Origin of the sequence: Sphingomonas sp. Leaf4 (assembly GCF_920939515.1) — a bacterium.
GTDB lineage: Bacteria > Pseudomonadota > Alphaproteobacteria > Sphingomonadales > Sphingomonadaceae > Sphingomonas.
In genome coordinates this window covers 57,672-114,502 of record NZ_CAKLBB010000010.1, presented here as the reverse complement: position 1 = coordinate 114,502, position 56,831 = coordinate 57,672, and the positions used below count along the sequence as shown (strand labels likewise).

Annotated in this window: 54 protein-coding genes and 3 pseudogenes (2 of these 57 cut by a window edge); 36 read left to right on the top strand and 21 right to left on the bottom strand. The window is 63.7% G+C overall.

The genetic code is table 11. From position 1 onward, the window contains the following. Positions 1-555: the 3' portion of a lytic transglycosylase domain-containing protein gene (locus tag LRA89_RS15845; protein WP_230771735.1), read on the top strand. Its footprint begins 282 nt before the window's first position; 555 of the gene's 837 nt are visible here — the last part of the coding sequence; its start codon lies off the left edge, out of view; its stop codon occupies positions 553-555. Between the two features lie 193 nt (positions 556-748). Here the strand turns inward: LRA89_RS15845 and LRA89_RS15840 are convergent, their stop codons facing one another. The 3 genes from LRA89_RS15840 to LRA89_RS15830 all read right to left on the bottom strand — a co-directional run bounded on the left by LRA89_RS15840 (position 749) and on the right by LRA89_RS15830 (position 3,633). Continuing rightward, the gene (locus LRA89_RS15840) at positions 749-1,528 is read right to left on the bottom strand and encodes a helix-turn-helix domain-containing protein (protein WP_230771733.1); all 780 of its coding nucleotides are present in this window, start codon (positions 1,526-1,528) and stop codon (positions 749-751) included. Positions 1,529-1,939: 411 nt separating this feature from the next. After that, the gene (locus LRA89_RS15835; RefSeq protein ID WP_230771731.1) at positions 1,940-2,797 is read right to left on the bottom strand and encodes a replication initiator protein A; all 858 of its coding nucleotides are present in this window, start codon (positions 2,795-2,797) and stop codon (positions 1,940-1,942) included. A gap of 281 nt (positions 2,798-3,078) precedes the next feature. Further along, positions 3,079-3,633 (bottom strand): hypothetical protein, encoded by a 555-nt coding sequence (locus LRA89_RS15830; protein WP_230771729.1) that lies wholly within the window; start codon positions 3,631-3,633, stop codon positions 3,079-3,081. A gap of 444 nt (positions 3,634-4,077) precedes the next feature. Here LRA89_RS15830 and LRA89_RS15825 point away from each other — a divergent pair, with 444 nt between their 5' ends. The 23 genes and pseudogenes from LRA89_RS15825 to LRA89_RS15715 all read left to right on the top strand — a co-directional run bounded on the left by LRA89_RS15825 (position 4,078) and on the right by LRA89_RS15715 (position 25,048). After that, a complete protein-coding gene (locus LRA89_RS15825) occupies positions 4,078-4,398 on the top strand; it encodes a TrbC/VirB2 family protein (RefSeq protein WP_230771727.1) in 321 nt (106 codons plus the stop codon). 128 nt (positions 4,399-4,526) lie between these two features. Further along, complete coding sequence (locus LRA89_RS15820; protein ID WP_230771725.1) at positions 4,527-4,847, top strand: TrbC/VirB2 family protein; 321 nt, start codon at positions 4,527-4,529, stop codon at positions 4,845-4,847. A gap of 64 nt (positions 4,848-4,911) precedes the next feature. Continuing rightward, positions 4,912-5,196, top strand: coding sequence for a type IV conjugative transfer system protein TraL (gene traL, locus LRA89_RS15815; RefSeq protein ID WP_230771723.1), 285 nt, complete (start codon positions 4,912-4,914; stop codon positions 5,194-5,196). Position 5,197: 1 nt separating this feature from the next. Further along, entirely contained in the window at positions 5,198-5,767 is a 570-nt protein-coding gene (locus LRA89_RS15810; protein ID WP_230771721.1) for a type IV conjugative transfer system protein TraE, read from the top strand. Next, complete coding sequence (locus tag LRA89_RS15805; protein ID WP_230771719.1) at positions 5,764-6,579, top strand: type-F conjugative transfer system secretin TraK; 816 nt, start codon at positions 5,764-5,766, stop codon at positions 6,577-6,579. Before LRA89_RS15810 ends, LRA89_RS15805 begins: the two co-directional genes overlap by 4 nt. A gap of 2 nt (positions 6,580-6,581) precedes the next feature. Then, the gene (locus tag LRA89_RS15800; RefSeq protein ID WP_230771717.1) at positions 6,582-7,904 is read left to right on the top strand and encodes a TraB/VirB10 family protein; all 1,323 of its coding nucleotides are present in this window, start codon (positions 6,582-6,584) and stop codon (positions 7,902-7,904) included. Beyond that, positions 7,891-8,742, top strand: a complete 852-nt coding sequence (locus LRA89_RS15795; RefSeq protein WP_230771715.1) for a DsbC family protein — start codon at positions 7,891-7,893, stop codon at positions 8,740-8,742. The genes LRA89_RS15800 and LRA89_RS15795 overlap by 14 nt, the downstream gene beginning before the upstream one ends. Further along, positions 8,742-9,659 (top strand): TraV family lipoprotein, encoded by a 918-nt coding sequence (locus tag LRA89_RS15790; RefSeq protein ID WP_443024993.1) that lies wholly within the window; start codon positions 8,742-8,744, stop codon positions 9,657-9,659. The genes LRA89_RS15795 and LRA89_RS15790 overlap by 1 nt, the downstream gene beginning before the upstream one ends. A 2-nt stretch (positions 9,660-9,661) precedes the next feature. Further along, positions 9,662-12,238, top strand: a complete 2,577-nt coding sequence (gene traC / locus LRA89_RS15785; protein WP_443024992.1) for a type IV secretion system protein TraC — start codon at positions 9,662-9,664, stop codon at positions 12,236-12,238. Between the two features lie 5 nt (positions 12,239-12,243). After that, positions 12,244-12,582, top strand: coding sequence for a hypothetical protein (locus LRA89_RS15780; RefSeq protein ID WP_230771709.1), 339 nt, complete (start codon positions 12,244-12,246; stop codon positions 12,580-12,582). Further along, positions 12,575-13,240 carry a TrbI F-type domain-containing protein gene (locus LRA89_RS15775; protein ID WP_230771707.1) on the top strand — a complete coding sequence of 222 codons (666 nt, stop codon included), beginning with the start codon at positions 12,575-12,577 and terminating at the stop codon, positions 13,238-13,240. The genes LRA89_RS15780 and LRA89_RS15775 overlap by 8 nt, the downstream gene beginning before the upstream one ends. After that, positions 13,224-13,757 (top strand): S26 family signal peptidase, encoded by a 534-nt coding sequence (locus tag LRA89_RS15770; protein ID WP_230771705.1) that lies wholly within the window; start codon positions 13,224-13,226, stop codon positions 13,755-13,757. Before LRA89_RS15775 ends, LRA89_RS15770 begins: the two co-directional genes overlap by 17 nt. Continuing rightward, positions 13,754-14,392, top strand: a complete 639-nt coding sequence (traW, locus tag LRA89_RS15765) for a type-F conjugative transfer system protein TraW (RefSeq protein ID WP_443024990.1) — start codon at positions 13,754-13,756, stop codon at positions 14,390-14,392. The genes LRA89_RS15770 and traW overlap by 4 nt, the downstream gene beginning before the upstream one ends. Then, on the top strand, positions 14,392-14,670 hold the full coding sequence (locus tag LRA89_RS15760) for a hypothetical protein (protein WP_230771702.1): 279 nt from the start codon (positions 14,392-14,394) through the stop codon (positions 14,668-14,670). The genes traW and LRA89_RS15760 overlap by 1 nt, the downstream gene beginning before the upstream one ends. Before the next feature lie 53 nt (positions 14,671-14,723). Next, positions 14,724-15,713, top strand: a complete 990-nt coding sequence (traU, locus tag LRA89_RS15755) for a conjugal transfer pilus assembly protein TraU (protein WP_230771818.1) — start codon at positions 14,724-14,726, stop codon at positions 15,711-15,713. Positions 15,714-15,723: 10 nt separating this feature from the next. Next, positions 15,724-16,470: a type-F conjugative transfer system pilin assembly protein TrbC gene (gene trbC, locus LRA89_RS15750; protein WP_230771700.1), complete on the top strand. Its 747-nt coding sequence runs from the start codon at positions 15,724-15,726 to the stop codon at positions 16,468-16,470. Further along, a complete protein-coding gene (locus LRA89_RS15745) occupies positions 16,467-18,236 on the top strand; it encodes a conjugal transfer protein TraN (protein WP_230771698.1) in 1,770 nt (589 codons plus the stop codon). Before trbC ends, LRA89_RS15745 begins: the two co-directional genes overlap by 4 nt. Before the next feature lie 40 nt (positions 18,237-18,276). Next, a complete protein-coding gene (locus LRA89_RS15740) occupies positions 18,277-18,699 on the top strand; it encodes a hypothetical protein (protein WP_230771696.1) in 423 nt (140 codons plus the stop codon). Beyond that, positions 18,692-19,564, top strand: coding sequence for a conjugal transfer protein TraF (locus tag LRA89_RS15735; protein ID WP_230771694.1), 873 nt, complete (start codon positions 18,692-18,694; stop codon positions 19,562-19,564). Before LRA89_RS15740 ends, LRA89_RS15735 begins: the two co-directional genes overlap by 8 nt. 107 nt (positions 19,565-19,671) lie before the next feature. After that, positions 19,672-20,007, top strand: a pseudogene (traF, locus tag LRA89_RS15730) (conjugal transfer protein TraF); the annotation flags it as partial. After that, positions 20,004-21,503: a conjugal transfer protein TraH gene (locus LRA89_RS15725; protein ID WP_443024988.1), complete on the top strand. Its 1,500-nt coding sequence runs from the start codon at positions 20,004-20,006 to the stop codon at positions 21,501-21,503. The pseudogene traF and the gene LRA89_RS15725, both read left to right, overlap by 4 nt. Positions 21,504-21,513: 10 nt before the next feature. Then, positions 21,514-24,315, top strand: coding sequence for a conjugal transfer protein TraG N-terminal domain-containing protein (locus LRA89_RS15720; protein WP_230771692.1), 2,802 nt, complete (start codon positions 21,514-21,516; stop codon positions 24,313-24,315). A gap of 391 nt (positions 24,316-24,706) precedes the next feature. Then, positions 24,707-25,048 (top strand): hypothetical protein, encoded by a 342-nt coding sequence (locus tag LRA89_RS15715; RefSeq protein ID WP_230771690.1) that lies wholly within the window; start codon positions 24,707-24,709, stop codon positions 25,046-25,048. 288 nt (positions 25,049-25,336) lie between these two features. On the opposite strand, the gene LRA89_RS15710 is transcribed toward LRA89_RS15715, so the two are convergent. Both LRA89_RS15710 and LRA89_RS20640 read right to left on the bottom strand, forming a co-directional pair. Then, positions 25,337-26,508 (bottom strand): IS3 family transposase gene (locus LRA89_RS15710; protein ID WP_230771688.1). Its coding sequence is split into 2 segments (ribosomal slippage): positions 25,337-26,253 and positions 26,253-26,508, totalling 1,173 coding nucleotides; the frame shifts between segments, so codons are not numbered across the junction. 587 nt (positions 26,509-27,095) lie between these two features. Next, positions 27,096-28,286 carry an RHS repeat-associated core domain-containing protein gene (locus tag LRA89_RS20640; RefSeq protein WP_443024991.1) on the bottom strand — a complete coding sequence of 397 codons (1,191 nt, stop codon included), beginning with the start codon at positions 28,284-28,286 and terminating at the stop codon, positions 27,096-27,098. 2,056 nt (positions 28,287-30,342) lie between these two features. Between LRA89_RS20640 and LRA89_RS15700 the strand changes: the two are divergent. After that, positions 30,343-30,750, top strand: a pseudogene (locus tag LRA89_RS15700) (transposase); the annotation flags it as partial. 133 nt (positions 30,751-30,883) lie between these two features. On the opposite strand, the gene LRA89_RS15695 reads toward LRA89_RS15700, so the two are convergent. The 6 genes from LRA89_RS15695 to LRA89_RS15670 form a co-directional block, all read right to left on the bottom strand. Further along, positions 30,884-31,171, bottom strand: coding sequence for a hypothetical protein (locus tag LRA89_RS15695; protein ID WP_230771686.1), 288 nt, complete (start codon positions 31,169-31,171; stop codon positions 30,884-30,886). Positions 31,172-31,174: 3 nt separating this feature from the next. Beyond that, entirely contained in the window at positions 31,175-34,438 is a 3,264-nt protein-coding gene (locus LRA89_RS15690) for an error-prone DNA polymerase (protein ID WP_230771683.1), read from the bottom strand. Continuing rightward, a complete protein-coding gene (locus tag LRA89_RS15685) occupies positions 34,435-36,030 on the bottom strand; it encodes a Y-family DNA polymerase (protein WP_268934933.1) in 1,596 nt (531 codons plus the stop codon). The genes LRA89_RS15690 and LRA89_RS15685 overlap by 4 nt, the downstream gene beginning before the upstream one ends. 100 nt (positions 36,031-36,130) lie before the next feature. Continuing rightward, a complete protein-coding gene (locus tag LRA89_RS15680; RefSeq protein ID WP_230771681.1) occupies positions 36,131-36,892 on the bottom strand; it encodes an ImuA family protein in 762 nt (253 codons plus the stop codon). 93 nt (positions 36,893-36,985) lie between these two features. Then, a complete protein-coding gene (locus LRA89_RS15675; RefSeq protein ID WP_230771679.1) occupies positions 36,986-37,741 on the bottom strand; it encodes a GGDEF domain-containing protein in 756 nt (251 codons plus the stop codon). Between the two features lie 277 nt (positions 37,742-38,018). Continuing rightward, positions 38,019-38,195, bottom strand: coding sequence for a hypothetical protein (locus LRA89_RS15670; RefSeq protein ID WP_230771677.1), 177 nt, complete (start codon positions 38,193-38,195; stop codon positions 38,019-38,021). A gap of 39 nt (positions 38,196-38,234) precedes the next feature. Here LRA89_RS15670 and LRA89_RS15665 point away from each other — a divergent pair, with 39 nt between their 5' ends. The 3 genes from LRA89_RS15665 (at position 38,235) to LRA89_RS15655 (ending at position 41,251) form a co-directional block, all read left to right on the top strand. Then, positions 38,235-38,504, top strand: coding sequence for an HU family DNA-binding protein (locus LRA89_RS15665; RefSeq protein WP_230771674.1), 270 nt, complete (start codon positions 38,235-38,237; stop codon positions 38,502-38,504). Positions 38,505-38,548: 44 nt separating this feature from the next. Continuing rightward, on the top strand, positions 38,549-39,178 hold the full coding sequence (locus LRA89_RS15660) for an SOS response-associated peptidase (RefSeq protein WP_268934932.1): 630 nt from the start codon (positions 38,549-38,551) through the stop codon (positions 39,176-39,178). Positions 39,179-39,664: 486 nt separating this feature from the next. Beyond that, the gene (locus LRA89_RS15655) at positions 39,665-41,251 is read left to right on the top strand and encodes an alpha-L-fucosidase (protein ID WP_230771669.1); all 1,587 of its coding nucleotides are present in this window, start codon (positions 39,665-39,667) and stop codon (positions 41,249-41,251) included. Positions 41,252-41,518: 267 nt separating this feature from the next. Here LRA89_RS15655 and LRA89_RS15650 read toward each other — a convergent pair whose 3' ends face one another. After that, positions 41,519-42,502 carry a GlxA family transcriptional regulator gene (locus LRA89_RS15650; protein WP_230771667.1) on the bottom strand — a complete coding sequence of 328 codons (984 nt, stop codon included), beginning with the start codon at positions 42,500-42,502 and terminating at the stop codon, positions 41,519-41,521. Positions 42,503-42,653: 151 nt separating this feature from the next. Between LRA89_RS15650 and LRA89_RS15645 the strand changes: the two genes are divergently transcribed. The 5 genes from LRA89_RS15645 to LRA89_RS15625 all read left to right on the top strand — a co-directional run bounded on the left by LRA89_RS15645 (position 42,654) and on the right by LRA89_RS15625 (position 45,556). Further along, entirely contained in the window at positions 42,654-43,373 is a 720-nt protein-coding gene (locus tag LRA89_RS15645; protein WP_230771665.1) for a DJ-1/PfpI family protein, read from the top strand. A 68-nt stretch (positions 43,374-43,441) separates the two neighbouring features. Beyond that, positions 43,442-43,777: an STN domain-containing protein gene (locus LRA89_RS15640; RefSeq protein WP_230771663.1), complete on the top strand. Its 336-nt coding sequence runs from the start codon at positions 43,442-43,444 to the stop codon at positions 43,775-43,777. Further along, positions 43,774-44,367 carry a cytochrome b gene (locus LRA89_RS15635; protein WP_230771661.1) on the top strand — a complete coding sequence of 198 codons (594 nt, stop codon included), beginning with the start codon at positions 43,774-43,776 and terminating at the stop codon, positions 44,365-44,367. The genes LRA89_RS15640 and LRA89_RS15635 overlap by 4 nt, the downstream gene beginning before the upstream one ends. Positions 44,368-44,438: 71 nt before the next feature. After that, positions 44,439-45,296: an NmrA family NAD(P)-binding protein gene (locus LRA89_RS15630; RefSeq protein WP_230771659.1), complete on the top strand. Its 858-nt coding sequence runs from the start codon at positions 44,439-44,441 to the stop codon at positions 45,294-45,296. A gap of 56 nt (positions 45,297-45,352) precedes the next feature. Continuing rightward, entirely contained in the window at positions 45,353-45,556 is a 204-nt protein-coding gene (locus tag LRA89_RS15625) for a hypothetical protein (protein WP_230771657.1), read from the top strand. A gap of 48 nt (positions 45,557-45,604) precedes the next feature. Here the strand turns inward: LRA89_RS15625 and LRA89_RS15620 are convergent, their stop codons facing one another. Next, entirely contained in the window at positions 45,605-46,153 is a 549-nt protein-coding gene (locus tag LRA89_RS15620) for a cysteine hydrolase family protein (protein ID WP_230771655.1), read from the bottom strand. 93 nt (positions 46,154-46,246) lie between these two features. Between LRA89_RS15620 and LRA89_RS15615 the strand changes: the two genes are divergently transcribed. Continuing rightward, entirely contained in the window at positions 46,247-47,197 is a 951-nt protein-coding gene (locus LRA89_RS15615; RefSeq protein WP_230771653.1) for a GlxA family transcriptional regulator, read from the top strand. Here the strand turns inward: LRA89_RS15615 and LRA89_RS15610 are convergent, their stop codons facing one another. The 6 genes and pseudogenes from LRA89_RS15610 to LRA89_RS15585 all read right to left on the bottom strand — a co-directional run bounded on the left by LRA89_RS15610 (position 47,198) and on the right by LRA89_RS15585 (position 51,809). Continuing rightward, positions 47,198-48,337 (bottom strand): DJ-1/PfpI family protein, encoded by a 1,140-nt coding sequence (locus LRA89_RS15610; RefSeq protein ID WP_230771651.1) that lies wholly within the window; start codon positions 48,335-48,337, stop codon positions 47,198-47,200. 161 nt (positions 48,338-48,498) lie between these two features. After that, complete coding sequence (locus tag LRA89_RS15605) at positions 48,499-48,615, bottom strand: DUF2474 family protein (RefSeq protein WP_230771649.1); 117 nt, start codon at positions 48,613-48,615, stop codon at positions 48,499-48,501. Further along, entirely contained in the window at positions 48,615-49,628 is a 1,014-nt protein-coding gene (gene cydB / locus LRA89_RS15600; RefSeq protein ID WP_230771647.1) for a cytochrome d ubiquinol oxidase subunit II, read from the bottom strand. Before cydB ends, LRA89_RS15605 begins: the two co-directional genes overlap by 1 nt. After that, a pseudogene (locus LRA89_RS15595) lies at positions 49,625-51,033 on the bottom strand (cytochrome ubiquinol oxidase subunit I). The gene cydB and the pseudogene LRA89_RS15595 overlap by 4 nt, the downstream one beginning before the upstream one ends. Positions 51,034-51,103: 70 nt before the next feature. Then, positions 51,104-51,241, bottom strand: coding sequence for a hypothetical protein (locus LRA89_RS15590; RefSeq protein ID WP_230771645.1), 138 nt, complete (start codon positions 51,239-51,241; stop codon positions 51,104-51,106). A gap of 193 nt (positions 51,242-51,434) precedes the next feature. Then, complete coding sequence (locus tag LRA89_RS15585; protein WP_230771643.1) at positions 51,435-51,809, bottom strand: DUF2946 family protein; 375 nt, start codon at positions 51,807-51,809, stop codon at positions 51,435-51,437. Between the two features lie 331 nt (positions 51,810-52,140). On the opposite strand from LRA89_RS15585, the gene LRA89_RS15580 reads away from it, so the two are divergent. Together LRA89_RS15580 and LRA89_RS15575 are read left to right on the top strand one after the other, a co-directional pair. Continuing rightward, on the top strand, positions 52,141-54,348 hold the full coding sequence (locus LRA89_RS15580) for a TonB-dependent receptor domain-containing protein (protein ID WP_230771641.1): 2,208 nt from the start codon (positions 52,141-52,143) through the stop codon (positions 54,346-54,348). Between the two features lie 124 nt (positions 54,349-54,472). Next, positions 54,473-54,808: an STN domain-containing protein gene (locus LRA89_RS15575; RefSeq protein WP_230771639.1), complete on the top strand. Its 336-nt coding sequence runs from the start codon at positions 54,473-54,475 to the stop codon at positions 54,806-54,808. Positions 54,809-54,895: 87 nt separating this feature from the next. On the opposite strand, the gene LRA89_RS15570 is transcribed toward LRA89_RS15575, so the two are convergent. Continuing rightward, a complete protein-coding gene (locus tag LRA89_RS15570) occupies positions 54,896-56,005 on the bottom strand; it encodes a PepSY-associated TM helix domain-containing protein (RefSeq protein ID WP_230771637.1) in 1,110 nt (369 codons plus the stop codon). Continuing rightward, positions 56,005-56,831 carry the final stretch of a TonB-dependent receptor gene (locus LRA89_RS15565; protein ID WP_230771810.1) on the bottom strand. The gene runs 1,183 nt beyond the window's last position, so the window shows 827 of its 2,010 coding nt (coding positions 1,184-2,010); the start codon falls outside the window, past its right edge — the gene reads right to left on this strand; the stop codon is at positions 56,005-56,007. Before LRA89_RS15565 ends, LRA89_RS15570 begins: the two co-directional genes overlap by 1 nt.

The following is a 56,831-nucleotide window of genomic DNA, read 5'->3' as shown; positions in this document are numbered from 1 at the left end:
ATGCGGGGGGGCATTGTAGCCCCCCCGCCAGCGTTTACTCCGGGTTGCACGCCCATGGCATGGCGCCCGAGCGGCTTTCTCGATCGCGCTACGGGGGGGCGGCGTGCCGCCTATTACGGCATGATGAGTGCGATCGCGTGCGAGCATGGAATCCCGGTCGGACTGTTCGACGCGATGATCCTGCGGGAAAGCGGCTACAATTCGCTCGCGGTGTCACCAAAAAACGCCTTTGGCCTCGCCCAGTTGATGCCTGCGACCGCGCAGGGCCTTGGGGTCGATCGCTATGATCCGAGCCAGAACCTTCGCGGCGGTGCCCGATATCTGCGTCAGCAGCTCGATCGTTTCGGCCAATTCCACTTGGCGTTGGCGGCATATAACGCGGGTCCCGGCCGGGTTCGCGGTAAAACGGTGCCGGCGATTCCTGAGACACGCGCCTATGTCTCGAACATCTTGACCAACTGGACGCGGATAAGCGGGGCATCGCAGTCGCAGACTGCAAGCACCACGCTCCCCATACCGATATCGAGAACGGCTGCGAGCGTCCTGACCTTCTGAACAGCCATATCATCCTACCCGACGTTTCACCCGAGATGAGCAACGTGATGCGCACAGCCGGAACCACTTGCTCCCGCCGGGGAGCATTCGCATCGGCGTAGCCGCTGCGTTCCACTGAACGTTTTGCGGTGGTGGCCGTTGGTTACACGTGCCGTTTGCCATGTTTCGTGCTGGTGAATGGCGCGTTGGCCGACTAGGCCAACACTTTTTCAGAATTATTATATGAATCCGTTAGCGGTTCAGGATCAGTTTGAGCCTCACGCTCTTTACGGTCGACGGCAGCCCCTAGCTTGGCGAGTATCTTACCCAGTTGGCCACCGATGGTGACTTCCGCCAGCTCGCGGCAGGACAGCGAGGCGCGCATTCCCGCTAGCTCGACAGCGTGATCGGCGTGGCGCTGGGCTTCGTCTGCGGGAAGCGGCGCCGGGCGCATCCAGCGCGGAAGATAGGACAGGACGCTGGAAGGTAGCAGCGGACGATACGCATTCGACGTCTGCTCGTACCGTGGCCCTGGTCCCTTTGCTTCGACCCGGATGAAACGACGCTGCCGGACAAGGAAGCCGATGGCTTCGAGGATCGCTATCGCTCTGCCGATCGTAGCTCGGCCGAGCCCCGTTGCTGACGCCAGATAATCGTAGCTTGGATACACCTTCCCCCGGTTGAGGCGGCTCAGCGTCAGTATCTCCTCATACACCCGTACGGCACCTGACGTCAGGCGCGTGATGAGGCGCTCCGCCGCGCTCAACGATTTCGCACCCATTCGTTCGTCCCGGCGCAAGCGCCGGGCCGCATCGAGTGTCCGGCGCGCGACGTGCAACAGTCGGTCCGTCTCGCCCTTTGCCGGTACGGCGAAGAACGTTTCCTCGAACGTTCCGGCTTCGATGCTGTCGCGCAGCACCGGCTCGCCGGTCGGGTGCCGCGCACCCGACCTCGCCGGCGCGCGACGCAGCGCCATCCCGGCGATCGCGGCCATTGCCGCGTCCCCTATAGATACACCCATTCACCTTCCTCCATACGGAGGCCGGGACCAGGCAAAAAGATTGCGTGGCGCGAAACGCGCATCCTTGAACCGCAGTTCGTTCCAGCCTATAAGGAGGACACCTACTCAGTGGTGCCGGATCGATGTTTGGCGACATCGCTCCTTCTAGCCTTTGGGACGCCCGGCCTTCGTGCCGGGCTTTCCTTTATGTGGTCACAGCCGAATCCTTGATAATGCGTTCGCCCAACCGATCGGGCGGCATCACCGTGCCTCAATTCACGAATGCCCGAAACGCTATTGTTTCGTGCTATCGCCGACACCAGCCAACAAAGATTCGTGCTATCGGCGACACCCATTCGATTCTTTCGTGTTATCGCCGACAGCTGCTACGTACCATAAATGCACTCAGATAGATGGTTGGGAAGCAATAGAAACCTGTCGTTCAGGTACGATTCTAACAAGCTCTAGTGCCACCTTCCCATTCGGTGATTCAGACGGATCAATAGAGAATCGATACCCAGGAATTGAATTCCGTCTTGCGGCATCCTTTACTTGCTGTTTAAAATGCCGAGCAGAACTTTGATATCCAGTTTGTAACTTGAGATCGCCTATAGTTATACAAAATTCTGTCTCAGAACAGCAAGCTCTAGCAACTTCGTAAAGTCTCCGTTCAACAGGACTTAGTTGAAAATACGTTGGCGCATATTGCAAAACCTGACGATCGCGTAAAATTGCTCGGAACAGCCAATCGCAAAGACGTACCTTAACTGATTTTAGACGCTTATCTCCGGATGCACTTTTGCTATACTGTAGTTTTGCGGATTCTAACCAAGAGAAAAAACCAGTTTCACCTTCTCCACCAGTTTCAATATCGGTCTTTATCTGCGTACCTTGAAGTCTTTCAAGCGCTTCAAAAAGTCTATTATATGATCTAGCAGAACCACTAACCCCAGTAACCCTAAATAAATCGTGCGCAGTAAAATGAAATTCTTGGGTTACAACTTCATTGTTATCTAGTTTGGTTGCCATTATACTTGCGATGTATAATAATACTTCTTTGTCATAAATGTTGGCTATGCCTTTTGGCCCCGGGCCTACTTCAATAGAGACCATATCGGTTTCATACTTCAGCGGCGTCATCCAAGCTTGTTTGGTAAGCGCAAAGAACGGATAAGCCATGAGGGACCGTTCACCACGGACGCTACCGCGCAAGGGGCTATCAAGAGCAAATAGATCGCCTTGGATAACAGTGACATCGCTCATATTCTGTAACCCGTCTTAGCTACACGCTACCACACGCCAAAAGGCATATTTAGCCTTGTGAAACCTATTCCTACGCGCCGACCTTTGATCCGGGTAGAGGTGTCATCGATAACACGAATCGAACTCCGGATCTGTGGAATGGCCACAGGCTACTCGGTGTCGCCGATAACACGAATCGTTGATGTCGCTGGCTAAGCGCCTGCTGGTGTCGCCGATAACACGAAACTAGCCGCCGGTGGAGGTTGGCCATCCCACCCCCCCCCGCCTTTGGACGCCGATGCCTACGGCGCACAAGCATATGACGAGTAAATCCTAGCACGTGTGCCGCCTTGTTCCATGTCCGCGTACAGGGCTTCCTGACGTTCAAAAAATCGACGCATTTCGTGACCCACCAGCTTCGCAAGCCGCTTCCGCATAGCTTCAGCGTGAACAGTTTTGCAGGCACCAAGCACGATCCCGTCGATCGATCGGATCTCGCAAGCAATTTCTGATACTAATCCATTCAGAATATTCGATAGGAATGGAAGTAGTTCTATAATATCTGCTTCGTCTCGGATCATTTCACCGATTTCTTCGGAAACAAGAGCATCATAGCTACTCATACCAATAGCCTTTACAATGCGGCCTAATTCCGATGTTCGAGCCTCATATCGTGCGCTCTGGTCATCAGACAGGATCCGTTGGATACGTGCCTTATTGATACCAGTTAGGCTCGCAATTTGACGCTTGCTGATACGATTTTTTCTAGCATGCAATATTATTGTATCGACTATGCCGGGAATATAATTCGCATCAGTAGCTTCCTTTAAAGCGAAGCTGGCTACCGACGAATTCATTATCTATCTCCAAGGGGGAACCGCCAGATAGATTCTGCATTAAGACATTGGCAACCTTTTATAAAAAAATCTTTCCGTAATCCTTCGCTTTTAATTTCGTTTTATCAATACAGGTATGTTTTGAACCTGCTTATGAAGCAGAGCACTGTTCCTAGCTCTACTAATTACTTTAATTTTGAACCAATCCACCTTAGATTGAACATCGTCTGATTTGTTGTGGTTCAGATATGAACCATTATGGCTCATATCTGAACCGCCCAGTCCATATATGATCCATTATTTAATGCTGCTGGCCAAAAATATTGCTCAAACCACAAAATATTAGCGAGACAGATGTTTTTTATACTGGTTTGAGGAACATCCGTAGACGGCAAGTTTCGGTCAATCGCACTCTTCGAAGGGCGCAGAAATTCCGCGTCCTATTCCATCGAAGGGAACCTCCGAATGAAAACGAAGATGCTCGCGGGCAACCGCAGCGAAACCGCCGCACTGGCCGCCGTCAGCGTGCTCGCGGCTGCCGCACTGTGCGCCGGTCCGGCGTTTGCCGGCACCGACACGACGTTCAACACCGCGCTGACGCAGTTCACCAACTTCCTGTCGGGCTCGGGCGGCAAGGTCATCACCGTGCTGTCGCTGGCCGGCGGTATCGTCGGTCTCGCATCGGGCCGCTTCTCGATCGGCCAGGTCGCGATCCCGGTCGGCGTCGGCGTCGGTGCCGGCACCGGTATCCCGATCGTCACCTCGACCGTAACGGGCACGATCTGATCGCCCGTGAGCCGGCAGTGTAGCAGCACCGCCGGCTCGGCTTCCCGGGTGGTTCGCTCCACCGGGAAGGGATGATCCCGAGCCCATGCAGCCTCGTGGGGCTGCTGGGTTTCTCGAAGGATACCCGCATGAAGAATGACAGTCTCAAGGGCAGCCGTCGCGAGACGGCGGCACTCGCGGCGGTGAGCGTCGTCGCGGTAGCGGCGATGTGTGCCGGACCGGCGTTCGCCGGCACCGATGCCACGTTCAACACCGCGCTGGCCAGGTTCACCGCCTTCCTCTCCGGATCGGGCGGCAAGATCATCACGGTATTGTCGCTGGCCGGCGGCGTCATCGGTCTGGCCTCGGGCCGGTTCAGTGTCGGTCAAGTCGCGATCCCGGTCGGCGTCGGCGTCGGTGCCGGCACCGGCATCCCGATCGTCACCTCGACGGTGACGGGCACGATCTGATCGCCGGTCGTCGGGGGCGGTGTAGCAGCACCGTTTCCCGGCGGCTCCCAGAAGGGTGGCGCACATGGACAAGTACACGATCCCATCGCATCTCGATGATCCCGAACTCATCGGGTTCTGGACGATTGATGAGTTCCTCGCGATGGTGATCCCCTTCGTTTGGGGGATCCTCACCCAGCACATTCTTATCGGTATCGCATTCGCATTTGCGGGCTGGTGGGGTCTGAAAAAAGCAAAAGCTGGGCGCGCAGGGTCGTGGTTGATCCATCTGGCCTATTGGCATCTGCCGGGCGGCTTTCCGTCGCTGCGGGCCACGCCACCCTCCTACCTCCGTCTGATGGTAGGCTGAGATGGACCTGTCGTATCAGCATGCGCAGGGTCAGCGGATTCTGCGCCAGCGCAACATGCTCGGCATTGCCGCGGTGGTGCTCGCCGCTGCCGTAGCGCTGCTGCTGCTCATGTCGGCGACCCGCAGCCGGGAAATCGTCCTGCAACCGATTCTGCGCTCGCCGGTGACGGTGTCGAGCGCGGGTGTGTCGCGCGATTATCTCGAACAGATCACCCGAGACGTCGCGCTACTGACGCTCAACCGCTCGCCGAACGGCCTGGACTATTGGATGGAGTCGATCCTCGCGATCGTCTCCCCGCGCGCACAGGGCAAGGTAAAGGCCGACCTGCTCAAGATCGTCGATGAACAGCGTGGGTCGAGCATCGCGCAGTTTTTCAGCATTCAGTCGATGCAGATCGATACCGACAACCTGCGGTCGCGGGTGACGGGCGAGCTGACCACCATCGCGGGCCAGCAGGTGATCTCGCGTGAGCATCGCACCTTCCGGTTCGACTGGGACTATTCGGGCCTCGAGCTGAAGCTGGTCGGCTTCGGCATGGAAAAGCCCGCTACCAAGGGAACCGCCGAATGACCGGCTATATCGCGATCGGCAGCGCCATGCTCGGCACGGCGCTCGCCTCGAATATCCGCTGCATGCTCCTGCGAATGACCGGTGGCGCGCTCATCTGCGTCGCCGCCGTCGTCGCCATCGAGCCGGCCTTCGCCGCTCCCGATCAGACGCTGCGGGCGTCGGACGGGGCGCAGGTGCTGTGCAACGCATCGGCAAAAGACCTCACCCGCATCAGCCTCGTTGAAGACGCCTTTGCGGCGGTGTCCAAGATCAATTCGGGCGATGCCGCCAGCGACTTCAGCGTCGTCAACGAGCCGGTGCGCGGCGACATCTATCTCTCGGTACCTGAGGGCTATGCGCGGCCGACACTTTCGTTCTTCGCCACGACGCGGCGTGGCTATGTCTACAAGTTCGTCTGCCGGCCGCTCGGCGACGAGGCGGTGCAGGTGTTCATCGCCAACCCCGCGATCAAGGCTGAGGATGGCGACGGGGCCGTAGCGGATCGCGCGGCGACCGGACAGGCACCGGAGGATGCCGCGATCGAGCTGGTCCGCGCGATGTACGCGAACAAGGTCGGCGCTCCGTATGAGATGCGCCAGCGCTCGCTGCGCCCGGTGCATGTTGGCAACCTCAAGGTGCAGATGATCGCCGAATATCAGGGCGAGACGATGACCGGTCGCGTGCTGCGCATCGAGAACACCGGTACCTCCCCCACAACGCTGACCGAGGCGACCGTCGCCCCGGCGAGCGCGCTCGCCGTCTCGATCGCCGAGCCGAACCTTGCGCCCGGCAAAATCACCACCGCCTATCTCGTTTCCGCGAAGGGAAAATAACCATGGCTCTGCGCAATCCCTTCTCGCGGAACCGCCCGACACTCGATGCGCCCGAGGCCACCGGCGCGCCCGATGCCGATGGTCTTGCCGCGAACACCGCCGTTCACCGCAACCAGAAGCTGGTGATGGGCGGCATCGCCGGCGCAGGGTTGCTCGCCACCTCGCTGTGGATGTTCGGCGGCAGCGGCAATGACGCGGCGAGCGACACCAAGGCAGCCGCGACCGACGTCGAAGTGTCAACCAACGACATGGTCAACCGCAACCTCTCGGACAAGGAGTGGCAGGCGGCATCGGAGAACCGCTTCCAGTCGGCCGAGAACCAGCTGAAGGCGGTAGGTGGCACGCAGACGCGGGTCGATGAACTGGCGGCCCAGGTCGCAGCGCTCCAGGCGCAGAACTCGGGCATGGCTTCGGACGGCCAGCGGGTGTTGAGCGCGTACCAGACCGAAAACGAGCAGTTGCGCCGTCAGATCAACGAGGCACCGCCACCCTCCGCCCCGCCACCCGGCCCGGCCGCGATGTACGGTCCGGGGGGGCCGAGCGCCTATCAGCCGTCGCAGGCACCAGCGCCGATGGCCGCCGCCCCCGTTCCGGTCCGTGTCAACGAGGTGAAGCTTATCTCGTTCGGCGATGCTGGCGGCACCGCGACACGGGTCGAGAAGGGCAATACCGTCTTCACCGACAGCATCAACTATCTGCCGCCCAACAGCATCGCGACCGCAAAGGTCATTGTCGGTGTCGATGCCGCAGCCGGTGTCGGCAGTCAGACCGACCCGCTCCCGGTGCTGCTGCGGGTCACCGGCCCGGCGCGCTCGGTGTTCCAGAACGGCAAGCTGCTCACCACGCGCATCCAAGGGTGCCTCATCAACGGTGCGGCGCGCGGCGAACTGTCGAGCGAGAAGGTCTATATCAAGCTCCAGAAGATGACCTGCCCGCAACCCGGCGGCCGCTACGCGGTGTCCGAGGTCAAGGGCTTCGTCGCATTCGGCGGCAAGACCGGCGTGCGCGGACGGGTCGTCAGCCGCGAGGGGTCGCTCATCAGCCAGGCGTTCATGGCGGGCCTCGTCGGCGGGTTCGGCCGCGGCTTCTCGGCCAATGCGCAGCAGCTTCTGACCGCACCGACCGTGTCGGTCGGCGGCAAGCGCCAGCAGCTCGGCCTCGGCGACATCGCCCAGGGCGGCCTCGGCGAAGGCGTCTCGCAGACCGGCGACATGGTCTCGAAATATCTGATCGAGCGCGCCGAACAGTACCAGCCCGTCATCGAGATGCCGACCGGCGTCGATGTCGAGATCATTTTCCTGGAGGGTGTCCATGTCCGCAACTGAGCGCAAGCTGTCGCGCCGCGTGCGCATCGGGATCGGTGCCGTTTGCCTGAGCGCGCTCGGCGTTACCGGGGGTGCGCTGGCTACCAATCTGATCCAGCGTCCCGAGCGCAATGTCACCGAGCTGCTGAAGCAGCGCCTGCCCAAGACCCCGCTCAGCAACGTCGATTGCTCCAAAGTGGATGGATTGTGCGAGGTTACCGCCGGATCGAACCTCTTCTATGTCGATCGCTCGGGCCGCTACCTCGTCGTCGGGCGGGTCTATGACATGGAGACGCGGCAGGATCTGACTGCCGCCCGCCTGCTCGAGATGAGCCCGGAGACGCTGGTCGGCGGGGCGGCGAAGGCAGCCGCCGATGGGGAGGGTGAGGCACCGCCCGCCCCCGGCAGCGCCCGCCAGACGGCACCCGCGCCGGTGCGTCATCTCTCGCTAAGCGGTCTCCCGGCTTCGGGCGCGATCGCATGGGGCAAGGCGGGTGGAGCGACGGTCACCGTCTTCTCCGATTTCCGTTGCAGCTATTGCCGTGCGCTCACCAACACGCTTGCCACGATGAACGTGCGGGTGATCGAGCGACCGATCTCATCGCTCGGCAGCCGCGACGTCGCCGACGCGGTCTATTGCGCGAAGGATCGGGTGAAGGCACTCCACACCGCCTATGCCGGGGAACCGGTACAGGGGTCGGCCAAGTGCGACACCTCAGGGCTGGACGCCAACGAGGCGTTCGCGCGGAAAAACAGGTTGCAGGGAACGCCGGTAATCGTGCGCGCCGATGGCGCGATGATCGAGGGCTATCGTCCCAAGGCGTTCCTCGAACGCTGGATCGCGGGAGACCAGTCGTGATGCGCCGCACCGTGACCATGCTCCTGCTCGGGGGTGCCGTGCTGTCCGGCTGCACCACGATGGGCGGCAATGTGAAAGGCAGCTTTTCCTGCGTCGCGCCCGAGGGCATCTGCGCGCCGTCATCGGTGATCGACGATCGCGCGCTGGCGCTGATCGCGGGCGAGGACGGCGACCGGTTGATCCAGCCTGCCGGCCCATATCCGGCGCCGCAGCGTGAGGGGCGGGCCTTCACCGTAGCCGCGAACGGCGCAGCACGGACCGGCGAGAAGGTGCTGCGGATCGTGTTCCCATCGCATATCGATGCGGCCGGACGGCTGCACGAACAGACTGCCGTCCATGCCGTCGTCGATGCCGGTGACTGGCGTCCGACTGCCCCCGGACAGGTAGTGGCAGCCAATAGCGCGCCGATCGCCGAGGTAGCAGGCGGGGCTACGCTGCTGGCTGCGCTCGATGCCGCCGAAACGGCCATGCCTGAGCCCGGCGCCATCGATCCCGACATGCCGTCGGCCGCCGCGATCGATGCAGCTCGCGTCAATCGAGCGACCCGTCCCGCGCGCGCCGCATCGGTAGACCCGATCGGTGCCATTAAGCGCGAGGTCGCGGCGACGCTAACCCCTTCTCCGCGCCCACTCGTTCGAACGCCTGCCACCAGCACCACGCGGCAAACCTCTGCACCCACCGCTGCCCGCATCACCACATCCGCGCTTCCTGCCCGTACGCCTCAGGGTTCGCCTACCGCCGGCACGATCATCCCGGCGCAAGCTACCAGCGAGGGCCGACAGACGGTCGCGGCGATCGGCATGAACCCGGTGATCCAGAGCGCCGCGGCACAGGTCGAGCGCGACGCGAGGGGCGCGAAACCTGCGCCGACGGTGCGTTCGCCCGCTTTCCCCGGCATCGATGGAGCCGAACGATGAGCATGTGGCGCTGGCTGCAGACCAACGTGCTGGGCGATACCAGCACACCGGATAGTGCGCGACCGACAACGGCGGTGCCGCGTCTCGTCCACTGGCTGCCCTATCGCAGCTATGATGCGAAGACGAAGCTGTTTCACAACACCGCCTCGCGCGGGTTCGTGCTCGATCTCGCCCCCCTGATTGGGGCGGATGAGCGGACCGCCGACATCCTCACCCAGTTCCTGTCGGATGGTATCCCGACGCCCGGCACGCTCCAGTTTCACGGATGGATGAGTCCGCGCGTCGGCGAGCCACTCTCGCGCTGGTACGTGCCCCGCTACGCCGCCGGCGGCGTCTACGAGCGCATGGCCAAGCACCGCACCGCCTATCTGGTCGACGGGGTGTGGACCTCGCTCAGCAACGCGGCACCTTTCATGTTGCGCCAGCACCGCGTCGCCATCTCCTACGCGACCCCGTCATCCGGTCGGGTGACCGCTGACGAAATTGTCGCGGTGATGGAAGGGCTGATCTCCTCGCTGGAATCGATCGGTGTCGCCGCGCGGCCGATGGATCCGACCCAGCTCATTGCGTGGATCGACGACATCACCTCGCCGACCACGGCGCCGGGCGACGATACCATCGGCTATAACCCGTTCGACCCCATCGCCGATCAGGCGGTGCGGCACGACCTCGAAATGCGGATCGAGCCCGACCGTATCCTGCTGCGCACCGAGCGCTTCCGCCCGACCGGCAAGGTGATCGACGACGCACCCGAGATCGGTGAAATCTATCCCGACACCTTCGACGTGCGCTCCTTCTCGGTGCGTAACCTGCCCAAGCGCTGGGCACCGTGGGACATGGCCAAGCTCATCGGCGATATGTTCGCCGACAAGCTGCGCATGCCCTGCCCGATCTCGACCAACCTGTGTCTGGAGTTTCCCGACGCGGAAGGTGAAAGCTCGCGCGCCGGACGCAAGTTCATGCGCACCACCAGTCTTGCCGACAGCAAGTCCGCGCGGATGCTGCCGCAGCTGAAGGACCAGTCGGAGGAGTGGCGCTTCGTCAAGGACGAGCTGGGCCAGGGGCGCAAGCTCGTGCAGGGGTTCTTCTCGGTCACCTCGTTCAGCCCGAAGGGCAAGGGCGACATCAACGAGCGCATCCTGAAGTCGGTGTACCGCGCGGCGGGCTGGGACCTGCTCGACGATCGCTATCTCCAGATTCAGGGGCTGCTGGCCGCCATGCCGATGACGATGGCCAACGGGCTGTCGTTCGACCTGCGCAACATGAAGCGGTTGCGCACGATGCTCACCACCACGGCGGCAAGCCTTGCCCCGATCCAGGGCGAGTATCTCGGCGGCCCGATCCCGCACTTGATGCTGATCGGCCGGCGTGGGCAGCCGTTTTTCTGGTCACCATTCGAGAATGGTGCCGGCAATCATAATGTCGCGGTGTTCGGCAAGAGCGGCAGCGGCAAGTCGGTCGCGCTGCAGGAGCTGTGCTCCTCGCTGGTCGGTGCCGGCGCGCGGGTGGTCGTGATCGATGACGGCCGCTCGTTCGAGCATTCGGCGAAGCTTCAGGGCGGCAGCTTCGTCGAGTTCACCATGGCGTCGGGCTTCTGCCTCAACCCGTTCTCGATGATCGACGCGGGCTTGGTCGAGGCCGACCCGGACTATCTGGTCGACTGCCTCGCGATGCTCAAAGCCATCGTCAGCCAGATGGCGCGCTACATCGACAAGCTCGACGACCTCGAACGCGGCCTGATCGACGGCGCGGTCAACGAGGTATGGTCGGCCAAGGGTCGCGCGGGCGAGATCGACGACATCATCGCCGCGCTGAACGAAACCGGTAACGAGGTTGCGATCAACCTCGGCATCTCGATGCGTCCCTTCTCCGGCGGTGGCACCTATGGCCGCTTCTTCCAGGGCGAAGTGTCGTTCCAACTCTCGGCCGACCTGACCGTATTCGAGCTGTCGGACCTGTCGTCGCGCGAGGAGCTGCGCGCCGTTGCGCTGACCGCGATCATGTTCATGGCGCAGCAGATGATGCGTCGCCTCGATCGCGGCATCCCCAAGGCATTGCTGCTCGATGAGGCATGGCAGATGCTCAAGGGCGGCTCGATGGCCGACTTCATCGAAACCTATGCGCGCACCTGCCGCAAGTACGGCGCGAGCCTCGTCACCGCGACGCAGAGCCTCAACGACTATTACAAGTCGGACGGCAGCCGCGCGGCGCTGGAGAACTCCGACTGGTCGGTCATCCTCCAGCAGAAGGCGGAGACGATCGCGGACTTCAAGAAGCTCGGCCGCTTCGACATGGACGATCATACCGACGCGCTGCTGCGCTCGCTGAAGCGCCAGGGCGTCGAGTATTCGGACGTCATGATAAAGGGACCCGACACGCTGGCGGTCGGCCGCCTCGTCCTCGATCCCTATTCGGCGACCGTCTATTCGTCCTCGCCACGCACTTTCGCCGCGATCCGCGAGCTGGTCGCGCAAGGGCTGTCAATGGACGCTGCGATCGAGCGCGTCGCCTATCCCGAAAACCCCGAGAAATGGAGCGACGCCGGTGGCGATGAACCGCTCTTGCTCGCAGCGGAGTGACCCCTGTGTCGGTTATCACCCAAGGCAATTCGACCTCGCACGATCGAGGCTGGTGGCTATACCTTGCCCTCCATTGGAGCGGCATTTTCGCGTCCAGCCTGCTGATGAGCTGGGGCCTGTTCGCGCTCTTCTTTCTCGTGATCGGCGGCTTTTCGCTCGACGGTGCGATGCTCCACATCGACAATTTCGCCAGTCGCTACGTCGCGGCGGACGCCGACCGGGTGATGCGCTTCAAGGTGGTGCTGGCGGGCGTCCAGCTCGCCTCGATCGCCGCGATCCTGTTCTTTCGCCGGGGCGCATGGATCCCACGCGACCCCAAGCTGGAGGGCCTGGCGCGTGGCTGACCCGACCGAACATCCGGTAACCGGCGACGTGTCCGTGCAGGCCGCGCCGACCGCTCCGCTTGCGCCCCGGAAGATCTTCGCCGGCCTGACCGCCGCGCAATTGTTCCTGTGCGTACTCGGTTTCGCGATCGCGGTCTGGACGCTGTGGGTGACGCAGGCGGTGCTGTACCCGAAGCAGGCCCGCTTCGTGCGTGCCGACCTGTCGCGGATCGTCGGCGACTATGTTCAGGCGCAGGCGCGCAGCGCCGCGCCACCCGAGCGGGTGGAAGCCGAGATGCGCCGGTTCATGGGTGGGCTGGAGCGCGAGATCGCACGGCGCGGCGCGGCCGGTGAGGTCGTACTGGTCGGTGAGGCGGTGCTGTCGAAGAACGTGCCCGACGTCACCGCCGAGATCACCAACTCGATCTACGCATCGGATGTGCCAAGGCCGCGGCCGGTGTCGGCCGCGCAGATGCAGGCGGTCGAGGCGGCACGCGCATCCGCACGGGTGGGTGTGCCGATGGGATCGCCGGTGGCACCAGCACAGGCGGCGCCTACGGGGCCGTTCGGTGCGCCGGTCCAGACCCCGATGGCGACCGGTATCGCACCGACCGCCGCGCCCATGATGCCCGGTGCCAGCTCGACGGCGTTTGGAGGCGGCGATGGCAGCGGTCGCTGACACCCGGCGCGCGCCTTGGCGGCCGCGCAAGCATCTGTGGGGAGCGCTTGGCCTGCTCATCGTCGGTGGCCTCGCCGTCAACGCGATCGCCGACTGGCGCGATACGCATGGCGTGCTCATCAACAGCTCGGACTCGCTGCCGAACTGGGCGTTCGTGATCCATAAGACGCACGTGCCCGCGCGGGGGGATTATGTGTTCTTCCTCGCGCCCACCAATCCGCTGGTCGTGCGCCACTTCGGACCCGAGCCGCACCTGTTCGGCAAGATCGTCTATGGCATGCCCGGCGAAACCGTGGAGCATCGCGGAAATCAGGTCGTCGTCGCTGGCCGCGTCGTCGGGCGGATGAAGCTGCTCACCCGCACCGGCGAGCCGCTCGTCCCCGGCCCCACCGGCACGATCCCGCGCGACTGCTATTATGTCGGCACGCCGCACAAGGACGGGTTCGACAGCCGCTACGGCGCGATCGGCTATGCGTGTGCCAAGAACATCGCCGGCACCGGGTTTCCGGTGCTGTGATCCGCGCGCTCGAAATTCTCGTGGCGGGTGGCCTGCTCTCGCTGTCCACCTCCGCACCGCTCACCGCCAGCGATCATGGTGTCGTCGGCCAGACCTTCCCGATCATCGAGCCCGACTTGTTGTCGACGATCGAGAACCGCCTGCATACGCTCCAGGCCAGCGGCGGTATCGATCGGATGAACGCCGTGTTCCGCCAGCGCGCCGAAGCCCGCATCCGCCGGCCAAAGCCGGTCGAGGGGATCAGCGCCGCGACGCAGCCGCGTATCTGGGCGTTCGATCCAAGCGTCACCATTGACCATGAGGTCCGTGATCCCAAAGGCAATCTGATCGTCGCGGCGGGGCAGACGGTCAACCCGCTGGCGTTCGTCGCGATGCGCCAAGCGCTGGTGTTCGTCGACGGCGACGATTCCGCGCAGATGGCTTGGGCGACCGCGACCCACCGCGACCTCGACGCCAAGATCATTCTAGTGAGCGGTTCGCCGTTCGAGGAGATGACGAAGCGCAAGCGCCGCTTCTACTTCGACCAGGAAGGGCGGCTGACCCAGCGCTTCGGTATCCGCCACACCCCCGCCGTCGCGCGGCAGGACGGCCAGGTCGTCCGCATCTCCGAGATCGTCATGAAGGGGGCAAGCTGATGCCGCTGTGGCTCGACCTGCTGCGCACGCCGATGGCAGCGCCCGAAACCGACCGGCTTCGCGGCATGCGCCGTACCTTTCAAGCGCTATGCGTCGGGACCGCACTCGCGGTTGCCGCGAACCCGTTGCTGGTCGCCCTGATCGGTCAGGTAGCGACGTTCATGACCGTCGCGCTGTTCGTCATGACCGCGCTGCACACCGCCCTGTATCTACTACGCAAGAACCGCGCGGATGAGGCGTGGCTGATGCAGCCAGCGGTCGAGGACGAACGGTCGTGAGCCTGCTGCGCCGGTTGGCGGTGATCCTGTCGTGTGTCGGTGCGGCGGCGTTGCTGTCGCTCGGGCTTGCCGCACGCGCGACCGCGCAGGACGTGTCGGGAGGCAAGGGCCAGTGCCACGGCAAGTTCGTGAATCCGGTGACCGATGTCTGCTGGTCGTGCCTCTTCCCGCTGTCCGTCGGTGGCCTGAAGATCTGGCCTAGCAACCGGCCCGATACCGCCAATCCGTCGCTGCCGGTCTGCGCCTGCGGCAATCCGGTACCGCGGATCGGCATCGCCACCGGCTTTTGGGAGCCGGTGCGGCTTGCCGACGTGACCTCCAAGCCGTGGTGCTTCGTCAATCTGGGCGGCGCGAACATCTCGCCGGGCTTCGACATCGGCCGCGGCTATGTCGGCGGCCCCTCGGCGATCGGCGGGCAGGGGCAGAACACGTCCAAGTGGCATGTCCACTGGTACGTCTATCCGCTGCTCTACTGGATGGAAATCCTGACCGACTTCCTGTGCTTCGAGCCGGCGTCGTTCGATATCGCCTATATCACCGAGATCGACCCGCTGTGGCAGGACGACAGCCTGTCCGCGCTCATCAATCCGGAAGCCGTCGTGTTCTCGAGCAAGATCGCGCAGGCGGCGTGCGCGGGCGACTGCCTCGCCTCGACCGCACGGCTGCCGCTCGATGCTGCCTTCTGGTGCGCCGGCTGCCAGGGACCGATGTATCCGATGAACGGCAACATCGCGTCGAGCATCAGCCACGTCCAGGCGTCGCGCCTCGCACTGTCGCGCTTCACCTTCAAGATGCACCGCCAAGGCCTTGCGTGGGGCACGATGGGATCGCGCGCGCTGTGCAGCAAGTATCTGATGCCGGTGCTGCGCAAGCAGCAATATCGCTACCAGATGGTCAACCCGCTGCCGATGGTCAGCGGTCGCGCCGCCTGCGCGCCGATCGGTGCCTCGGATATGGATCCGCGCTCGGGCCGTGCCTTCCCGGTGAAGGGCGAGGACATGGGCTACCTGGTGTGGCGCAAACGCAATTGCTGCGTGCTGTGAGGATCTGACGATGCGCCGTACCATCCTCCTCACCCTTGCCGGCCTGCTCGGCCTCGCCGGCATCCAGGCAGTCGCCCAGAGCGTCGACGGTCTCGACCTCGATGCGGTCAAGCGCCGCGCAGCGGCCATGGAGGGCGATGCCGACCTGTTCGCCGCGCAGGTCAAGCGGCGGAGCGACGCGCTACGCGAGGAGGCGCAGATGACCGCCGATGGCGGCACCGCCAATCTGCGCCGGATCGCGACCGCCGAGCTGCCGCACGGTCCCGCCGGCGCTGTCGATTTCGATGAGATCGTGCGCGGTGCCGGTGGCACGATGGCCGGTGCCCGAGGCGACGCGCCCCAATTCATCGTCTTTGCCAGCCTGTCGATGCCCGAAGTCGCGCTGCGCCGGCTCATCGCCGATACCGCGACCGCCGGCGGCGTCGTGGTGTTTCGCGGCTTTCCGAACAACTCGCTGAAGGATTTCGGCGCGATGCTCGGCAAGGTGGTCGCGCGCGAGGAGCAGGCCGCCAACATCGGCATCGATCCGCGCCTCTTCCGGGCGTTCAATGTCCAGGCGGTGCCGACCTTCGTCAGCGTCGCCTCCGACTTCGACCTGTGTGCCGGCCTCAACTGCAAGAGCGAGGTCCCGCCGCACGACCGGATGACCGGCAACGTCACCGTCGCCTATGCGCTCGAGACCTTCGCACACGCGAACGGCCCCGGCGCGCGGGTCGCCGGCGTGGCGCTCGGCAATCTGGTGAAGGCTGCCCGGTGAAGCTGTTCGCCGCCTCCTTCCTGCTGTTCGCCATCTCGGTATCGGGCGGCGTCGTCGCCCAGCAAGGCGTGCGCGAGGCCCGCGAGGAGGGCACCCGCGTGGGCAAGGCGATGCGCGCCGACGGCGCGCTGGTGCCCGGTCAGGCGCAGGTGGACGCCGTGCCCGGCTATCAGGGCACGGACCTGCCCGAGAGCGGTTATTTCGACGATCCCGATCGTCTCACGACCGACGGCATGGTTCGGTCGCAGACCGACGATGCCTTCGGCACGGTGATCGACCGCCAGGGAACGCGACGGACCTTCACCAAGGCCGAGGTGCTCGATGCCACCCGCCGCGCCACCATGATCGAGAAGACGCCAGAACAGTTTCTCGAAGGCGAGGGGTTCGGCGGATCGGCGGGGAGCTGCACCCCCCTGCCCCCGCCCGCCGGGGACAAGGGCTATTACGAGGCGACCTGCAACAAGGGCGTCAAGGTCGAGGAGCGACCGCGCTCCTGCACGATCCGCATGGTGCCGCGCGTCACCAACAACGCGCGCTATTTCTACTGGGGGTCGACCAATGTGTCGGGGCTCGCCCCTGACACCTATCTGCGCGCGCAGATAGCGGCGGGCGTCTGCCGCGCCGAGCCGGTGACGATGCACGCCTGCGACGCGCAGATCGAGATGGGTGCCGGCGGGCAGAAAGTGGAGGACTATCGCCGCTTCTGCAAAAGCAAGATCCGGGTTAACGCCTCGCTCTATTCCTGCTCGGCGGAACTGCCGACCGGGCCGCTCGACGGTCACCAGAACTCGAAGACCGGGACGGTCTGGTACAAGCAGGAAGGCACGACGTCGGTCAATGTCGAGCGGGTCGAGAGCGGATGCGACGCGCTGGTGGGTGATACCACGTGTGCCGCGGCTACCGACACCTGCGTCGAACCGAGCGAAACCCGCATCGTGAACGGCGTGTCGGTGACCCAGGCGTGCTGGGCGTGGCGGCGCGAAACGATGTGCCATGCCGAAACCCCGGCCAGCGATTGCAGCGAGATCGAGGGCAACCGGGCATGCCGTTTCCTGCGCGACGAATGTCTCGACGACCCGCAGACCGGGGCCTGCAAGGTATCGCAGAAGGCTTATAGCTGCCCACTCCCTGACACGCAGAACGCGGCCGACAAGCAATATGTCTGTGGCGGCGACGTCTACTGCCTGAACGGCGAGTGTGAAAGCATCGAGCGGGAGGCGTCGAGCGAGTTCAAGGACGCGCTCACCGGGCTGCACGCGCTGGACGAGGCCGGCGGGCAGTTCGATCCGGCCAAGCTGACCGTATTCTCCGGTGAACGCGGAGCGTGCTCGAAGAAGATCTTCGGCGCGTCCAACTGCTGCTCGGGCAAGGGCGTCCCGATCCTGACGCCGTGGCTGTGCAGCGCCGCCGACCGCTCGCTCGACGAGCGCGATGACAAGGGACTGTGCCACAAGGTCGGGACCTATTGTTCGGACAAGGTGCTCGGCGTCTGCATCACGTCGCGCACCGCCTATTGCTGCTTTGGCAGCAAGCTCGCCCGCATCCTGCAGGAACAGGGTCGCGCGCAGCTCGCCAAACCCTGGGGTCGCGCCAAGGACGCGACCTGCCAGGGCTTCTCGATCGAGGAGTTCCAGCGTCTCGATCTCTCCAAGATGGATTTTGCCGAGGTCTATGCCGAGTTCACCGATGCCGCGAAGCTGCCCGACGAGGTGCGCACGATGACCGAAATCCAGCGCAGGATCGAGGATTACTATGCCCGCGGCTAACGATACCGGCCATCCCGGCCGTCTTCCTTCGCTCGTCGGCATGTCGGTGTTCGAGCTTGCGATCTACATGCGCATCTCGCGCGCCACGGTCGCCCATCGCCCCAGCGAAATCACCGCGACCCTGATGCACTGGTTCGATTGCGATATCGATCCGCGCGACGTCGAGGACACGTGTCGCACGATGGTCGGCAAGGGCTGGCTTATCCCCTTCAAGGATGGTCTGCGCGCGACGCTCGCAGGGCGGCGCGCGGGATCGCTGCACCTGCGCGGCCTTGTCCGGATGATGGACATGGGCACGAAGATGCTCGACGTCGCCCATTGGCTGACCTGGCTGCGCATCGCGGGCCGCGAACTCGACGGCGACCGGATGGAAGAGGATCTTGGCGACCCGACGCTGGTCCTCGCCGACGATGATGACGACGATGACGATGAACTTACGCAGGAGGGGCGGAGCGATGGTTGAGGTGCGCAGGCGAGCCGGCGTGGCGGTGCTCGGTCTTGGCGCTGTGTTCGCGGTACTGGCGTCGCAGGCCCCGGCCTCCGCTCAGACCCCGCAGGACCCAGAAATCGCAAGCGAAACCGGCGAAATTCAGGAGGGTGCCCAGCCCGGCGACGACAGCTTCTACTGCCGCGAACGCAAGCTCGGGCAGTGGTTCTACTGCACCAAACCCCGGACGCCCCCGAAGGCACGGCCGCAGGCTTCCGCCCCGGCACCAGCCACCTCGGCGGCCGAGCGTCTCGCGGCGATCGCCAAGCAGCTCGATGAACTGAAGGCCAAGGCGATCCTCGAGCCGACCGAGGCGAACATCATCGCCTATGTCCGCTTCCAGCGCGAGCAGCTCGACCGCGCCTCGACCTTCTCGGACACGTGGCAGCGCGCGCTGTGGCAGAACCCGGACATCGACTATACCCTCCAGCGCCCTGTGGGCACGCTGGGCAAGCGCGCATGGACCGACAACCGCACCGCCGACCGCGCGCGCGTGCTGGCGAGCCTCGGCGAACGCTACGGCATCTTCTATTTCTACGCCGGCTCCTGCACCGCCTGCGACGTCTTCGCACCGATCCTCCGCTCGGTCGCCGATACCCACCGGATGTCGGTGATGGCGGTGTCGATGGACGGCACTCCGAGCCGCCAGTTTCCCGGCGCCGTCGTCGACCGCGGCCAGCGCGCGCGGATGGGCGTGCCGGGCACCGCCAACCCGGCGCTGGTGCTGTTCGATACCCAGACCCGTCAGACCCTACCGATCGGGTTCGGGATCATGTCGGCCGACGAGATCATGGAGCGCATCTTCGTGCTGACCAACACCAAGGTCGGGAGTGATTACTGATAATGCGCGTATTACACGTATCCCGCCGGACACTGCTCAGCGGTGCCGCAGCCATCGCTGTCGTTGGCATCGTGCCCGCCACAGTCGCCCATGCCGCCCCGGCGGCGGGTGATCGCTATGGGCTGTTCTATTTCTTCGCGCAGAGTTGCGCCGCCTGCGAGGCGTTCGACCCGATCCTGCGCATGGTGTCCGAGCGATACCGCATGCCCGTCATGGCGGTGTCGATGGACGGCGGTCCGAACCGCATGTTCCCGGGCTATGTCGTCGACAGCGGCCAGCGCGCGCGCATGGGTGTCGCCGGGCGCGCGACGCCGGTCCTGGTCCTGTTCGACACGCTGACCCGCCGCATCCTGCCCGTCGGCTCAGGCCTAATGTCCGCCGACGAAGTGATGCAGCGCATCTCGCTCCTCACCACCCCTCATACCGGGAGCGATCGCCGATGACGCCTGCCCCCTCACCCATCCGTCGCCTTTCCCTCCGCGCCTCCTGCCGGCGTCTTGCCGCCGGCGTCGCCTGTGTCGCAGTCGCCAATCTGATTCCGATCGGGGTGGCTCAGGCCGATGTCGCCGACAAGATGAACGACTTCTTCCGCGATGCCGGCACCGCCGCCAACGTCACCGGCCCCTCGGCCTATCAGGGTCAGTCGGCCGGCTATTATACCGGCGGTAACCTGTGGTCGCGCTTCCCCCAGAAGAACGTCCAGCCCTTCAATCTGCAGATGCCGTCGGTGCGCGCCGGATGCGGCGGGATCGACGTGTTCACCGGCAGCTTCAGCTTCATCAATGCCTCCGAAATGGTCGCGATGTTGAAGGCCACCGCCAACAACGCGGTGGGGTTCGCCTTCAAGCTCGCGATCGACAGCGTCTCGCCGCAGATCAGCAAGGTGATGGGCGAGTTTTCGCAGGCCACCCAGCAGATGAACCAGATGAACATCTCGTCGTGCGAAGCGGCACAGGGGCTGGTTGGCGGCATTTGGCCCAAGATGGACGGCGCCCGCTCGACGATCTGCGCGGCGGTCGGGCAAAGCTCGGGACGGTTCGCCGACTGGGCGCGTGGTCGACAGGGATGCGGACCTGAAGGCGAGCGCGAGGCGACGCTTGCCGCCAATACTGACGCTAAGACCAAGGATCTGACGCCGGGGACGCCGCGCAATTATACCTGGGAGGCGTTGCGTCGTTCGGCCGCATTCGGGTCGACCCGTGGCGGTGGCAGCGGCTACAACTTTGACGCCGGTTTCTCGGAATATATCATGACGGTCGTTGGCACCGTCATCACCAACATCAACGGGGCCGATGGCAGCGGCATCCGCTACATCGGGCCGGCGGAGGAGGCGGTGGTGACCGCGCTCCTCGATGGCACCGCCGATGCCACTCCGGTCGAGGTGCTGAAGTGCGACACCGAGGAGCTGTGCCTCAATCCGACGAAAACCGCGCTCACCATCCCGGCGACGGTAGCGCTGCGCCAGCGGGTGCGGACGATGATCGTGTCGATGAACGACAAGATCCGCACCGACGGCGTTCTCGACAATGCCGAGAAGCAGCTCCTCAACATGACGTCGCTGCCGCTCTACAAAATGCTGACGGTCCAGGCGATGGCCCATTCGACCTTCACGTCGGACGAACTCGACACGCTGGCCGAGATCGTGTCGGTCAACCTGCTGAGCGCGATCATCGACAACATGCTCGACCGGGTGGGCCAGGCGAGCGTCCATATCCCTGATGCCGACCAGACCACCGCGGAGACCTGGCGGCGGCAGCTGGGCGAGGCGCGCGAGAAATACTCGCGGCGCGACTACCGGATCAAGGACACGGTGATGATGACCACCGCACTCATCAACCGCTCGGTCATGCTCGAATCCACGTTGCAGAACACCATGTCGCCCGGGCTGTCCGCCTCGCTGAACTTCAGCCGCGGCCTGTCGGTCACGGGCCTCAACTAAGGAAGTCGCGATGGTCGAGGTCTTCACGATCGGCGGCGGCGAGTATGTCGTCAACGTCTTCAACGCGGTCGCGGCGTGGACCGGCGGGGGCGGCTATCGCTCGCTGATCCGCGTCGCGATGGTGATCGGCTTCATCTACGCTATCATCAGTGTCGCCTTCACCATGAACGTGAAAGCATGGTTCAGCTGGTATCTCGGTGCCACCGCTATCTACCTCTGCCTCATGGTGCCGACGATCGATGTGAAGGTCACCGACCGGATCAATCCGTCGCTGGCACCCGCGACCGTCGCCAACGTACCGTTGGGCCTGGGCGTCATCGCCAGCTTCACCAGCCAGGCTGGCGACTGGCTAACCCGGACCGCCGAGACGGTTTTCGTGATGCCCAACCAGCTTCAGTATTCGACCAACGGCATGATCTACGGATCGCGCCTGCTCGAAGCGACGCGCACCATCCAGATCCGCGATGCCGAGTACGCAACGAATCTGCAGGCCTATTTCAAGAACTGCCTGTTTCCTGAGATACTGCTGCGTCGCAAGTCGATGACGGTCATCGTGCATTCGGTGGAACTGTGGGAGCATATGGGGCCGGGGTCGGAATCGCTCTCCCAGCCATGGATCTACCGTAACGGTGATCTCCTGAACGCCAGTATCCTCACCTGCCGACAGGCCTACAACCAGCTCACCTGGTCGTGGTATTCGATCGGTGAGGGCCATCTCTTTACCATGGCGAAGGACCTGTATCCGCGGATGCGGCGGGAGGCAGCAGTCGCCAAGCTGCGCCAGGATCTGCCGATCGTCACGCGCGCCTTCACCGGTTACGGTGGCCATCTCCCGATCATCATGCGTCAGTCGAATGCGCTCAACGCCTTCATGATTGCGCGCGACGGGATGGCCAGCGGGAGTTCCTCCGCCGATACCTTCGCGACCACGCGATCCGACATCCAGGCGCGCAATACGTACAATTCGATCGCGGCACAGGCGATGACGTGGGTGCCGATCCTGAACATCGTGCTCACCGTCGTTTTCTACGCGATGTTCCCGGTCATCTTCCCGCTGTTCCTGCTGCCGCAGACCGGGATATCGGCGCTGAAAGGTTACGTCACCGGCTTCTTCTACCTCGCCGCATGGGGTCCACTCTATGTGATCCTTCACATGATCTGCATGTCGCGTGCGGTCTCGTCGACCAACTCCATCGCCGAGAATGGCATTTCGCTCATCAGCTACGCCGGTGTCGGCGCGGTGAATGCGGAAACCGCGACGATCGCGGGATTCATGCTGATGAGCGTGCCCTTCATCGCCGGCGGCCTTGCCAAAGGAGCGATGGGTGTCGCGGGTCACGCGACCTCGATGCTGGCACCGGCGCAGAACGCGGCCGAGCAGGCTGCAACCGAGCAGACGACCGGCAACTACAGCTACGGCAACGTCAGCTTCGCCAACTCGACCGACAACATGCGCCAGACCAGCCAGTGGTCGCTCGCACCGACCATGACCAGCGGCCATGGTTCCTACGGCTATCGCACCGACAGCGGCACGATGTTCACCGCGCACGACAACGGGCGGATGGTGATCGATTCCAACCCTGCGACCGCCAAGCTGCCCTTCTCCGTCACCCGGTCGAGCGGTGAGATCGCAGCCGCTTCAGAAAACGCCACCAACGCCGCGCGGATTGCGAAGTCGAACACCCATGGGTCGTCCGAAGACGTGGGCTTTACCATCGGCACCGGCACCAGCATCACCTCGGCGCTGGCCAACGCCAGCGGGTACGACTCCCGCAGCACCGTCACATCCGGTTCAGATGTTCAGACCTATGGCACTGACGATCGCACCGCCGGGACTGGTATGTCGACCGGCCGGGACGCATCGGATCGGATGACGAATGCCGAACGTGGAAGCCAGCAGTTCAACTTGACGCGATCGCTTGGCGGCGATCTTTCTGCCAAATGGAATTTGGGCGGTAATTCCGGCGGGAAGTCTGAATCCGGTAGTTTCTTGTCCAGCATGCTTCCTGAAACCAGCGTTAGCCTCTCTGCTGCAGCACGAGGCAATTGGCTTAATGAATATGGCCGAACCCAAGGCCATGAGCTTGGCAGAGGTTTGGTCAATTCCGAAGACGTACGAAACGGTATCAGTCTTGGTAGCGGCAAACGCTACAATACCAATGACGGCACCAGCCTTTCCAGCGGGCAGTTCGCATCGAGCGTACTTACCAATACCACCTCAAACACGACGTCACAGCAACTCGATCGTAACTGGCGGGTGACATCGGCCCGACAAGAATTGCAGGAAATATCGGACGGACTGAACCGCGAGATTTCCTATTCGCAATCCAACGGCATGCAGATGAGCGAGAACCTCAGCACGCAATTGCAGGAATGGTACATGTCGGAGCGAGCGCGCAACCCAGGTATGGGGATGCCCGAACTGCACGATCAATATACCTCGCCCGAACAGGACATGGCGCGCAACGCGGCGATCGGGCGGTTCATGTCCCAGCGCAACGACGCGGTTCGCGGCCGGATCAGCGAACTGGAGCAGGTGATCGAAACCAAAGGCCTCGCCGACGTCGCGCCACGCGGTGTCGCATCACGAGAATCGGTTATCGGCCGGTACCATGGTGGCGGGGTTGGGGGACCGCAGCCGGTAGCCGTAGCTGCACCTGATCGAACTGCCGCCACGCAAGGAATTGTGGGTATCGCCGGGGTTATACGCGGCGCTCGCGCAAATCAGAAACAAACGGTTCGTGCTGCTACTTCCAGACAACTTGAAGCGCCTAAAGACGTCGATGTTATCAAGACACTCTCCCCGTTTTAGCCTTTTAGACCTGACATTAGAATCCAAACCATGCCGCTGATTACGATAAAAAGCATGGTGAAATATCGCCTTTTACTTACAACTCTACCACTGTTCATTCTATTAAAATCAAGTGATTCTATCCCACCATTTTCTACTGGATTGAAAGAATATGGTCGCGATCCGGGAGAGATATAATGGGGGCTGCCCGGGTCGCGGGCATCGAACGACGTTGGTTTATCAGAACTCAGGCGCGTTGAACCGGCGTCAATCGATGAACTGTTATTGTAGTCCCACGAATTAGATGAATTCTGATAACTATTCGATGGGTCGTTTGGATTGTACATGACAAAACTCCATCTTGTAACAGTATCAGGCGGACTCGAATGAGGCAAACAAAAGGATTGGCAGCATGATTTTCTTGTCACGCTATCAACGGCTTCGATGTCTTGATCGGCCGGAGCGAACGGCAGGGCAAGTCCCTATAAGGGATCTTCTTTTACTTGCTTTTTCATGGGCGCTGGTGATGGCCGTTGGGCTTATGCCGCTGGCAGATGCGGCTTTCGGAAGTAAGCCATCAATCGTAACGCCGACTGCTGTCAGCTTCGCGATTGCGATCGGTAGTACTATCGTGTTGCGACGGCGATACTCGTGGGTTGGCTTGATCCTGCATATCTACGGCCAGATCGCGATCTGGCTTTCGATCTTCGCCATGTCATCGACCTTGGCACTGCTCATTGCAGGGCGCACATGATCCCTGTCTGTCTCATCGTCGGTGATAGCATTGGTATCGGCGCGGCCACCCCGCTTGCCGCCGAGGGCGCGCGATGTGCGATCCATGCCAGGGTCGGTGCATCTTCCAGCGAAACTGTTCGAACCTTTCCTGGGCACGCACCGGTCGACCATGCGATCATTTCGCTTGGATCGAACGACGCCGACAACCCAAACCTCGCGTCCAATTTGATGGCAGTGCGTCGGAGGATTGAGGTGGTCCCGCCTTCCTGGACAGTTTGGCGGCTGAGCTAAGCTATACCCGGTTGGTTTACGCCGCCATTCTGGTGAACGTCATATCCGGGGCATGCCCCGGATATGACGTTGCGTCGCCCCGCCCATACACCTCGTCCGGCGTTTGGCCAGCGAAGCGGGAATGAGGCCGCTGCCCGTTGTAATAGCTGATCCACCGGCCGAGCCCGTTGCGCAGTTCGGAGCCGGTTTCGAATGCGTTCAGGTAGACGCATTCGTACTTCAGCGACCGCCAAAGCCGTTCGATGAACACATTGTCCATCCAGCGGCCGCGTCCGTCCATGCTGATCCGCACCCCGGCATCGCGCAGGACGTCGGTGAAGTCGGTGCTGGTGAACTGGCTGCCCTGATCCGTGTTGAAGATCCCGGGCCTGCCGAAGCGCGCCAGCGCTTCCCTCAAAGCCTCGACGCAAAACGCCGCGTCCATCGTATTCGACAACCGCCAGGCGAGCACCTTGCGCGACGCCCAGTCCATAACGGCGACGAGGTAGAGAAAGCCCCGCCGCATCGGTAGGTAGGTGATGTCCGCACACCAGACCTGGTTCGGCCGCGTAATCTCCAGATCGCGCAGCAGGTACGGATATATCCGGTGCTCGGGGTGCGGATCGCTCGTCCGCGGGCGCTGATAGATCGGTGCAAGCCCCATCGTCGTCATCAGCCGCCGCACCCGACGACGCCCGACTGCATGGCCAAGGCGCCTGAGGTGCCGCGCCATCTGCCGGCTGCCATACCAGGGGTGGTCGAGGAACGTGGCGTCGATCACCGCCATCAGCGCCAGCGTCCCGGCCGTCGCGGGCACCGGCGCATAATAGAAGGACGACCGGCTGATCGACATCAACCGGCACTGCGCCGCGATCGACAGGTCGGCATGCTCCCGCTCGATCATCTGCCGCCGTCGCGCGACACTCATCGCGCGAACCCCTTCGATAAAAAATCCCGCTCCACCACCAGTTGCCCGATCTTGGCGTGCAGCTTCTCGATCTCGTTGTCGCCCGCGGCCTTCGCTGCTTCGGTCGCGCCCGAAAAGGTCGCCGCCATCCCCTCAATCGCCTGCCGCTTCCATGTCGCGATCATCGTCGGGTGAATGCCGTGCTTCGTCGCCAGCTCCGCCAACGTCAAATCCCCACGGATCGCCTCCAGCGCCACCCTGGCCTTGAAATCACCCGTATACCGCTTCCGCGTCGTCTTCATTGCCCTACATCCCTTACGCCCGGGATAGCTTAGCCTCCTGTCCAGAAAACCGGGACCACCTCAGTAGAGACCGCCAGTCAGGTTAAGGCTGCCTGCGAATTCAGAATGGATGCTTATTCCTCGCAGCGCACTGAATGGAAAGATCATGTGATACGGCCGGAGCGGATTGTTCGCGTATGCAGCATTAGCCGCTGATTCGAACACACTGAAACTGGGTCCCGAACAGTTATCCGGTCTCCGCAAGTCCCTTTGCGGCTACTCATCATCTTCGTATCGGCGGGTCAGAACATTGCGATCCCGATCGAAACAATATGTGGGCACTCCACCAACGGAACCTTGCTTCAACATCAAAGATATGCAGAGCTCTTGGCCAACATAGATCGCTTGAGCATACCGGAAGCTCATTGCCTGCGGTGGCTTCTCGTTCACCCGCTGCGCCCAAAGACTAATAGCTTGATCAACATACCTCTGATCGCTTTTATAATAATGTGGTTCCCCGCTGTCTCGGGGATAAAACCACAATATAGTATTAAAGAGTACCGATATTAGAAGTCCCACAGAAAGGACCTTTATCTTATAAGATGCGCTCACTGGTCACCTCGCGTGCAAGTCAGGCGACCAGTCCGGTCCAGAGCTGCCACCGGAATACGTAAACTTTCTGCGGATCCACGATCACCGCGGCCGACTGAGGCTCCATTTCTGTTGTTGGGGTGAGTATGTACAAACAGACTTGGCGTATAAGTTCCTTGGAGCGCCGATCCAATGGGACCGGGACGGTTTCTAGCAATGACATTCCCGTTGATTTCACGCTGATTATAAGAGGTGAAAATTGGGCCTGCGGCATAGCCGTCTAAGAAAATTCTCTCGGATGCGAAGAAGCCGTATTCAGCCACTCCGGACGAATGTGGCTGCAGAGATCGAGACATGGCGTCCAACGCAGCGCTATGTATGCCCGGATCATAAGCTGCCGCTATTCCCTTGCAGCTTTTGTCAACCGTTACCTTTTGCGGCATCTCCGGAGCCGTATTACCACCGCCGCCACTGCCAGGCGGCCCCTGATAATACTCAGTCGAGCCATCTGGTATAGGAAATTCGCTACATCTTACTGATGGCGCTCCCCGAGTAGATTCATTTTTCCACTGCTCATCGTCAAGAACACTAACAGTTGGCTTGCATATCTTTATGGATCCCAACCCGCTAGGATCCCGTCCGTTCACGGGATCGCCACCGACGTAGTTGTACCAATTGAGGCCGTCAGCGTAGCCGATGGGGTCGGTCTGCATAAAGCGTCCGAGGGTCGGCGAGTACATGCGGGCCTTGTAGTAGTACATGCCCAGTTCCGGGATCCAGGCCTGACCGGTGTACTGAAAGCGACCGATGTTGCTCTGCCCCGGAATGCCGTACTCGTCGTAGGTGTTGATACCGATCAGGTTCCAGCCAAGCTGGGTCGTCGCCACGATCGACCCTTGGTGGTCGGCGAGCAACTGGCGCGGACTGGTGCTGGTGCCCTCATAGGCAAGTACGGGCGTATCGACGCTGTCGGCATGGACGTAGCGCCATAGCAGGCTGCCGCTCGCATTGTACTCGGCAACCAGCGCATCGCCGTCGTAGAGGAAGCGGGTAATGTTGCCGCCGTTGGTCGACGTCTCGAACAGCCGCCCGAGCGGGTCGTAGACGAGGCCGACGCCTTGTGAGTTGCCGATCAGCCGGTTCTCGGGGTCATAGCGGTAGCCGGTGGTGCCGCTGGCGACGAGGTTGCCGTTGGCATCGTACTGCATGGTAGCAGGGCCGGCGGCGGTGTACTGGTTCAGCCCGTTGGTCGTGTAGCTGCGGTCGACGTTGAACGCGCCGGTCCAGCCATAGGCATCGTTGTTGCGGAGCTGGGTCTTGATCTGCGATGCCGGGTTATACTCCAGCGTCGTGTTGTCGCCCAGGATCGAGCCGTTCTGGTTACGCTGGATATTGTACCCGCTCACCCGACCGAACTGGTCATAGCCCGCGCCGATGCCGTTGGCATATTGCCCGAGCCACTGGCGCTCGCCGGTGTTGTAGTACGCAAGGTTGGTGATGCCGCCGCCGCCACCGTCCTTGATGTCCCTCAGCCGGCTGAGCGGATCATAGTCGTAGCCGAACGCGGTACCGTCAGGATGGGTGATCCGCGTACGGTTGCCGGTGATGTCGTACTGGTAGCTCAGCGTGCGCGGCGTGCCGCCCATCGTCGTCGTCGTGCTCGTCATCCGACCCAGCGCGTCATATGCAGCGCTCACCGCTTCGGTAGTGCCCGAGAAAGTCGCAGAGGTCAGGCGACCGGCAAGGTCATAGACATAGTCGACATCGCGCGTGGCAGACGCAGGCGGACAATTTACTGTTTGTCCCGTAGCGCAGCCATCAGGCACCGTCTTCTTCGTGACGCGGCTCAGGGCATCGTAGGTGAAGCCAAGCGACTGTCCATTGCGCAGGCGGCGCGACGTAACGTTTCCTGCCGCGTCATAGGTCAGTTCCTCGTAATCGCTTCCCGAGCTGGCCTTCGCGCCGCGTGTGCCCACCGGATAGCTGGTCCGCTTCAGTCGACCGTAATTATCGAAGGCGTAGCTCGTCTGGTTGCCCTCGCCATCACGGACCCAGTCCTGCCGACCGTTCGCATCATAGTGTACGACCTGGGTCAGCGCTCCGGTCTGACCGTGACCGCTCGTCACCGAAACCGTCCGGTTGGCAACACTGTACTCCGTCAGAGTGATCCGGTCCGGCCCATCGCTACCCACGGTCTTGGCGGTGCAGGCGTCTGAATACCCATCGTTCAGCTTGCCGGCATTCATCCGCTGGGCGACGCACTTGACCCGCCCGGCAGTGTCATAGCTCGTCTCGGTCAGGCTTACGGTTGCACCGCCACCACTCACCCGCGACTGAACCAGACGGCCGTCGCTGTCGTATACATTCTCCTGGCCCGACGATGGCTGGAACGTCGACCAATCGCTGTCCGCCTGCCCGTCGACCACGCCGCGCTCGGTCCGCCGCAGGCGGCCGGCGGTATCATAGAGATAACGCATCGCCATCGGTTTAGCCGTATTACCCGTACCGGTGCCGTCCGGATCGGGTGCTACCTGCCCTTTCACCCGGCGCAGCGCCAGATCGTACAGCGTGCGCACGCTGTCGCCGGTACCGGCAAGCGGGCCATCAATTGTGTCGACATCACCGACTGGCGTGTAGGTGTAGCTGGTGGTCGCCGACAGCGCGTTGTCGCCCGCCGCCACCGTCACCGATGCCAGCGCGGCGTTGTTCGACTGGACCGTGCCATAACTCATCGTCACCCGGCGCTCGTTCGCCGAACCGGAACAATCCGTTGCCGTCAGGCAGGTCTTGATGCTGGTAAGCCGGGTCACCCCGTTGGTCGTCGTGTAGCTGAATGTCGTCTTCTGACGATCACCAGTACCGCCAGGAGCAGGCTGCAGAATGCTTGTTACCAGCCCCGTCGTGCCTTCATAATAGTAATTGGTTTTATAAGCCAAGTCTTCGGCGTCAGCGTTCCCCCGCGCATCCTTGGTCCAGTTAGGCAGGTTGCAGGTCTTGGCAGTCGTTGTGGTGCAGCTCGTATCATAGCCAGCACGCGAGACGAGGGTCGGTTCTGAGGACCCAGGCTTGGGCACAAGGCTGGTGGTTTTGGCATTGCCGCGATCATCACGGTCATACTCGATCTTGCTGCCATCGGGCATGATTACCGAAGCTAACTGGAACGATGCGTTGTATTCGTACTGGGTCGTCACGTTCAACAGGTTAGTGTACTTGCGCAACTGCAAACTGGTCGCGTCGTAGCGCCAGGTTTCGGCACCGGCAGGCATGGACGCGGCGTTTTGCGTCGAGGCTTTGAGGGAAGCGCTGGCGCGCTTCGGCAGGCCCGGGATCTTCAACACGGATCAGGGCAGCCAGTTCACCAGCACCGACTTCACCGACGTCCTGCGCGATGCCGGGGTGCGGATCAGCATGGACGGACGCGGCCGCTGGATGGACAATGTGTTCATCGAACGGCTTTGGCGGTCGCTGAAGTACGAATGCGTCTACCTGAACGCATTCGAAACCGGCTCCGAACTGCGCAACGGGCTCGGCCGGTGGATCAGCTATTACAACGGGCAGCGGCCTCATTCCCGCTTCGCTGGCCAAACGCCGGACGAGGTGTATGGGCGGGGCGACGCAACGTCATATCCGGGGCATGCCCCGGATATGACGTTCACCAGAATGGCGGCGTAAACCAACCGGGTATAGCTTAGCTCAGCCGCCAAACTGTCCAGGAAGGCGGGACCACCTCACTGAGCCGCAGCCCAGTCGGCCAGCGTCGCGTACGTAGATGCGTTCGAGTTCGTCATTCATCGTTCCACGCAGTTCATGGTGGCGTAACCTCCTCGTAGCGGCCAGCCTTGCGCAACTGCCGCACGATTCCGTTGAAAGCCGCGGTGACGCCCTGTGCCCGCCCGATCTCGTTCTCCTGCGCCGCTGCATCCCAGTAAAGTTCGAGCGGCCAGCGCTCCGGGCAATGCGGCAGCAGGCAGCGCAGCGCGAGACGGACCTCGGCGACGTCGACGCGGTCCTCCGAGCAACGTGAAACAGCGCCGCGCAGGATGTGCAGCGACAGCGCGATTAAGATGCGCTGGTGGCGTGGTAGACTCGCCACGGCTCAATGGAAGTCGTGCGACTTGAACCGCACCGCCTGTTCGGGGTCCATGCCATCGGCATGCGGCGGCCAGTAGCAGTCGCGCGGCTCCGGCCTCCAACCCTTGTCGCCTCGATCCGGCGAACCGGGATGCTGACCGGCGTCTCCCCTGCCGGTGCGATGCGGAAAGGACATATCACCGACCTGGGTGAGTAGATCGCCCTGATCGATGATCCGGTCGCAGATGACGTGGATGACCTCGCCTTCCTTCTGGACGCGACCTTTCAGGCTGACCATCGACGCGGACATCACGGTACGACGCTGCGCCTCGAAACAGTCGGGCCACAGAATGCCGTTGGCGATGCCGGTCTCATCTTCGATCGTGATGAAGAGCACGCCCTTCGCCGAGCCGGGCTTCTGGCGGACAAGGATGATGCCGGCGACCTCGACGTGGCGACCGTCGCGGATGCCAGCGAGATCCGCGCAGGGGGTCACACCACGGCGGGTGAGTTCGTCGCGCACGAACGTCAGCGGATGCGCGCGCAGCGATAGCTGGAGGTTGCGATAGTCCTCGATCACCTCGCGCCCGTCGGTGAGCGATCGGAGCGCAACGACGGGTTCGATTCCCTCAGCGCTGAACGTCTCGGCCGCGCGATCAGCGGCGGCGAACAGCGGCAGCGGTACTTCCCCCAGTCCCCGCACTTTCCAGAGACCCTGCCGGCGATCGATTGCGAAGGCATGGAAGGCGTCGCCATCCGCCAGCTTCTCAATCGCCGCGCGCGGGACGCCTGATCGACGCCAGACGTCCTCGACGCTCTCGAACACGGTGCGTTCGCGTGCGCCTACAATTCTCGCGCCGTCAGCGTTGGACAGCCCGCGGATCTGGCGAAGTCCCAGACGCACCGCCAGGTAGCGACCGCCGTTCGGCTCCAGCGTGCAGTCCCAGCGGCTCGTGTTGACGCACGGCGGCCGAACCTCGACACCATGCTCGCGCGCGTCGCGCACGATCTGCGCCGGCCCATAGAAACCCATCGGCTGCGCGTTCATGAGCGCCGCGCAGAACACGTCGGGATGGTGGTGCTTCATCCAGCTGCTCGCGTAGGAGATTTTCGCGAAGCTGGCGGCATGGCTCTCGGGAAAACCATAGGAGCCGAAGCCCTCGAGTTGCCGGAAGGTGCGTTCGGCGAACTCGCGCGGGTAGCCGCGCGCGACCATTCCTTCGACCAGCTTCTCCGAGAAATGGCTGACCCCGCCGGTGAACTTGAAGGTCGCCATCGCGCGGCGGAGCTGATCCGCCTCGGCAGGCGTGAACCCGGCGCCGACAATCGCGACCTTCATTGCCTGTTCCTGGAACAGCGGCACGCCGAGCGTCTTCTCCAGTACCGCACGCAACTCGGGGCGGGGGTACTCGGGCTTTTCCAGTCCTTCGCGGCGGCGTAGGTAGGGATGGACCATGTCGCCCTGGATCGGTCCCGGCCGCACAATCGCGACCTGAATCACGAGGTCGTAGAAGCGTCGCGGCTTCATGCGCGGCAGCATGCTCATCTGCGCGCGGCTCTCGATCTGGAAGGTGCCGAGCGTGTCGGCCTTCTGGATCATCGCATAGACGCCGGGGTCGTCGTCCTGCAGGTCGGCCAGTCCGATGCGGATTCCCTTGTCTGCCTCGAGCATATTGAAGGCGCGGTTCATACAGCCCAGCATCCCGAGGCCCAGCACATCCACCTTCATGAACTTCAGGGCATCGATGTCGTCCTTGTCCCATTCGATGATCTGGCGGTCCTCCATGACGGCCGGCTCGATCGGCACCAGGTCATCGAGCCGGTCATGGGTGAGGACGAACCCGCCGGGATGCTGACTCATATGGCGCGGTACCCCGATCAGCTTGCGAGCGAGATTGAGGGTCAGTCGCAGCCGGCGATCGCCAAGGTCCAGGTTCAACTCACTGACCTGCTTCTCACCGACGCCTTCCGCCGACCACCCCCAGACCAGACCGGCAAGCGAGGACGTCAGGTCCTCCGGCAGCCCCAACGCCTTGCCGACGTCACGGACGGCACCCCGAGCACGGTAGCGGGTGACGACGGCGGTCAGCGCGGAATGGTTGCGACCATAGGTCTCGTAGATCCACTGGATGATCTCCTCGCGGCGTTCATGCTCGAAATCGACGTCGATATCCGGCGGCTCGCGGCGCTCGCCGGACACGAAGCGCTCGAACAGCAGCTCGTGCTTGATCGGATCGATCGAGGTGACGCCGAGCACGAAGCAGACGCACGAGTTAGCGGCCGAACCGCGGCCCTGGCATAGTATTCCCCGCCGACGCGCCTCGCGGACGATCGCATACACGGTCAGGAAATAGGGTGCGTAGCCAAGCTCGCCGATCAACCGCATCTCGTGCTCGATCTGGTCGGTGTATGCCGCTGGCACTGCACCGTCGAACATCTGTTCGGCGGCATCCGTCGTCAGTTGCTGGAGCGCTTCCTGCGCGGTGAGCCCGTCGATTAATCGCTCGTGCGGATATTGATACGCCAGCTCACCGAGATCGAAGGTGCAGAGCCGGGCGATATCGACGCTGGCCTGCAGCGCATCTGGATAGTCGCGGAAGCGACGCACCATCTCGTCGGGCGATTTCAGTGCGCGATCGGCGTTGACCTCGCGCGCGTAGCCGAGCTCGTCGACGGTGCATTTCTCGCGTACCGCCGTCACGACGTCCTGTAGCAGTCGTGCCTCTGGCGCGTGGTAGAGGACGTCGCCAGTCACGACGGCACGCACGCCTGCCCCGCCCGCCTGGCGCGCCAGTGCATCGATGCGGACCGCGTCGCCCGGCCGGCGACGCTGGACCAGCGCTATATATCCTCGCTGCCCATAGACATCCTTCAGGTCACGAAGCGCAGCCAAGTTCTCCTCGTCCGCCTCGTGCGGCAGCAGGATTGCGATGATGTCATCGGACCATGGCCGAAGGTCATGCCAGTGGAGCAGGCAGCCGCCCTTCCCTGCCCGCTTCTTGCCGATCGTCAGCAACCTCGTGATGCGCGACCAGGCCGGACGGTCGGTCGGGTAGAGCAGCAGCCGTCGGCCACAGGACAGGTCGACACGCGTGCCGGCGATCGAGCGCACGCCGGTCGCCTTCTGCGCCTCCCATGCACGCACCACCCCGCCGACGGTGCCGATGTCGCTCACACCGATCGCCGGATAGCCGAGCAGCGCCGCGGCCGAGAACATCTCCTCGGGTGATGACGCCCCGCGCAGCAGCGAGAAGTGGGTGAGCACCTGCAATTCGACATAGTGCGTCATCCGAAGACCCCGTGGATCCACCATGACAGGTCGCCGGTCTCATCCTCGAAGCCATCACCCCGGCGGAAGACCCAGAACCGACCACCCTCCTCGTCTTCGACGCGGTAATAGTCCCGGATCGCCCATACTTCCGCGTCGCGCCGCCACCATTCGCCATGGATACGTTCGGGACCGTCGCCCGCGACGATCCGATACGTCCTGCCCCGCCATTCGAACCGACGCGGCGGACGGTCGGGCATCAGCGCGATCACGTTGGAGAGCGGCTCGGGCCGCACGAACATCCGGATTGGGCGCTTCCACGCCGGCCACTTGCCAGGCAGCCCGATCGGATCGGAGCGGATGACCGCTCGCTCCGGCACATGGCTTTCCACCGGTGCAATCCGGTAGACCCATTGCGGCCCGATCCTGCCAGCGATGACGTCGACCAGACGTGATGGGTCGCGGACCTGCGTCTCGCCGGCAAGCACCGCGCCGAGATCGACCGCGTCGAGCGGCTCGGTATGCGGTGCGATCAACCAGAATCGTTCGAGACCCATGCCAGGGTCGATCCGCTCGATCCGCAGCTTCAGCAGCCGCAGCAAATGCGGCACCTCGCGCGTCGGCCGCGAGGTACCGACCGCCACGATCTGTTCGGTCCCGTCGACGCGCAGCCCGGTCAGCCGCAACGAGCGGGCGCCCAGACCCCGCGCTTGAAGCACGCCGGCAAGATCATGCAGCAGGTCGCGCATGACCTGCTCGATCGCCTCGGCCGTACCGATCGGCTCGAGGAGCCGACGTTCGGCGATCGGCACCTCGGCGTCCTCGCGCGGCGTGATCGGCTCTGCAACCGCGCCCAACGCCTGGTCAAGCCGCGTGATCGCCGGCAGCCCCAGCCTGCGCGCCAGTGGTCCCCGCGCCACCGGCAGGAGATCCGCGATCGTCTCGAAACCAAAGCGCCGCGCCGCGCTGATTGCGGTTGGCGTGAGGCGAAGCGCAACGATCGGTAGCGGCGCAATGGCACTGGCGGTCGCGCCGGGCTCCACCCGGATCAGATCCGTCCTGCCGTAACGCGCAAGCGCATAGGCCGCGCCAGCGGTGTCGGCGACCGCGACCCGTGCGGTGAAACCGGCACGTCGACAGAAGGCAAGCAGGCGCCGACAGAAGCGCTCCTCACCGCCATGGAGATGGTCGCAGCCGGCAAGATCGATCCAGAGGCCATCGGGTGGGGTGACCGCAGCGATCGGCGACCAGCGCCGGACGGCCAGCAACGCAAGACGATCGAGCAGCGCGGCATCGCCCCCCGGTTCGGCCGGGCGGAAGTCGAGATCGGACACCAGCGCGCGGGCATGGCTTGCCGCCATGCCGGGATGGATGCCGAGCGCCCGAGCGCCATCGCAAACGGCCACAACCTCTTCGCGCCGACCGACCTTGTCGATCAGCGCCATTGGTGCGTGCTGGAATGCCGGAGCGGGCGCGCTCGGCCGACGCACAGGCACTGCCGCCTTGTACGGATGGCTGGCGGCTTCCAAACGCCGGCCGAGCTCGCGCATGGGTGGCTGCGCGTGTATCGGCAGCGCCGCGATCTGAGCCTCGACGTCGGTGCGAGATGGCATGCCTTCTCGCGCCCAGCGTGCTCCTGGTCGCCATCCGCCGCCCCGTGGCGCCGAACATGCACCGGGTTCGTCGTCGATCGGGAGCTGGAGGACCGGGCGGTCAGGCTGCCGCGAAGCGGACCGGTCCAACCGTCTCAGCCGCTCCACGGCCAAGTTCGGCAGGACCAGCGAGACGACCCGTCTCATCGCTGCCCTCCATTATCAGGGAAAACCCCTCCCCCCCACGTTGGCGAGCGCATTCCACCGACCATCGCGCCCGCCCTACACCCGCGACATGGAGCCGTTCGGAAGGGGCGACGCCGATCCGCCAGCGTGTCCACGCGGCCGAGGGCTCGCCGAATACATCCGGATTTGCTCGTCGGCCACGACGCAGCAGCAGGACGGGTATGTCTGCCTCGGCAGCGGCAAGCTGCAGGCGACGGGTCGCCACCATCGTGACCTTGCTTGCCTCAGCGACGATTGCAGCCGGCGTACCATCACGCACCGCATCCTCGATCACGGCCAACAGCGCTGCGTCGTCACGCGGCTGCGCGTAGATCACGTTGGCGGACAACAGCCCGACTTGTTCAAGCGCCGGCGCATAGAGATCGGTGCGACAGGATACCCAGAGCACCTGTCCACCGGTCGCAGCAGCCTCCCGACCGGCGATGCTGGCAAGGAACAGCGTCGTCGCCGCGTCGTCGACCATCGACGCGCTGCGCGCAGTTGCCTCGTGGAGCGCACCTGCGCGCAGCCCTCCTGCCCCAAGGCGGCTGTCGATGGCTTCGACCCCGAACGGCATGACCCGGTAATCTGCCGCAGGCGCAGCGATCGTGCGCAGATGCGCTATGCTCGGCGTGCAGGATTGGAGGGCAACAGACATAAGGGGCAGACTCTGATTGTTCCCTTTATGTTCCGTTAAATACCCCCATCGGTCAAGCCGCTTTCGAGGTTCGGCATATTGGTGGGTTCTTCGTCAGCCTTGATCTGCGTTCGTAATTGTAACGACCGTCCCTTCGACCGATATCAGGCCTCGTCCGCGTTGTTTGGCCTCGCGCAGCTGATCCTGCACGGCTTCGATGACGGCGTGAGCCGCTCGGCTTCGTACGGCAACTACACCGGCTGACAAGCTGATACCGCCCAAGGGCGCATCGCTTTCACGCACCTTCATCTCTCGCGCCCCGATCGCTTCGCACGCGCTGGAGATCAATTCGGCCGCAGCGCGCAGGTCGGGTGTCTCGATCAGCACTGCGAACGTACCGCCATCCCATCGTCCGACAAGCTGCGCGGAACAATGGTCTGTGAGCGAACGAGCGACGACCTTCAGCAAACGATCACCAACCGCGACAGAATGACTCCCGTTGATCCGTCGGAGTCCATCGATATCGATCAGCGCGAAGCAGGCCTGACTTCGTGAATGGTCCGCGAGCCGCTCTTCCAGTCCCGCTCGATTTATCAGACCGGTGAGAGGATCGTGTTGCCCGATCGCTTGAAGTGCAGCCAGTTCGCTTCTGATCGAACGCGCCCGGTGCGCAGCCTGAGCAAAACTGGCTTCCGCCTCTTCCGCACGACACAGCAGGGTCGCGAGCAGCGGCCCGACGGCGTTGCCTGATGCATCGAGCAGGGTCGCCGATGCCGTGACCAGTTCGCGATTCAGATCGGTCGTGATCGCCATTGCGTCGCCTACGACGTCGAGCACGCGCAGCGTGATATGGTCGATTTCGGGCAGCAACGCGCGCGGCAAAACCGACGGACGTAGCCGTTCGACTTGATCGGCCGTCAGCCGAACGCCGCCATCGATCTCGCCGTCGATCCTGGCGCGAAACTCCGCGTCATCGCCGTTCAGATAATCGTGCGCGAAAGCGAAGTGGTCGGGTGTGTGTGGCAGGCGGTGATGATCGAGGAATGCCAGTACCTCGTAACCGTCGCTGCAGGATTTCTTGCGGTTTGGGATCGTCTATCTCCGTCGTGGCCGGTCAGGCGACTTCGAAACGACGCCGGTCTAACGCCTATAGATCTATGTTACGATCCTGCATGGCATCGGAGGCAAGATCGCCGATCGCCCCCTGCCCTTCTACCGTCTGGAAAACCTTGGTCACGTCGCGGTCGCTGAGCCTTTCGAGCATGAATCGGACGGCTGCAACGCCGGTTGCATCCAGAACGGTCGTTGTCTCGTCCTTCGCCATCGGTATTGTCCCGCCGGTTTCCAACGAAGGATCAATAGCATGAACATCACCGAGCTGGCCAAGGGCGTTGCAGCCGCGACCGAAACGAGTGAGGCTGCTGCAAAGAAGGCGATTGCCGCCGTATTCGATCAGATCGCGGAGGCGGTCGCTAAGGGCGAAGAGATTTCGTTGCCCGGGTTCGGCAAGTTCAGCGTCAAGGATCGGCCGGAGCGTGCAGGCCGGAATCCGGCGACTGGCGAGGCGATAACGATCGCTGCGTCGAAGAAGGTTTCGTTCACGCCGGCAAAAGGGCTGAAGGACAGGCTCTGACGCAATGCGCCGGTGATCGTCGCCGGCGTCGACAGGAGGCGCGAATGTGCAATCGGTATAGATTGATGTCCAATGAGGCCGAACTGGCGGCTGCGTTTGGCATTCGCACTTCTGTTGGGATGGTCGAACCATTGCCGGTGGGAGACATATTCCCCACCGGCAAGAAGACGCCGGCCTACGGGGCGGTGATCGTCCAATGCGATGCCGATCGGCGGGTCGAGCGTATGGAATGGGGGGTGCCGACGCACGTCCCAAGCAAGCGTGACCCGGAGGTCAAGCTAACCAAATATGTGACGAACGTACGCAACCTCAGCTCGAACTTCTGGCGCTCCATGCTGACCACGCCATCGCAGCGTTGCCTCGTTCCCTTCACGTCCTTCTCGGAATACGCGCAAACCCCAGACGCTGCTGACGGCAAAAAGCCGCTTCATTGGTTTGACATCCCCAGTCAGCCCATCTCGGCGTTCGCCGGCATCTGGCGGCGGACCGAACGTGGCAACGCTTATGGCTTTCTGACCACCGAGCCGAATGCGGTCGTCGGGCCGATCCACCCCAAAGCGATGCCCGTCATTCTTCATCCGGAAGATTATGATCGCTGGTTGCTATCACCGTGGGATCAACTGAAAGAGATCGTATCGCCTTTCCCTTCGCAGCTAATGCGCGCCAACGTTTGATGTGTCATTGGCTGGGATATCTTGAAATAACACCTCAAAAAGGAACGCCTTTTGCACCGTCCTAATCTGGCGTAGCGAGGCATCATGCGATGCTTACCATGTTAGAGCTCAGGAGCGCCTGATCTGCAAAGTCCCACCCGACACGTCCGATCGCGTCGATCAGGTTGTGGCGCTCGACCGGATACGGGATTCATATTGTAAGACTTATATACTCGTACTAGTTCTGCATTGGCATCGTAGGCCAACCGAACAGAAGGCACGGCGACGACAGGGTGACTGAACCGGAATCGAACATTTTCGGGCGCTGGAGGAGGTCAGGCGTGCGGCCATAGCCACGAAACTGAACGACCCCCGACGCATCGTACAAGCAATCCTGTTCGCACCCGATGTCCGTTCTTGCGTCCTGTCCCACCATCACCTGTCAGGATATATGCCATGCAGATCGATCGTCGTTCGTTGCTGTCTGTCGCCGCCGCTGGAGCTGGCATGGCTTCGCTGCCGGGCGGTACCGCGCGGGCAGCCCCTGCCGCGTTCCAGTCCAACTGGTCCTCGCTCGTCGGCGGCTATCACGCACCTGACTGGTTCCGCGATGCCAAGTTCGGCATATGGGCGCACTGGTCGGCACAGTGCGTGCCCGAAGCGGGCGACTGGTATGCGCGCGACATGTATCTTCAGGGCAGCCGCGCCTATCGCCACCATGTGCGGCATTACGGCCATCCGGCGGATATCGGCTTCATGGAGATGTATCCGCGCTGGACGGCGGCACGCTGGGACCCCGAACGGCTGATCGATCTCTACCAACGGGCCGGTGCGCGCTATTTCATGGCGCTCGCCAATCACCATGACAATTTCGATACCTATCCGTCGAGCCATCATGGTTGGAACGCGACGCGCTACGGCCCCAAACGCGATATCGTCGGCACCTGGGCTAAACTCGCGCGCGATCGGGGCATGCGCTTCGGCGTGTCCAATCATTCTGCGCATGCGTGGCACTGGTATCAGCCCGCCTATGGCTATGACCCGGAAGGGCTGCGGGCCGGCCAGCGGTACGACGCATCGCGGCTGACCCGCGCCGACGGTATCGGCAAATGGTGGGACGGGCTGGACCCACAACAACTTTATACCGGGCGCACGATGCCGATGCCCGACGGCATCCGATCGATCGCGGACGCCAATGCGTGGCACGAGGCGCACGACCGCGTATGGACGGAGGAACCCCCTGCGCAGAACCCCGCGTTCGTTCGCAATTGGCTGTTGCGTTGCCGGGAGCTGGTCGACCTGTATCGCCCCGATATGCTGTATTTCGACAACTTCACGCTGCCGCTGGGTCAGGCGGGGCTCGATATGGCGGCGTATATGTACAACCGGTCGATGGACTGGCACGACGGACGCAACGAAGCGGTGGTAACGGCCAAGGCGACGCCTGCAGAGCGCCGCCCCGGCATCATCGACGTCGTCGAACGCGGCACGCACGATTCGATCCAGCGTTACCCGTTCCAGACGGAAACCTGTCTCGGCAACTGGCATTACGATCGCGACCTGTACGCGCGGGACGGCTACAAGACGCCGCGCAAGGTGCTGCACACGCTGTGCGATGTGGTTGCCAAGAACGGCAATATGATGCTGTCCGTGCCGATGCGCGGCGATGGGACAATCGACGAGAAAGAAGAAGCGATCGTCGAGCGGATCGCCGCATGGATGGGACGTTATGGCAGCGCGCTATACGGTTCGCGGCCATGGCATCTGCTGGGAGAAGGACCAACCGCGTCACGCTCCGGCCAGTTCAACGAAGGCGGACAGGACACGCCCTATACCCCCCGCGACGTCCGATATGTGCGCAAGGGAGCGGCAGTGCATGCCTTCACGCTGGGCTGGCCTGAAGACGGCGTGGCGCGTTTCCCGGCACTGGCGCGAACCGGCACGCCGCGACGCGTGACGATCCCGGGCGACGCCCAACCGTTGACCTTCCGCCGTACCGCGCAGGCACTGGAAGTCGATCTGCCGTCCGGCTTGCGCAACGATATCGGCGTTGGCCTGGTCGTCGAGGGTGACGGATTGACCCGGGACGGATAACCGTTTCCGATACTGTGCGTTATGCTTTCCGTCCCGCGCGAAGCCAAGTTTCGGCGTCGGCGACCGTTCGAATACCTTTACCCTCACATCAATTACGTCGATCATCGCGTCTCGAAAGTGGTCTGCATCGGCGACGACCACAACGTGCCGCTCGGGTTTCTTTCGTTGACGGAGGCTGTCATGACGGTCGCGATCGTTATGTCGGTGATGGCGGCACCCCCGTTTCCCGCCAGGCGTTGAGCCAGCCTGCGCGCCAAGTCCTGATTCCTAGCCCATCGGCGGCCAGCACAAAGGGACATCACCTTCCAAGATCAGCGGACGGTCAAGCCGCCGCTGGGTCTGGGGCGGATGGCCGAAATGGCGCAAGAATGCGCTGCGCATCCGCTCCGCGTCGACGAATCCCACAATCCGAGCGACCGTCGCGACTTGTTCGGTGCCATCGCGCAGGCGGATGCGAGCGGTTTCGCACCGCAGGCGTTCTATCGCCCGCGCTGGCGTCTCTCCGGTTTCCTTACGGAACAGCCGTGCGAACTGGCGCACGCTCAGACAGGCGGCTTCGGCAAGGCGATCGATCGGCAGTGGCTCGGACAGATGATCGCGCGCGAACGTCAACGCCTTGCGGATGCGGTCGGTCTGTGGCTCCATCTGGGCGATCGCCGCGTACTGCGACTGTCCGCCCGGTCGACGGTGGTACACGACGAGCTCGCGCGAAACCGCCTTGGCGATTTCGGCACCGTGATCGATCTCGATCCGGGCCAGCATCAGGTCGATGCCGGCCGTCATGCCGGCCGACGTCCAGATCGCACCGTCGTTGATGAAAATGCGATCCGCATCGACCGTTACCGTCGGATATTGCTCCTGAAGCCTCGCCGCGAACTGCCAGTGCGTGGTTGCCCGCCTGCGATCCAGGAAACCGGCTGCGGCAAGCAGGAATGCCCCGGTACAGATGCTCGCGATGCTGAGGGCACCGGCAGCGGCTCGTCGGATGCCCCCGACATTGCCGGTTTCCAGCATCGGGTCAATTCGCCCGCCGACCACCACGACCGTCTCGGCTAAGAACGATCCGGCGGCGCGCGTCGCCAGTCCGAACCCTGCGTCTCCATGAACGACCGCTCCGTCGGCGGATACAAGATCGATCCGGTAGTGCTCGCGTTCCAGAAGGCGGTTCGCCGCGGTCAGGGCGGCCGTTGGACCGGCCAGATCAAGTAACTGGAACCCATCGCACAGGTAGAAGGCGAAGGACGTGGACATGACACTACCTTGGGAATTGCGACAATCGGTCCCTAAACGAACCATCGACCGGTGCACCTGCAAAATCCACCAATGGCCGGAATCAAGGGATCATTGCCCTACAGCCACGGAAGGGGAACGGTTATGCCGCCGCGTCTGCACAGTCCGCACAATGGAACGCGCCATGAAAATCACGTCATATGACGGCATGCTTGCTGCCCTCGCACCCGAAGGCGTGCCGTCCTTTCACGTCGGCATTCTCATCGGCCCCGGTTTCGTACCGATGGACATCATCGGGGTTCAGACGGTGCTGGCGATGATGCCGGGATCCCGAATCCATTTCATCTGGAAAAATCGGGACGTGGTCGAGGGGTTCCGGTCGTGGCCGACTGTTCCAACGATGACGTTCGACGACTGCCCGCCGCTGGACGTCTTCGCGGTCGGCATGAACCCGCCGGAGGTCCAGAACGATCCCGAGGTCATCGCCTTCACGCGCAGGGCCGCGGGTAGTGCGCGCTATGTGATCGGCGTCTGCAACGGCGTCGCGCTGCTTGGCGCAGCCGGGCTGATCGCGGGCCGGACGGTGTCGAGCAATTTCGCCGCGGAGCAGCTTCTGCAGGAACTGGGCGCAGGCCAGGTGCTTGCGTCGGGCGACGGCCCGGCGGTGGACGGCAACCTCTACACCGCCGGACCCGGCATCGGCAGCTTCGAGGTGGCACTGCTGGTCGCGGCGGACGCTTTCGGGCGCGAGGCGGGCGAACTTGCCGAATTCGCCATCGAATATGATCCGCATCCGCCGTTCCACACCGGCACCGTGGCGACAGCCACGCCGCAAATGATGGACGCGGCCCGCGGCATGATCGGCCCGATCATCGCGCAGTATCGGCGTTGAACCTCATCCTCCATTCAGACGCGACAATGGATCGACGCGCCTTTCAATCCGCACATGGAGTTTCCCCGATGTTCAGGTTCCTGTTCTCCGTCATGCTCGGCCTTGCCGCGATCCTTCCGGACGCCGCCAATGCGCAGGACGCGAGCTTCTATCAATGCCAGAATGACCGCATTCGGATTTCGATCGCCGCCATGCCGCTGGAAAAGGCGATCGCCGGCTTTACCCGGGCCACCCGCTGCCCCGTGTCGCTCGACGTCGATGCGATGAAGGGCCGCCCGACACGCACCATGCGCACCGCGCGCGTCGCGGGACGCCTTACCCCTGAACAGGCACTGACCCGGATGTTGCGGACCACTCCGCTCAAGGCGCGGATGATCCATGGCGGCTTCTCGGTGAACAAATGACCCTGGCCGGCATTCCCCTTCCGCACCGTGCCCCGCCGGTGGAGGGGCAGGATGTCGTCCGCTATCCGTTGTCGCTGCGGCTGCTGCACTGGACCCGCGCGCTGCTGGTGATCGGAATGCTGGTGGCGGGCTGGGTGATGACCCGGCTCGGCGATGCGGTGCCGGTGAAGTACGGTACGCTCTATCCGATGCACAAGTCGTTCGGGCTGCTGGTCTTCTGCCTCGTCGTCGTGCAGATCGCGATCCGTTTGCGTACGGTGCTTCCCCCGCCCGCCGCTGCCGTAGCATTGTGGGAAGCTCGGCTCTCGAAGCTGGTCCATGCGGTGATGTACGTCCTGCTCGTGACCGTCCCGCTGATGGGCTATGCCATGTCGAGCAGCTACAGCCACAGCGACGGCGTCACCTTCTTTGGCGTGCACGTCGCGGAACTGCTGCCCAAGGACGATGCGCGTTTCGCGGTCTTCCAGTGGCTGCACCGGATCCTGGCCTATACGTTGCTGGTCTTGGTCGGGCTGCATGTCGCCGGCGTCGTGAAGCACCGCTATTTTGACAGACGGCCCGGCAGCGACGTCCTGCCGCGCATGCTGTAGCCCGGACCCTGCCGATCCGCTTCCCGTCGGAGCCGGTCCGATATCCCCGTTCGATCGATAAGGAGTATTCCATGCCCTATATCATTCACGGTGCGACCGGGGCGCAGGGTGCGCCCCTGCAGGCACTGCTGCTCGCCTCGGGTCGGGACGCACTCGCGGCGGTCCGCGATCCGGCCCGTGCCGAAGGCAGGCCCGCGATCCAGGTCGACAATGCGTCAGTGGAATCGCTGACGGCGGCGTACACCGGTGCGGACGGCGTGTTCGTGCACCTGCCCCAAGCGGCAGAACCGGCGCGCCTGCAGCAGGCAAACAATATCGCGGATGCCATCGCCGCCGCCCGACCGGAGCGGGTCGTGATCTCGACCAGCGGCGCGATCATCGATGCGCCGGGCAGCGCGCTCCAGGTATCGGCCAACAGCGCGATTGGCACGCTGATCCGTCGCATCGCCGACAGTGGCGTTTCGCACGCCGTCATCGCACCACGCCTGTATCTGGAAAACCTGCTGCTGCCGATGGTGATCGGCCCGGTACAGGCCGACGGTCGCCTGCCCTATCCGCTGCGGGCCGATTTCGTCGTGTCGTGGAGTTCGCACCTCGACGTGGCCGTCGTGGCGGAACGGTTGCTGGCCGACCATGCCGTCACCGGGATCGTCGGCGTCGGCCACCTGCCCGGCCTGACCGGGCCGGAACTGGCGCGGGTCTTCGCGGCGCATCTGGGGCGCGAGGTCCGGTTCGAGGCGCTGTCGCCGGAAGCCTTCGGTACATCGCTCGAAGCGCTGATCGGGCCGGCCGCGGCATCCATCGCAGCCTTTTATGCCACGATGGCGCAGCTGTCCGACAACGTGATCGCTGCGGACACCGCCGCGCAGCACCGGCTGGGCTTGGCGCCGCGCGGCGTGGGGCAGTGGCTGACGGACATGGGCCTGTAAGCGGATCGGTCGGCGCGTCAGCCGGTTTCGGCGATACCTCGCATGACCTTCCAGCCATGGGTGATGCCCGCACCCGCGCGCAGCACGGGGCGAGCATCATCGCCTCGGCCACCTGCTCCTTCGACACGCCGGCCTGGACCATGAACCGCTTGCGGGTGACGAGGTCGAAGGTGCCGATGTGCGCATCGAACACGGCCTTGTCGAAGCCGAAGCAGACCGCGACCATCTCGGGTGCCGCGTGTCGCAGGCAGGGGGTGTAACGGAAGTCGTCGTGGCTGTGTATCCGGGCAAGGCTGACCCAAGCAGGGTCAGGCGCCCAGCAGGTCAGACGTCGACACGACCCTGGCATAGGCGAAGGCCAGCGCCGCCATGAACGCGGCGTGGACCTGCGCCGCGGGTACCTCGACGCCCTCGTGCGACAGGGCCATCGTGGCGCAGGCATCGCCAACGACTGTCACGCCGTACCCGAAATCGAATGCGGCGCGGGTGGTCGCGTCGATGCACATGTGGCTCATCGCACCGACGATCACGACGTCCGCCACGCCCGCGTCGTCCAGCAGCGCTTTGAGGCCGGTGTCGCGGAATGCGTTGGGGTAGTGCTTGGCCAGCACCGTTTCGCCGTCGATCGGCGCGGCGGCCGCGATGATCTCCGTGCCGTTCGTGCCGACCGCGAACGGGGCGTCGGCGGAACCTGGCGCCTCGTGGCGGAAGTGGACGATAAGCTCCCCCGCGTCGCGCGCCGCGTCGATCACGCGGCGGGCGTTGGCGACGGCCCGGTCCAGCCTTTCCAGCGGCAGCTTGCCACCGGCTTCATATTCGTTCTGCAGGTCGACGACGATCAGGGCGCGCTTGGCCATGGTCTTGCTCCTCGTTTGGATGAGGAGCTGTTCTATCGACCGACGCAAGCCTATGTCAGTGGCGGATACGACAAACAGCGGGTCGATAACGACATGATCGATATAGCTATCCTGACCTATCCCGGTGCGCAGCAGGCTGCGGTGCTGGGCATGGCCGACCTGTTCGCGGCGGCCGATCGCGGCGGCGCGGCGCTGTCGGTCGGGCAATGGACGGTGGCCGACGGCGCGATGGCGCGGGTGGATGCGCCTGCGGCAGGCACCCCGCTGCCGTCGATCTGCATCCTGCCACCCACATTGGGCGGGCCGCGCGACGACATCGATCCGGTCCTCGTGCGCTGGCTGCGCGATCGACATGCGGACGGCGCGGTGCTGGCGTCGGTCTGCCTCGGCGCGTTCGTGCTGGGGGAGACGGGGCTGCTCGACGGACGGACGATCACGACGCACTGGGCCTATGAGGATCAATTCCGCAGCCGCTTCCCCAAGACTTCGGTCGATACCGACCGGATCGTCATCGACGACGGCGACATCATCACGGCGGGCGGCGTCATGGCATGGACCGACCTGTGCCTGACGATCATCGCCAGGTTTATTGGCCACGCTGCGATGCTGGAGGTGGCGCAGACATTCCTGATCGATCCGCCGGGTCGGGCGCAGAGCTACTATAGCGGGTTCAGCCCGCACACCGGGCACCAGGACGCGGCCATCCTGCAGGCGCAGCGGTTCCTGCGCGACAGCGACGGGAAGATCGTCGACGTCCCCACCCTTGCGGCGCGGGCGGGGCTGGAGGAGCGCACATTCCTGCGCCGCTTCCAGAAGGCGACCGGGCACACGACGACAGAATATTGGCAGCGTCTGCGCGTCTCCAATGCCAAGGCGAAGTTGCGCGACACGGATCTTGCCATCGACCAGGTTGGCTGGGATGTCGGCTACACCGACCCCAGCGCATTCCGCAAGGTATTCAACCGCATCGTCGGCCTGACCCCGTCCGAGTACCGGCGACGGTTCACGAACGGGGGCGGGATGCCGAGCCGCGACGGTCCGTGATTACCGCGTGCCCGGATATTCCATGAACAGCGCGACGTTGCGCGCGGCCTTCGGACCATAAACCTTCGTGATATCGGCCAGCGCGATGTCGAGCGCGCGGGTCGCCTCGTGCGCCTTGAGCGGGGCGAGCGTGCGTTCGACCTTTGTCGGGCCACCGACGACCAAGTCCGGCAGGACAACCAGCCCGTGCGCCAGACGAACGGGTGCCTTGCTCGCTGCGATGGCATAGGCCATCGTGTTGCCCGTCCGGCTATAGGCCTCCGCGGTGAAGGCCAGCGCGATCTCGTCGTCGCCAGCCTTGACCGGAATGGCGAGCGTCACGTCGGGTTTGGCATCGCGGGCGGGCATGTCGGCGTTACCGGGATCGGACTGGAAGGCGTCGCTGTCGTGGCGTGAGCTCCAACCGTCGATGCCGACGTCGCGCGCGACCTGCGCCGCCTTTTCGGGACCGGCAATCGCCTCGACGAGCGCGATCGAGGTCGGCATCGACGCGCTGACTCCGGCGCTGGAGACGACCTTGCCGTCTGCGACGTAGCGAATGTTCTTCTGCCACCTCACGTTCGGGAAGCGCTTCGCCCGAAAGCTCTCGTTGCTGTAGTGCGAGGTCGCCCTGTGCCCGTCGAAGATGCCGGTGTTGGCAACGGCCATGGCACCGTAGCAGATGCTGATAACGGTACATCCCTTGTCGGCTTGCGACTTTATCCATTTGAGCAAGCCGGGATCGCTGTCGTTCTCGACAGCCGGCACGAAGATGTAGTCGGCACCTTGGGGGTGGCTCTCGTCGAACGCATCGACGGTGGTCTGCAGCTGGAAGGTCAGCGGCTGCATTTTCACCGGACCAAGCGTGACCGAGACCGAGACGACGTCCGCGACGCCAGAACGTGCCATCACACCGAACGGGATGCAGAAATCGCTGATGATCGTGCCTTCGTTCAGGCCGACGACGGCAACCAGCGGTTTGGTGCGGCCGAAGCGCGGCTGATAGGGCGCGATCTTTTCGGGCGTCGGGTTCTTCGAGGCGTCGAACATCGTGGACGCGGTCGCGGCCTGCGCCGCCAACGCTGCCCTGCCGCCGAGTGCAAGACCGCCTAGGGCCACTGCGGTGGATGCGATCGCCGTTCGTCGGTTGATGGTGTGCATGGGAGCCTCTGATAGCCGTGGTATGCAATCGCCTCTCGGCCGCCGCCATGATGGCGTAAAGGACGCAGATCGCTCACATTCGGCCATGCGTGGCGGGAGGGCCGGACAGGGCCTGTGCAGGCGGTATCGTGCAGCATTCCTGCCAAGCCACGACCGACGGACTATAGCAGAACGGCGCGGATCGCGAAGGCGACCACCCCGAGCGCCGACACGCTGGCGGCCCAGATCGCCGCCATCCAGCCCAGCCTCAGCAGCAGCGGTCGTTCGGGCGCGGCCATCAGTGGTATCCTTCGCCGACCTTGCCCCGGAACACCCAATAGGCCCAGGCGGTATAGCCGATGATGACGGGAATGATGACGACGGTGCCGACCAGCATGAACAACTGGCTCTGCGCCGGTGCCGCCGCCGCCCAGATCGTGACCGCGCGCGGCACGACATAGGGAAAGATGCTGATGCCAAGGCCGATATAGCCCAGCAGGAACAGCGCCAGCGAAGCCAGGAACGGCAACTTCTCCCGCCCGCGCGCCACCGACCAGAACAGGACTCCGGTGATGACGACGATCAGCAACGGCACCTGCGCGGTCAGCAGGACGCCCGGCATCGCGAACCAGCGCCGCCAGTAATCATAGCTGAGGAACGGCGTCGCCACGCTGACCGCCGCCATCGCGACGACCGTGGCGATGGCCAGCTTCGTGGCCATCCGCCGCGCATGGGCCTGTGCCTCGCCATCGGTCTTGCCGATCAGCCATGTCGCGCCGAGCAGCGCATAACCGATCGCCACCGATGTGCCCGTCAGGATGGTGAACGGAGTCAGCCAGTCCAGCCAGCCGCCGGCGAAGGCCCGGTCCACGACCCGGATGCCTTGGAGGATCGCGCCCAGCATCATCCCCTGCGCGATCGCCGCCACCAGCGAACCTAGCGTGAACGCCCGATCCCACCAGTGCCGGTGCGACGGATCGCGCCAGCGAAACTCGAACGCCACCCCGCGAAACACTAGGCCCAGCAGCATGGCGATCACCAGCGGATAGGTGGCGGGCAGGATGATCGCATAGGCAAGCGGAAAGGCGGCAAACAGCCCGCCCCCGCCCAGCACCAGCCACGTCTCGTTCCCGTCCCAAACTGGCGCGATCGAATTCATCGCCGCGTCGCGTTCCGCCCCGACCCTGAAGCCGGGGAACAGGATGCCGATACCCAAGTCGAACCCATCCATGACGACATAGGCGAAGATGCCGAACGCGATGATGATCGCCCAGATGACGGTCAGGTCGAGGCTGTAGGTTACGCCGGTCATGCGCCGCGCTCCTGAGTCGGCTGCTCGAAGGCGACCGCTGGCGTGATACCGGCAGCATGGCGCGGCGTGCAGCGGGGTTCGGCCTCATGCGCTTCGGGTGGCTTGGGATCAGGCGCAGGACATAGACGACGCCCATGCCAAAGACTGCGAAGTAGATCACGACGAAGGCCACGAGCGAGGTCGCCACCGCGGGTGCCGCGATCGGCGAGCGGGCGTCGGCGGTCAGCATCTGGCCGTAGATCACCCATGGCTGACGCCCGACCTCGGTTGTGATCCAACCAGCCAGCACGGCGATAAATCCCGTCGGTCCCATCGCCAACGCCGCGCGGTGCAGCCAAGGTGTATCGTACAGCCGCCCGCGCCACCGTGCCCACAATCCCCAGATGCCAAGTACGAGCATCGCCATGCCCAGCCCGACCATCACCCGGAACGACCAGAACAGGATCGTCGTCGGAGGTCGGCGGTTGCGCGGATAATCCGTCAACCCCGGCAGCGGCGCGTTCAGGTCGTGGCGCAGTATCAGCGAACTCAGCTTCGGGATTTCCACGGCATGGTCCACCCGTTCCTCGCGGTCGCTGGGCAGGCCGAACAGGATCAGCGGCGCCCCGTCCGGATGCGCTTTATAATGGCCCTCCATCGCCAGCACCTTGGCTGGCTGATGTTCCAGGGTATTCAGCCCGTGCGCGTCGCCCGCCAGTATCTGGAGCGGCGCCATCACCGCGACCATGCCGAGCCCCATCGCCAGCATCTTGCGTGCGCCAAGGTTCGCGCGGTCGCGCAGCAGGTGCCAGCCACCGACCGCCGCGACGACCAGTGCCGTCGTCAGGAACGCGGCAATGACGGTGTGGGTCAAGCGATAGGGGAAACTGGGATTGAAGATAATCGGCATCCACGATCCCGCCGGCACGAACTGCCCCTGCGCGTTGATCGCGAAGCCGGTCGGGGTGTGCATCCGGCTGTTGACGCTCAGTATCCACGTGGCCGAAATCAGCGTGCCGAGCGCCACCATGCAGGTGGCGAAGAAATGCAGTCCGCGCCCGACCCTGGCGATGCCGAACAGCATGACGCCTAGGAACCCGGCTTCAAGAAAGAATGCCGTCAGCACCTCATAGGCCATCAATGGTACGATCACCGGCCCCGCCCTGTCAGAGAAGACCGACCAGTTGGTGCCGAACTGGTAGGACATGACGATGCCCGACACGACGCCCATGCCGAACACGATGGCGAAGATCTTGAGCCAGTAGCGATAAAGATTGGCATATACCCCGCGGCCGGTCCGCAGCCACAGCCCCTCCAACACCATCAGGAAACTGGCCAGCCCGATCGAGAATGCAGGAAAGATGAAGTGAAAGGCTATCGTGAACGCGAACTGTATCCGCGCGAGGAGAAGCGCATAGTCTGTCATGGAAAACCTGTTTGTCGTGCCGGGGCACAGTGCGCCGCCGGGTGCCGCAATCGCCCGGCGGCACAGTGGATCATTTCGCGCGGGGCGTTGTCGGGGGCGGTGAATCCGGCGCGGGCGCGACGATCACCAGCAGCGCGGTGATCGCGAGCAGCAGGCCAATCACGATATGCAGCCCCCGGCGGAAGCGGCGTTCGCCGGGCGTCAGCATGGTCGTGCCGTTCGGGCGGCCGGGAGAACACGGGCGCACAGGGCGCGCCACATCCTCGCCGGCAGGGACGATGATCGGGACATAGATATTCCTGTTCGACGCGCGATCCGTCGCGGGCGTTCATGGGATCGGAGGTGCGGGCAGGACTGGCTTCTGCGCGGTCGACAGGACGGTCAGCCGCGTAAGTTGCCTATCAGGCGCGCGCCGGGGGGCCCCGAACCCATGGCCGTAATCCTGCTCGCCAGCCAGCGGTGGATACCGGCGGCGGAAGCAGCCCGGTTTCCTCCATGAAGCGCGGCGCGGTTCGAACCAGTACCGGCGTCGCCGAATCCAGCGCCAACATCGACAGGCCGGCATAGGCGCATGGCGCGCCGTGCTGGTCCCGGTCGTCGTGCCGACCTTCGCCCGGCCGCTCTTCCAACCCCGGAATGGTAACGAGCATCGACCGGGTCGCATTACCCGAACAGATCGATACGACCATCCGCCCATGCGACATGACCGGCATATAGCCGGTGGGAACGACAAGACGTAACGTCAACGCCAACATGCAGAGCCACGACAGTCTCATGGGATACTTCCCGACGAGGCGACGAACCATTTGCACGGGACGACGTTACGTGGCCTGCCAGACCTCGTCGATACGACAATATGTCCCGCTGCCGACGCGTCGCACGCGATTGAACTGAGAGTGAACCTTGTCCGCGGTAGATGGCCATTTGCGCGGAACACCCTACGCAATCGGGTCTACAGCTAGGCGCGCTGATGATGACCGCGCAGCGACAGCGATCGATCGAACGCCTCATCTGCCATCCAGACTGCGCCAAGCATCATTCACTGTTGACGAGATGATATACTGTAACAGATAGGCCGCGCAGGGGTTTTTGGGAACGATCATGCATATGGATATTGTTACCGGTCGGCGGGTCAAGCGTCTGGCCGCCATCGGCATCTTCATCGGCACGCCCGTGAGCGCGCAAGATTTGCTGCCCACGGAGAGCCGGGATGAGCGACGTGCAGGCACGGGCGACATTGTCGTAACCGGGCGGTCGATTGCCGACGACGGACAGGTGGCCCTCCCAGTGACCGTGCTGTCGGGCGACGCTCTCGCGCATCGCCGCCAAGGTGGCCTCGGCGAGACGCTGGCCGGGCTGCCGGGCATCCATCTCGACAATTTCGGTGGCGGCGCATCGCGCCCAGTGATCCGCGGGCAGACCCTGCCACGGATCGAGATCCTGAGCGATGGCGCCAACGTGTTCGATGCGTCGTCGGTGTCGCCCGATCATGCGATCGCCACTGATCCGCTGCTGCTCGACTCGATCGAGATCCAGCGTGGCCCGGCGGCCGTGCGCTATGGCGGCAACGCGCTGAACGGCGCGATCAACCTGATCGACGGCAAAGTGCCCAAAGCGGTGCCGGCGGGCGGGCTGACCGGTGCGAGCGAGGTGCGCTACGGCACGGGGGATGAGGAGAAGACCGTCGTCGGCCGGGTGACCGCCGGCATCGGCAGCATCGCCGTGCATGTCGAAGGGTCGCGGCGCACCAGCGAGGATTACGCCGTTCCCGACGGCTATGGCAGCGACACGCTACGCGACTCGTTCGCGGACAGCACCAGCTACAGTGCCGGTGCGTCGTGGATCACGTCGAAGGGATATGTCGGCGCGGCCTACAGCCGGCAGACCGGTACCTATGGCCTGCCCGGCCACAGCCATGCAGGCGGCGCGTGCCACACGCACCAGCTCGACCTGCATTGCAAGATCCACGGCTTCATCACGGATCCCTTCGAGGGAATCGACGACAGCCAACCGGCCACGATCGCGCTGCGCAGCGACCGGGTGGACGTCCGCGCCGATTACGACCGGCTGCTGCCGGGGCTGGATCACGTCCGCCTGCGCGCGTCCTACACCGATTATGCGCATGACGAACGCGACGGGCCGATCGTCTTCTCGCGCTACACGAACAAGGTGTATGACGGTCGCGTGGAGTTGACGCATCGGCCGGTGCTGGGATTCACCGGCGCGTTCGGCGCGCAGTACACCAATGGCCTGTTCAGCGGCCTCGATTCCAGCGAGGCGCATCTAGGCGACATCGCGATGCAGTTCCGGACGGAGAATGTCGGAATATTCCTGGCCGAACGACGGTCGTTCGGAAGACTGGACGTCGAGGTCGCAGCGCGCAAGGACTGGCGCGTTATGAACGCGGTCAAAGAGCCCTATACGATGTTCATCTCCGAACGTGACCTAGCGTCGCCGGAGCGGACCGAACGTTTCCGGCAGCGATACGACCGCGTGTTCGCCAACACTTTTCCCGCGTCCGACGTCGCCCCCTTCTCGGCGTCGCTCGGCGCGACATGGCATGTGGATGGCGGCTATACGGTCGGGATGTCGCTGGCCCGGTCGCAACGCGCGGCGAGCGTGCGGGAGATTTACGCCAAGAACAACAATCTGGCGACCAACAGTTTCGAGGTCGGACTTGCGCGGCGGTTCAACTACGAAACGCTGTTGCCGGCGTCCGACGCGAACGTACTGGAAACCGCGCGGTCGATCGACCTGACCTTCGGCAAGACCGATGGCGCGACCGAATTCGAACTGGGCCTGTTCCACAAGAATATCGACGACTACATCTTCGCTCGCCTGGTCAGCACTGACGGTAGGAACAGGTTCCTGGTCTACACCGCGTCCGACGCGCGGCTATCCGGGATCGACGGACAGATCAGCCACCGGCCGGACACGCGATCGCGCTTCACCATCTTCGGCGATTACGTCGATGCCGACCTGCGTGGCCAGAACGACAACCTGCCGCGTATCCCGCCGGGGCGGCTGGGCGGGCGTTATGCCTACGCCGGCGGCCCGGTGACTGCGGACATCGAATATTACCGCACGTTCACGCAAGGTCGTGTCGCTTCGTATGAAACGCGCACGCCGGGGTACGACATGGTGAATGCCACGGTGGCATACCGTTTCGATCTGGGGGCCGCCAAGGGTGTCGAGCTCTACTTGCGTGGTACCAACCTGACCAACCAGTTGGCGCTTGCGCACACGTCGTTCGTCAAGGACCAGTCGCCGCTACGCGGGCGCAGTATCACGTTCGGTATGCGGCACCAGTTCTGATGGCCGTCAACGTGACGTCCCGCCGGGCGGTTCATATTCCTGTCAGCATGGCGGCTTAAACAGAAACCCCAAGCATCGCGCCGATCAATCACGATTACCCGATCTTCATCGAAGGAAATATTGTATGCGCGTCTCTGTCGTTCGGCTGGCTGGTCCGGCCTTGGCCCTAGTGATTGCCGGCACCGGCACGACGGCCACCGCCGAGGATTTCAAGTACGATTGCCAGAACACGCCGATCGCCATCGCCATTCCGGGCGACCGGCTTGACAGGGCGCTCGACCAGTTACGGCGGGCGACCCGCTGCCCGATTTCGGGCACTAAGCTGGCCAAGGGCAAGCGTTCCAAACCGGTCGTCGGGACGATGGTCCCGGAGGAGGCGCTTCAGGCGATGCTGCGCGGCACGGGTCTGGAAGAGCGGACGATCAAGGGTGGCTTCCAGATCGTCAGGGCCCGTCGCTGAACATCCCGGGCGGGAGGGATGATTCCCGCCCGCCCGGAATAGCTGCCGTCGCACTGGGGGTGATCCTGCCGGCGAACCGTGCCGGCGTCACCGCCGCTTGCGCCGCCGCGCCCAACGCAGCACGCCGGTGGCAAACAGAAGGGCCGGCACCAGCCCGGCGACGAACGCCAGCAGTCGGCCGGCCAGCCCGAATGCCTCGCCCCCGTGCAGCGGATGCAGCCAGTTGAGCACGCTGTCGCCACCGCTTTCCGCAAGGCCGTCACGCACGGCGACGATCCGCCCGCCATGGGGATTCAGCCACACATTGGTCCGCGGGAAGCGGCGGCTGGGCTCGCCCGGCTGCGCAAGGTTGATCCGGACCGGGCTGGCAGTGTCGGCCGGTGTCTCAATCCACGCCAGCGCAGCACCGGGGAAGCGCCGATGTGCACGGGCAACCAGCGCGTCGATCGGCATCGTCTGGCCATCCGGGGCGACGACCCGCTTCGGCGTCACGTACAGCGCGGAAAAACGGGCAAGGATCGGCCGGGTCTGATCGGGCAGGTCGAGCATCACGCCGGTGACGGTGACGACCAGCAGCAGGGTCAATCCGGCCAGTCCAGTCAACTTGTGCCAGTCGTACAGCCGCCGGATCGGCCCCGCATCGCGCTTGAAGCGCAGCGCCCGCGCGACGCCCCGTGCACGCGGCCACCACGCCCACACGCCGCTCACGAGCAGGACGAGCATGGCGATCCCGGCAATCCCCATCGCAGTTCCGCCGGGCTTTTCCAGCAATAGGCGATAGTGGAGATCGTAGAGCCAAGTGACGAGGGTATCGCCCCAGAAGCTGGTTCGGATCGTCGTCAGCCGCACCGGATCGATCCAGACCAGCAACGGCGCGAAATCCCGCCCCGCCCGTTCGCGTGGCGTGTAATAGCGGACGGGGATCGCACCCCCGTCCCCGGTGACCTCGATCCGCCATGCCGCCGTCCGGTCGGGATGTTCCCGGTGGAGCGTATCGACCACCGCCTGCCATGACGGCGGCCGTGCCCCGGTCGGCACCGCACGCAGCGCCGAGTTGAACGCCGCATCGATCTCGGGATAGAATACCAGCGCGCTGCCGGTCAGCCCGGCGCAGGCGAACAGCGCGCCGATCGTCAGCCCCAGCCACAGATGGATGCGGCGCACGACGACGCGCAGCGACGGGTGCGCCGTCTCCATCAGAAGGTCAGGCGCACCGCGCCGAACAGCGACCGCGGATCGGCCGGCGCATGCAGCTGTTGCGCCCCGTCGTACCAGACATATTCGTACCGATCGTCGGCTAGGTTCTTGAGCTGTGCCGAAAGCTCGATCTGCGGCGTCACCTTGTACGCAACCTCCGCGTTCAGCACGACATAATCGCCGTAGCGCCCTTGGCTATTGGCCGGATCGAGTTCGTAGCTGGACTGGCCATTGCCCCAGAACGACAGCCGAAACTTCGGATCAGGCGTAACGTCCAGCCCGCCGGAGAACACGTTCCGCGGAACATGGTCGATGGCGTTGCCCGCTTGCGACGGCGTCGCGGGGTCGGGTGTCACGATCCGCGCGCTCTGGTGCGACCAACTGCCCCACAAGGCGACGCCGCGCACCGGCTTCACGTCTAGCTGGAGGTCGATCCCACGCCGCCGCGTCTTGCCGAGATTGTCGACATCGCCCGACGGATCGTTCAGCCGACGCTTCAGCTCGCCGCTCGCCGTCTGCTGCCACAGCGCGACACGCGCCTCCAGCCAGCGTCCGCGCGTCAGCTTCACGCCGCCTTCGAAGCCTTCGTTGATCGACGCGGCGACATCGGTAAGGCGCGGCGGGATCAGATACGCACCCGATCCCACGCCGATCTGGAACGTCCGCCCGTAATTACCGTACACCGTCACGCCGTGCGCGGGGACGATCGCGACGCTCAGCTTGGGCTGGCTGATCGTGCCGTAATCGTTGATCGGCGCGGTGATGCCCGCGAGCCGGTTGGCGAAATCGCCCTCGATCCGGTCGATCCGCCAAGCCGGCGTGATCT

Excerpts from the sequence above, each read along its gene's own strand:
- LRA89_RS15575 (WP_230771639.1), top strand. The coding sequence starts at position 54,473 with ATGCGCGTCTCTGTCGTTCGGCTGGCTGGTCCGGCCTTGGCCCTAGTG.
- LRA89_RS15800 (WP_230771717.1), top strand. The coding sequence starts at position 6,582 with ATGGCTCTGCGCAATCCCTTCTCGCGGAACCGCCCGACACTCGATGCG.
- LRA89_RS15740 (WP_230771696.1), top strand. The coding sequence starts at position 18,277 with ATGTCGGTGTTCGAGCTTGCGATCTACATGCGCATCTCGCGCGCCACG.
- LRA89_RS15835 (WP_230771731.1), bottom strand. The coding sequence starts at position 2,797 with ATGAGCGATGTCACTGTTATCCAAGGCGATCTATTTGCTCTTGATAGC.
- LRA89_RS15630 (WP_230771659.1), top strand. The coding sequence starts at position 44,439 with ATGCCCTATATCATTCACGGTGCGACCGGGGCGCAGGGTGCGCCCCTG.
- LRA89_RS15770 (WP_230771705.1), top strand. The coding sequence starts at position 13,224 with ATGGCAGCGGTCGCTGACACCCGGCGCGCGCCTTGGCGGCCGCGCAAG.
- trbC (WP_230771700.1), top strand. The coding sequence starts at position 15,724 with ATGCGCCGTACCATCCTCCTCACCCTTGCCGGCCTGCTCGGCCTCGCC.
- cydB (WP_230771647.1), bottom strand. The coding sequence starts at position 49,628 with ATGACCGGCGTAACCTACAGCCTCGACCTGACCGTCATCTGGGCGATC.
- LRA89_RS15605 (WP_230771649.1), bottom strand. The coding sequence starts at position 48,615 with ATGGCCGCGCCCGAACGACCGCTGCTGCTGAGGCTGGGCTGGATGGCG.
- LRA89_RS15665 (WP_230771674.1), top strand. The coding sequence starts at position 38,235 with ATGAACATCACCGAGCTGGCCAAGGGCGTTGCAGCCGCGACCGAAACG.
- LRA89_RS15615 (WP_230771653.1), top strand. The coding sequence starts at position 46,247 with ATGATCGATATAGCTATCCTGACCTATCCCGGTGCGCAGCAGGCTGCG.
- LRA89_RS15735 (WP_230771694.1), top strand. The coding sequence starts at position 18,692 with ATGGTTGAGGTGCGCAGGCGAGCCGGCGTGGCGGTGCTCGGTCTTGGC.
- traL (WP_230771723.1), top strand. The coding sequence starts at position 4,912 with ATGGACAAGTACACGATCCCATCGCATCTCGATGATCCCGAACTCATC.
- LRA89_RS15825 (WP_230771727.1), top strand. The coding sequence starts at position 4,078 with ATGAAAACGAAGATGCTCGCGGGCAACCGCAGCGAAACCGCCGCACTG.
- traC (WP_443024992.1), top strand. The coding sequence starts at position 9,662 with ATGTGGCGCTGGCTGCAGACCAACGTGCTGGGCGATACCAGCACACCG.
- LRA89_RS15725 (WP_443024988.1), top strand. The coding sequence starts at position 20,004 with ATGACGCCTGCCCCCTCACCCATCCGTCGCCTTTCCCTCCGCGCCTCC.
- LRA89_RS15585 (WP_230771643.1), bottom strand. The coding sequence starts at position 51,809 with ATGAGACTGTCGTGGCTCTGCATGTTGGCGTTGACGTTACGTCTTGTC.
- LRA89_RS15790 (WP_443024993.1), top strand. The coding sequence starts at position 8,742 with ATGCGCCGCACCGTGACCATGCTCCTGCTCGGGGGTGCCGTGCTGTCC.
- LRA89_RS15645 (WP_230771665.1), top strand. The coding sequence starts at position 42,654 with ATGGAACGCGCCATGAAAATCACGTCATATGACGGCATGCTTGCTGCC.
- LRA89_RS15590 (WP_230771645.1), bottom strand. The coding sequence starts at position 51,241 with ATGCTGACGCCCGGCGAACGCCGCTTCCGCCGGGGGCTGCATATCGTG.
- LRA89_RS15640 (WP_230771663.1), top strand. The coding sequence starts at position 43,442 with ATGTTCAGGTTCCTGTTCTCCGTCATGCTCGGCCTTGCCGCGATCCTT.
- LRA89_RS15690 (WP_230771683.1), bottom strand. The coding sequence starts at position 34,438 with ATGACGCACTATGTCGAATTGCAGGTGCTCACCCACTTCTCGCTGCTG.
- LRA89_RS15610 (WP_230771651.1), bottom strand. The coding sequence starts at position 48,337 with ATGCACACCATCAACCGACGAACGGCGATCGCATCCACCGCAGTGGCC.
- LRA89_RS15685 (WP_268934933.1), bottom strand. The coding sequence starts at position 36,030 with ATGCCATCTCGCACCGACGTCGAGGCTCAGATCGCGGCGCTGCCGATA.
- LRA89_RS15715 (WP_230771690.1), top strand. The coding sequence starts at position 24,707 with ATGATTTTCTTGTCACGCTATCAACGGCTTCGATGTCTTGATCGGCCG.
- LRA89_RS15580 (WP_230771641.1), top strand. The coding sequence starts at position 52,141 with ATGGATATTGTTACCGGTCGGCGGGTCAAGCGTCTGGCCGCCATCGGC.
- LRA89_RS15720 (WP_230771692.1), top strand. The coding sequence starts at position 21,514 with ATGGTCGAGGTCTTCACGATCGGCGGCGGCGAGTATGTCGTCAACGTC.
- LRA89_RS15810 (WP_230771721.1), top strand. The coding sequence starts at position 5,198 with ATGGACCTGTCGTATCAGCATGCGCAGGGTCAGCGGATTCTGCGCCAG.
- LRA89_RS15650 (WP_230771667.1), bottom strand. The coding sequence starts at position 42,502 with ATGTCCACGTCCTTCGCCTTCTACCTGTGCGATGGGTTCCAGTTACTT.
- LRA89_RS15805 (WP_230771719.1), top strand. The coding sequence starts at position 5,764 with ATGACCGGCTATATCGCGATCGGCAGCGCCATGCTCGGCACGGCGCTC.
- LRA89_RS15625 (WP_230771657.1), top strand. The coding sequence starts at position 45,353 with ATGGGTGATGCCCGCACCCGCGCGCAGCACGGGGCGAGCATCATCGCC.
- LRA89_RS15620 (WP_230771655.1), bottom strand. The coding sequence starts at position 46,153 with ATGGCCAAGCGCGCCCTGATCGTCGTCGACCTGCAGAACGAATATGAA.
- LRA89_RS15670 (WP_230771677.1), bottom strand. The coding sequence starts at position 38,195 with ATGGCGAAGGACGAGACAACGACCGTTCTGGATGCAACCGGCGTTGCA.
- LRA89_RS15655 (WP_230771669.1), top strand. The coding sequence starts at position 39,665 with ATGGCTTCGCTGCCGGGCGGTACCGCGCGGGCAGCCCCTGCCGCGTTC.
- LRA89_RS20640 (WP_443024991.1), bottom strand. The coding sequence starts at position 28,286 with ATGCAGTACGATGCCAACGGCAACCTCGTCGCCAGCGGCACCACCGGC.
- LRA89_RS15830 (WP_230771729.1), bottom strand. The coding sequence starts at position 3,633 with ATGAATTCGTCGGTAGCCAGCTTCGCTTTAAAGGAAGCTACTGATGCG.
- LRA89_RS15840 (WP_230771733.1), bottom strand. The coding sequence starts at position 1,528 with ATGGCCGCGATCGCCGGGATGGCGCTGCGTCGCGCGCCGGCGAGGTCG.
- LRA89_RS15795 (WP_230771715.1), top strand. The coding sequence starts at position 7,891 with ATGTCCGCAACTGAGCGCAAGCTGTCGCGCCGCGTGCGCATCGGGATC.
- LRA89_RS15570 (WP_230771637.1), bottom strand. The coding sequence starts at position 56,005 with ATGGAGACGGCGCACCCGTCGCTGCGCGTCGTCGTGCGCCGCATCCAT.
- LRA89_RS15760 (WP_230771702.1), top strand. The coding sequence starts at position 14,392 with ATGCCGCTGTGGCTCGACCTGCTGCGCACGCCGATGGCAGCGCCCGAA.
- LRA89_RS15660 (WP_268934932.1), top strand. The coding sequence starts at position 38,549 with ATGTGCAATCGGTATAGATTGATGTCCAATGAGGCCGAACTGGCGGCT.
- LRA89_RS15635 (WP_230771661.1), top strand. The coding sequence starts at position 43,774 with ATGACCCTGGCCGGCATTCCCCTTCCGCACCGTGCCCCGCCGGTGGAG.
- LRA89_RS15820 (WP_230771725.1), top strand. The coding sequence starts at position 4,527 with ATGAAGAATGACAGTCTCAAGGGCAGCCGTCGCGAGACGGCGGCACTC.
- LRA89_RS15680 (WP_230771681.1), bottom strand. The coding sequence starts at position 36,892 with ATGTCTGTTGCCCTCCAATCCTGCACGCCGAGCATAGCGCATCTGCGC.